Annotated in this window: 47 protein-coding genes and 1 pseudogene (1 of these 48 only partly in view); 34 read left to right on the top strand and 14 right to left on the bottom strand. The window is 42.6% G+C overall.

Annotation, left to right across the window (positions count from 1 at the left end; genetic code table 11):
- Positions 1 to 145: 145 nt before the first annotated feature.
- Positions 146 to 349 carry a ketopantoate reductase family protein gene (locus AC0LWN_RS05505; protein ID WP_474663534.1) on the bottom strand — a complete coding sequence of 68 codons (204 nt, stop codon included), beginning with the start codon at positions 347 to 349 and terminating at the stop codon, positions 146 to 148.
- Positions 350 to 455: 106 nt separating this feature from the next.
- Here AC0LWN_RS05505 and AC0LWN_RS05500 point away from each other — a divergent pair, with 106 nt between their 5' ends.
- The 3 genes from AC0LWN_RS05500 to AC0LWN_RS05490 all read left to right on the top strand — a co-directional run bounded on the left by AC0LWN_RS05500 (position 456) and on the right by AC0LWN_RS05490 (position 2,040).
- Entirely contained in the window at positions 456 to 1,064 is a 609-nt protein-coding gene (locus AC0LWN_RS05500) for a methyltransferase family protein (protein WP_474663533.1), read from the top strand.
- Positions 1,065 to 1,118: 54 nt separating this feature from the next.
- Positions 1,119 to 1,463, top strand: a complete 345-nt coding sequence (locus AC0LWN_RS05495) for a DUF952 domain-containing protein (protein ID WP_474663601.1) — start codon at positions 1,119 to 1,121, stop codon at positions 1,461 to 1,463.
- 97 nt (positions 1,464 to 1,560) lie between these two features.
- Complete coding sequence (locus AC0LWN_RS05490) at positions 1,561 to 2,040, top strand: hypothetical protein (RefSeq protein WP_474663532.1); 480 nt, start codon at positions 1,561 to 1,563, stop codon at positions 2,038 to 2,040.
- Between the two features lie 16 nt (positions 2,041 to 2,056).
- Here the strand turns inward: AC0LWN_RS05490 and AC0LWN_RS05485 are convergent, their stop codons facing one another.
- Positions 2,057 to 2,980 carry a DMT family transporter gene (locus AC0LWN_RS05485; RefSeq protein ID WP_474663600.1) on the bottom strand — a complete coding sequence of 308 codons (924 nt, stop codon included), beginning with the start codon at positions 2,978 to 2,980 and terminating at the stop codon, positions 2,057 to 2,059.
- Entirely contained in the window at positions 2,980 to 3,813 is an 834-nt protein-coding gene (locus AC0LWN_RS05480) for an AraC family ligand binding domain-containing protein (protein ID WP_474663531.1), read from the bottom strand. Before AC0LWN_RS05480 ends, AC0LWN_RS05485 begins: the two co-directional genes overlap by 1 nt.
- 201 nt (positions 3,814 to 4,014) lie before the next feature.
- Here AC0LWN_RS05480 and AC0LWN_RS05475 point away from each other — a divergent pair, with 201 nt between their 5' ends.
- The 6 genes and pseudogenes from AC0LWN_RS05475 (at position 4,015) to AC0LWN_RS05450 (ending at position 8,787) form a co-directional block, all read left to right on the top strand.
- Positions 4,015 to 4,317 (top strand): DUF6809 family protein, encoded by a 303-nt coding sequence (locus AC0LWN_RS05475; protein ID WP_474663530.1) that lies wholly within the window; start codon positions 4,015 to 4,017, stop codon positions 4,315 to 4,317.
- 137 nt (positions 4,318 to 4,454) lie between these two features.
- The gene (locus AC0LWN_RS05470) at positions 4,455 to 4,847 is read left to right on the top strand and encodes a DUF7638 domain-containing protein (protein WP_474663529.1); all 393 of its coding nucleotides are present in this window, start codon (positions 4,455 to 4,457) and stop codon (positions 4,845 to 4,847) included.
- A 163-nt stretch (positions 4,848 to 5,010) separates the two neighbouring features.
- Entirely contained in the window at positions 5,011 to 5,829 is an 819-nt protein-coding gene (locus AC0LWN_RS05465; RefSeq protein WP_474663528.1) for a hypothetical protein, read from the top strand.
- Between the two features lie 107 nt (positions 5,830 to 5,936).
- Positions 5,937 to 6,728 (top strand): hypothetical protein, encoded by a 792-nt coding sequence (locus AC0LWN_RS05460; RefSeq protein WP_474663527.1) that lies wholly within the window; start codon positions 5,937 to 5,939, stop codon positions 6,726 to 6,728.
- A 298-nt stretch (positions 6,729 to 7,026) separates the two neighbouring features.
- Positions 7,027 to 7,186: pseudogene (locus tag AC0LWN_RS05455) on the top strand (DUF255 domain-containing protein); the annotation flags it as partial.
- Between the two features lie 278 nt (positions 7,187 to 7,464).
- Positions 7,465 to 8,787 carry a TIR domain-containing protein gene (locus AC0LWN_RS05450; RefSeq protein ID WP_474663526.1) on the top strand — a complete coding sequence of 441 codons (1,323 nt, stop codon included), beginning with the start codon at positions 7,465 to 7,467 and terminating at the stop codon, positions 8,785 to 8,787.
- Between the two features lie 288 nt (positions 8,788 to 9,075).
- Here AC0LWN_RS05450 and AC0LWN_RS05445 read toward each other — a convergent pair whose 3' ends face one another.
- The 3 genes from AC0LWN_RS05445 to AC0LWN_RS05435 all read right to left on the bottom strand — a co-directional run bounded on the left by AC0LWN_RS05445 (position 9,076) and on the right by AC0LWN_RS05435 (position 11,713).
- On the bottom strand, positions 9,076 to 10,158 hold the full coding sequence (locus AC0LWN_RS05445) for a sensor histidine kinase (RefSeq protein WP_474663525.1): 1,083 nt from the start codon (positions 10,156 to 10,158) through the stop codon (positions 9,076 to 9,078).
- On the bottom strand, positions 10,148 to 10,849 hold the full coding sequence (locus tag AC0LWN_RS05440) for a response regulator transcription factor (RefSeq protein WP_474663524.1): 702 nt from the start codon (positions 10,847 to 10,849) through the stop codon (positions 10,148 to 10,150). Before AC0LWN_RS05440 ends, AC0LWN_RS05445 begins: the two co-directional genes overlap by 11 nt.
- A gap of 66 nt (positions 10,850 to 10,915) precedes the next feature.
- On the bottom strand, positions 10,916 to 11,713 hold the full coding sequence (locus tag AC0LWN_RS05435) for a CPBP family intramembrane glutamic endopeptidase (protein WP_474663523.1): 798 nt from the start codon (positions 11,711 to 11,713) through the stop codon (positions 10,916 to 10,918).
- A 156-nt stretch (positions 11,714 to 11,869) separates the two neighbouring features.
- On the opposite strand from AC0LWN_RS05435, the gene AC0LWN_RS05430 reads away from it, so the two are divergent.
- Entirely contained in the window at positions 11,870 to 12,292 is a 423-nt protein-coding gene (locus AC0LWN_RS05430) for an alpha/beta fold hydrolase (RefSeq protein ID WP_474663522.1), read from the top strand.
- Between the two features lie 63 nt (positions 12,293 to 12,355).
- Here AC0LWN_RS05430 and AC0LWN_RS05425 read toward each other — a convergent pair whose 3' ends face one another.
- Positions 12,356 to 12,916, bottom strand: coding sequence for a class I SAM-dependent methyltransferase (locus AC0LWN_RS05425; RefSeq protein WP_474663521.1), 561 nt, complete (start codon positions 12,914 to 12,916; stop codon positions 12,356 to 12,358).
- Positions 12,917 to 13,169: 253 nt separating this feature from the next.
- Positions 13,170 to 13,850, bottom strand: coding sequence for a response regulator (locus AC0LWN_RS05420; RefSeq protein WP_474663520.1), 681 nt, complete (start codon positions 13,848 to 13,850; stop codon positions 13,170 to 13,172).
- Positions 13,851 to 14,102: 252 nt separating this feature from the next.
- On the opposite strand from AC0LWN_RS05420, the gene AC0LWN_RS05415 reads away from it, so the two are divergent.
- The 5 genes from AC0LWN_RS05415 to AC0LWN_RS05395 all read left to right on the top strand — a co-directional run bounded on the left by AC0LWN_RS05415 (position 14,103) and on the right by AC0LWN_RS05395 (position 19,950).
- Positions 14,103 to 15,659: an ABC-F family ATP-binding cassette domain-containing protein gene (locus tag AC0LWN_RS05415; protein ID WP_474663519.1), complete on the top strand. Its 1,557-nt coding sequence runs from the start codon at positions 14,103 to 14,105 to the stop codon at positions 15,657 to 15,659.
- Positions 15,660 to 15,880: 221 nt separating this feature from the next.
- Entirely contained in the window at positions 15,881 to 17,002 is a 1,122-nt protein-coding gene (locus AC0LWN_RS05410) for a PTS transporter subunit EIIC (RefSeq protein ID WP_474663518.1), read from the top strand.
- A gap of 54 nt (positions 17,003 to 17,056) precedes the next feature.
- A complete protein-coding gene (locus AC0LWN_RS05405; RefSeq protein WP_474663517.1) occupies positions 17,057 to 17,497 on the top strand; it encodes a DUF4279 domain-containing protein in 441 nt (146 codons plus the stop codon).
- A 209-nt stretch (positions 17,498 to 17,706) separates the two neighbouring features.
- Positions 17,707 to 18,396, top strand: a complete 690-nt coding sequence (locus tag AC0LWN_RS05400; protein ID WP_474663516.1) for a hypothetical protein — start codon at positions 17,707 to 17,709, stop codon at positions 18,394 to 18,396.
- 159 nt (positions 18,397 to 18,555) lie between these two features.
- Positions 18,556 to 19,950, top strand: a complete 1,395-nt coding sequence (locus AC0LWN_RS05395; protein WP_474663515.1) for a P-loop NTPase family protein — start codon at positions 18,556 to 18,558, stop codon at positions 19,948 to 19,950.
- A gap of 136 nt (positions 19,951 to 20,086) precedes the next feature.
- Here the strand turns inward: AC0LWN_RS05395 and AC0LWN_RS05390 are convergent, their stop codons facing one another.
- Positions 20,087 to 22,663 carry a X2-like carbohydrate binding domain-containing protein gene (locus AC0LWN_RS05390; protein WP_474663514.1) on the bottom strand — a complete coding sequence of 859 codons (2,577 nt, stop codon included), beginning with the start codon at positions 22,661 to 22,663 and terminating at the stop codon, positions 20,087 to 20,089.
- Between the two features lie 324 nt (positions 22,664 to 22,987).
- Here AC0LWN_RS05390 and AC0LWN_RS05385 point away from each other — a divergent pair, with 324 nt between their 5' ends.
- From AC0LWN_RS05385 to AC0LWN_RS05355, 7 genes are all read left to right on the top strand, one after another.
- Positions 22,988 to 24,754, top strand: coding sequence for a phage tail tip lysozyme (locus AC0LWN_RS05385; protein ID WP_474663513.1), 1,767 nt, complete (start codon positions 22,988 to 22,990; stop codon positions 24,752 to 24,754).
- A 29-nt stretch (positions 24,755 to 24,783) separates the two neighbouring features.
- Positions 24,784 to 25,845: a hypothetical protein gene (locus tag AC0LWN_RS05380; RefSeq protein ID WP_474663512.1), complete on the top strand. Its 1,062-nt coding sequence runs from the start codon at positions 24,784 to 24,786 to the stop codon at positions 25,843 to 25,845.
- A gap of 433 nt (positions 25,846 to 26,278) precedes the next feature.
- On the top strand, positions 26,279 to 27,397 hold the full coding sequence (locus tag AC0LWN_RS05375) for a glycosyltransferase family 2 protein (RefSeq protein ID WP_474663511.1): 1,119 nt from the start codon (positions 26,279 to 26,281) through the stop codon (positions 27,395 to 27,397).
- A 16-nt stretch (positions 27,398 to 27,413) separates the two neighbouring features.
- Entirely contained in the window at positions 27,414 to 28,667 is a 1,254-nt protein-coding gene (locus tag AC0LWN_RS05370) for a lipopolysaccharide biosynthesis protein (RefSeq protein WP_474663510.1), read from the top strand.
- Positions 28,648 to 29,898 carry a glycosyltransferase family 4 protein gene (locus AC0LWN_RS05365; protein WP_474663509.1) on the top strand — a complete coding sequence of 417 codons (1,251 nt, stop codon included), beginning with the start codon at positions 28,648 to 28,650 and terminating at the stop codon, positions 29,896 to 29,898. Before AC0LWN_RS05370 ends, AC0LWN_RS05365 begins: the two co-directional genes overlap by 20 nt.
- Positions 29,861 to 30,784: a glycosyltransferase family 2 protein gene (locus AC0LWN_RS05360; protein ID WP_474663508.1), complete on the top strand. Its 924-nt coding sequence runs from the start codon at positions 29,861 to 29,863 to the stop codon at positions 30,782 to 30,784. Before AC0LWN_RS05365 ends, AC0LWN_RS05360 begins: the two co-directional genes overlap by 38 nt.
- Positions 30,785 to 30,807: 23 nt before the next feature.
- Positions 30,808 to 35,232: a hypothetical protein gene (locus AC0LWN_RS05355; RefSeq protein ID WP_474663507.1), complete on the top strand. Its 4,425-nt coding sequence runs from the start codon at positions 30,808 to 30,810 to the stop codon at positions 35,230 to 35,232.
- A gap of 12 nt (positions 35,233 to 35,244) precedes the next feature.
- On the opposite strand, the gene AC0LWN_RS05350 is transcribed toward AC0LWN_RS05355, so the two are convergent.
- Entirely contained in the window at positions 35,245 to 35,937 is a 693-nt protein-coding gene (locus AC0LWN_RS05350) for a response regulator transcription factor (protein WP_474663599.1), read from the bottom strand.
- A gap of 90 nt (positions 35,938 to 36,027) precedes the next feature.
- Here AC0LWN_RS05350 and AC0LWN_RS05345 point away from each other — a divergent pair, with 90 nt between their 5' ends.
- From AC0LWN_RS05345 to AC0LWN_RS05300, 10 genes are all read left to right on the top strand, one after another.
- Positions 36,028 to 37,398, top strand: coding sequence for a sugar phosphate nucleotidyltransferase (locus tag AC0LWN_RS05345; protein WP_474663506.1), 1,371 nt, complete (start codon positions 36,028 to 36,030; stop codon positions 37,396 to 37,398).
- 9 nt (positions 37,399 to 37,407) lie between these two features.
- Entirely contained in the window at positions 37,408 to 38,496 is a 1,089-nt protein-coding gene (locus AC0LWN_RS05340) for a PAS domain-containing sensor histidine kinase (protein WP_474663505.1), read from the top strand.
- 194 nt (positions 38,497 to 38,690) lie between these two features.
- Positions 38,691 to 39,074, top strand: a complete 384-nt coding sequence (locus AC0LWN_RS05335) for a recombinase family protein (protein ID WP_474663504.1) — start codon at positions 38,691 to 38,693, stop codon at positions 39,072 to 39,074.
- A gap of 82 nt (positions 39,075 to 39,156) precedes the next feature.
- A complete protein-coding gene (locus AC0LWN_RS05330; protein WP_474663598.1) occupies positions 39,157 to 39,924 on the top strand; it encodes a recombinase zinc ribbon domain-containing protein in 768 nt (255 codons plus the stop codon).
- A 538-nt stretch (positions 39,925 to 40,462) separates the two neighbouring features.
- On the top strand, positions 40,463 to 41,260 hold the full coding sequence (locus AC0LWN_RS05325; RefSeq protein ID WP_474663597.1) for an ABC-three component system protein: 798 nt from the start codon (positions 40,463 to 40,465) through the stop codon (positions 41,258 to 41,260).
- Entirely contained in the window at positions 41,190 to 41,474 is a 285-nt protein-coding gene (locus AC0LWN_RS05320; protein WP_474663503.1) for an ABC-three component system middle component 7, read from the top strand. Before AC0LWN_RS05325 ends, AC0LWN_RS05320 begins: the two co-directional genes overlap by 71 nt.
- Positions 41,464 to 43,077, top strand: coding sequence for a DUF2326 domain-containing protein (locus AC0LWN_RS05315; protein WP_474663502.1), 1,614 nt, complete (start codon positions 41,464 to 41,466; stop codon positions 43,075 to 43,077). The genes AC0LWN_RS05320 and AC0LWN_RS05315 overlap by 11 nt, the downstream gene beginning before the upstream one ends.
- Before the next feature lie 225 nt (positions 43,078 to 43,302).
- The gene (locus tag AC0LWN_RS05310) at positions 43,303 to 43,983 is read left to right on the top strand and encodes a hypothetical protein (RefSeq protein WP_474663501.1); all 681 of its coding nucleotides are present in this window, start codon (positions 43,303 to 43,305) and stop codon (positions 43,981 to 43,983) included.
- Positions 43,984 to 44,164: 181 nt separating this feature from the next.
- A complete protein-coding gene (locus tag AC0LWN_RS05305) occupies positions 44,165 to 45,388 on the top strand; it encodes a hypothetical protein (RefSeq protein ID WP_474663500.1) in 1,224 nt (407 codons plus the stop codon).
- A 460-nt stretch (positions 45,389 to 45,848) separates the two neighbouring features.
- Positions 45,849 to 46,667 (top strand): hypothetical protein, encoded by an 819-nt coding sequence (locus AC0LWN_RS05300; RefSeq protein WP_474663499.1) that lies wholly within the window; start codon positions 45,849 to 45,851, stop codon positions 46,665 to 46,667.
- A 35-nt stretch (positions 46,668 to 46,702) separates the two neighbouring features.
- Here AC0LWN_RS05300 and AC0LWN_RS05295 read toward each other — a convergent pair whose 3' ends face one another.
- The 3 genes from AC0LWN_RS05295 to AC0LWN_RS05285 all read right to left on the bottom strand — a co-directional run bounded on the left by AC0LWN_RS05295 (position 46,703) and on the right by AC0LWN_RS05285 (position 49,146).
- Positions 46,703 to 47,419 (bottom strand): SAM-dependent methyltransferase, encoded by a 717-nt coding sequence (locus tag AC0LWN_RS05295; protein ID WP_474663498.1) that lies wholly within the window; start codon positions 47,417 to 47,419, stop codon positions 46,703 to 46,705.
- 5 nt (positions 47,420 to 47,424) lie between these two features.
- Positions 47,425 to 48,057 carry a TetR/AcrR family transcriptional regulator gene (locus AC0LWN_RS05290; protein ID WP_474663497.1) on the bottom strand — a complete coding sequence of 211 codons (633 nt, stop codon included), beginning with the start codon at positions 48,055 to 48,057 and terminating at the stop codon, positions 47,425 to 47,427.
- A gap of 303 nt (positions 48,058 to 48,360) precedes the next feature.
- The gene (locus AC0LWN_RS05285; RefSeq protein ID WP_474663496.1) at positions 48,361 to 49,146 is read right to left on the bottom strand and encodes a PaaX family transcriptional regulator C-terminal domain-containing protein; all 786 of its coding nucleotides are present in this window, start codon (positions 49,144 to 49,146) and stop codon (positions 48,361 to 48,363) included.
- 188 nt (positions 49,147 to 49,334) lie between these two features.
- Here AC0LWN_RS05285 and AC0LWN_RS05280 point away from each other — a divergent pair, with 188 nt between their 5' ends.
- A complete protein-coding gene (locus AC0LWN_RS05280; protein ID WP_474663495.1) occupies positions 49,335 to 50,021 on the top strand; it encodes a metal-dependent hydrolase in 687 nt (228 codons plus the stop codon).
- 142 nt (positions 50,022 to 50,163) lie between these two features.
- On the opposite strand, the gene AC0LWN_RS05275 is transcribed toward AC0LWN_RS05280, so the two are convergent.
- Positions 50,164 to 50,997, bottom strand: coding sequence for a MurR/RpiR family transcriptional regulator (locus AC0LWN_RS05275; protein ID WP_474663494.1), 834 nt, complete (start codon positions 50,995 to 50,997; stop codon positions 50,164 to 50,166).
- Positions 50,998 to 51,182: 185 nt separating this feature from the next.
- Between AC0LWN_RS05275 and AC0LWN_RS05270 the strand changes: the two genes are divergently transcribed.
- Positions 51,183 to 51,625, top strand: the 5' portion of a protein-coding gene (locus tag AC0LWN_RS05270) for a DUF8171 family membrane protein (protein ID WP_474663493.1). 436 nt of this gene lie beyond the right edge of the window; the window shows 443 of its 879 coding nt (coding positions 1-443); the start codon lies at positions 51,183 to 51,185; its stop codon lies off the right edge, out of view.

Here is a 51,625-nt window from a genome sequence, read left to right as displayed (position 1 = left end):
CTGGATAGCTATAGGCTCTGATCCAGGACGAGCTAATGAGCTAGCTCTTGACTTAGCAGTCTGCACAAAACAGAAATGGCTTGCGTGCGTTAACTAGCTAGGAATCCCACGGCTTTTGCCGTGTTGGAGGCTCAATTCATCGTAGTCATGCAGAGAACACAGATAGGCAGTTATGTACCTTTGCAATTTCTTCCCGGCTGCTGGCTGGATTCACGAGAATGACCCCGTTTTGTTTCAGTTCAACAAGATTTTCCCCTCTTGCAAGGACAGTGATGTTGTGTCCCGACAACGCAAGTTTCCCGGCAAAAATACTCCCAATTACACCCGCACCATAAATAAGAATTTTCACGTGCTTCATCCTCATAGAATAAATAGTTTGTTTTTTTGCTAATACATAATGTATTATAATACATATGAATGTTTGTTCAAGTGTTCATTTTATAGGAGGAATCAATATGCAGATAACAGATATTATTTCTTTGGTCTTGCTGGTTGCTTTTGGCGCAGCATACATAATCAAACTGGTATTGTTGAAGCAAAGAGAGAAAATTCATGCTAATGTATTAGCAAAAAGAAATAAAGATTTTTCAATTTATAGTGCAGAATTGTTGGTTAAAGTATCAAGTGCATTGTGGCTGCTGGCTTGGGCTGCTGAGATCATATTTCATGAGCAAATATCCTCTGTTATCGGGTTCATGTTCAATAATATTTACACGACGTACATTGGCATAATGATAACAGCTGTAGGAGTAGGGATATTTATTGCGGCAATAGTGTATATGAAAAGCTCCTGGAGAGTAGGGATAGATAAAACCACAAGAACATCGCTTGTAACGGACGGTATCTACAAATTCAGCAGAAATCCTGCTTTTGTAGGCTTTAATTTGATGTTTATTGGGCTATTCGTTACCTACGCCAACCTCTTTACCTTGATTGTATTGGTCATGAATCTGCTTGCCTTTCACTTATTAATATTGCAAGAGGAGAAGCATTTGTATTCTATGTTTGGTGATGAGTATGAGAGATATGCAAGAAGGGTTCCAAGATACTTTTTGATCTTTTAGAGCTTATTTACTAAACTGGTACATATGCCAATATTTAATAGGAGGGGGTTCGTGATGATATTTCTGCATGCTGTATTGAGAACCGAATGGGAAACAGCGGTTGTGAACGGAGTCTATAAAGGCAACACCCTAGAGACCGAAGGATTCATTCATTGTTCACCGGTTGAAAAAATGGTAGCCGTCGCGGATTATAACTTTAAAGGAGTAAAAGGGTTGATTCTACTCTGCATTGAGGAGTCAAAAGTAAAGTCTGAAGTCAAATGGGAAGACCTATACAACGAAGGAAGCGAATATCCGCATATATACGGAGAGCTCAATCTCGATGCTATATTGAAGACTGTTGCGTTCGAGCCTAACCTGGATGGGACATTTTCGTTGCCTGATGAAATTAATGGATAAAACCTCGGCGCAACGTTACTTGTACTATTTCATTAACAATAGGAAGAATAAGCAGTCAATTTTGAACTTCGAACGATGGGTGTATGAGAATGATGAATTGGAAGAGATTTTTGGTAAAAATGAATACTACGAACTCATCTCCAGAGACTATAAAGACAAATTTGCATATCACGAAACAGAAAAACAAATCAGAAGACTGATCAATTTTGGCCAATTTGAACAAGAGCGACTAGAGCTGGCTCTAAATGATCTCTTAACTAATGAAGATGAAGCTGAGACGTTGGAAACGTTGGCAATGCTGTATGACGAGTACTGTGATGGTTACAATTTTCTAAGATATATTGCATTAACCTTCATTATGACATCCGACGAGTACAAGGAGATTCTAAAGAGAGATCCTATCGAGTTTGATAGTTACATGGATAGTATAAGACAAGAAGCAGTCAGGTTGCTTGGGTTCTTAAGAAGAAATGAGATCTTTATTGACAAGGAACATGAGTATTCAGACAACAGGGCAGAGAATGACAGGATTGAACTGCACAGTATTAATGTAATGTTAAATGCAAAGGAAATGTAATATTTGCAAGCAGCGATCATTCCATACTCCTCACAGCGACCCTCTCCTTGGGGGTCGTTTTGATTTTACGTTCGGAAATATAGGAACCGGTCAGAGTCAGGAAGGTTCCCACAATGGTTGCCCAAGTGATTTTTTCATGCAAAATAAGGGCAGAGGCCGCGACTGTAACCACTGGCACAATGTAGATGTACACGCTTGTTTTTACCGCTCCCAAGATACCTACCACCCGGTTCCAGGTCACAAAACACAAGGCCGATGCTCCCAGCCCTAAGTATAAAAGGTTCGTTACATTTGAGATTTTACTGAATCTGTCCAGGCCAAGCTGGAATTCCGACAGAAATACTGCAGGCAACATACCCGCCAGTCCATAAAAGAACACTCTGCGCGTAGCCCCAATGGGGTGAACCTTCAGCCCGCTTATTTTTCGCATCAACACAGAATAAATGGCCCAGACAGCGGGGGCGAGCAAGGCAAGCAAGTCTCCGACAGGGTTCAGTTGTAGAACAAAACTACCGTTCAGCCCGATGATTATAATTCCTGCCAGCGCAATCACAAAGCCAGTAACAAATTGCAGATTCAACTTCTCTTCCTCTAAAAAGAAATGAGCTAACACCGCCGTGAGAAATGGAGCAATGGATACAATCACTCCTACGTTGGAAGCCAGCGTATAGACAAGGGCTATATTCTCGATTAGAAAATATAAAGTCACCCCGCACAGCCCAGCCGCAATAAACAGCAGTTCCTCTTTAAACGTTGCAGTCCTTATTGGACGCGGATAGATAAGAGACAGCACAACGTACCCTATGAGAAAGCGGAACAGCAGAATTTCAACGGGGGAAAAGTCCGTTAACAGTATTTTGGTGGAGATGAAGGTAGTTCCCCAGATCACAATCGTAATGAATGCGAGCAGGTGTCCAGTGGTGGCCTTACGCTGATCCATCATGATGTGGCCTCTGGTGACTGAACAAATATACGCATGTATTGCTTAGGGGTTAAGCCGATCAGTTTTTTGAAAAAATTAGTAAAATGGCTCTGGTCACTGAACCCGGTCTGAGAGGCCACTTCGATAGGAGGCGCTCCTTGTTCTAAAAGCTTTTTGGCATGGTTAATTCGAATGGTTTCCAGGTAACAATACGGCGATATTCCTTTTTGCTTGGTAAATAAACGCAGCAAGTGATATTTGCTTATGCCTGCCAACTCGCTTAACTGATTCAGGGTAATGCTGTGCGCATAATGGGACTCTATATATTCGCAGATGATTTTAATTTCAGCAGTAAGCTCCCGGGTAGGGCAAGGAGGTTCTGTGTCTGTATATTCTCTCAGAAGCTGCTCCAGGAGGAACATGAACAATTCTTCCTTTTGAAAATCGGAATGGCCCTCCAAAATCATAAGGTGCAGCTCATGCAAGGACAACGCCAGCTCACTCTGGTAGAGAACGGGCTGTGTAAATCGCGGCAAAACATTGCTTCCCGTAATTTCCTGCACATACTCCCGCATAACCTCGGGCTGAATATTGATGCACCGATAGTCAAGGGCTCTCCCGTCTACCGCTTCGCAAGCGTGTGGGTCCTGCGGATTAAAGATGACCACATCTCCGCTGCTCAGGCTGTACTCCTTATGATTACATACGAGACTTCTCTTGCCTTGTTCAATAAAACCAATGACATAATAGTCATGAAAATGGTTCGGGAACTTCTGCATAATCCCTTCAAACTGATACGCCTCAAGCCTCAAATCCGCATCAAAAACGACCGTCCGAACTTCACGAGCCACCGCCTGCACCTTCTTTTTCAGTAATGTATGGTTATTATAATATGAACTATCGGAGGATTCTTGGATAATGTTGCTTTAGGGTGCATGGAGGATGTTAGCGATTATATCGCTAAAATACAATGTGCAGCAATTAGATGAGGTATGATACACACAGGGCACTGTGCCCGGGAGCATACATCTGCAATACAAAGGAGGAGAATCATGGGCAATATTTTGGAAAACTTATTCTATGGAAATATCAGACCTGACGAAAGCATACACCCTACAAATTCCGAATATCACAACCTTAACCGCAAAATTTCTTTGCTAATGGACGACTATCACAACAAGCTCTCACCAGAAGAGTACGATAATTTGGAGAAGTTAATGGACTTGCTAGGGCAATCGACATCTATGTATTCTGCGGCGGCGTATACGGAAGGGTTTCGGATGGGGGCTTTGATGATGATAGAGGTGTTGGCGGCGGGGGAGAAGGGTGTTGGGGTTTCAGGGGGAAAGAGTTAAAAGGGCAGGTAATGAGTAGATGGCTTCGGGAGAAAAGCAGAACTGCTTCGTTAAAACAATCATTGTGTGATATACATATATACAGTTCAACTATAATAGTGTCAGAGTATAATTGAGTCTAAAGCGGGAGGTTCCAGATGAAAGTGATTCGTAGAACAAAAACAATAGAGGGTACTTCCATTCCCGGGATTATCAATAACGGTGGCCACAATATCTACATCAATGTAGATATATATGAAGATGGTATGACGAATTGTTGGGAGCTCGTAGATCTAAACGGCTTGAAAAACAAAATTGAAGCGGGCTGGTTATCTCCAGTGGTTCCGGTCGGGAATCAGCTTTCCATTCATGGATTGGGTGCATATACAGTAGAGGAAGCTAGCTGGAATTTCACTGTAGAAAGCTATTATGAACATATTAAGAGGACTATAAGAATGCTTAATCCAGAATTTTTGAATATATACGAAATTTCAAATCGGGAGTACGAACTGCAAGCAACAACTAAAAATTGGTGGGAATTTTTTGTTTGAAGAATAAAATAATATTCGTCATATTCTTCCATTTCATAGTATACTAAGACTATTAGTTAGATGGACTATGTCCTCCAAATAATTTGTATTTATTTGAAATTGTGATTACTATATTCCGAACCTCGTAATCAATGTTAGCTATAGCTAATTCTAAGGAGTAACTATGAAATATACAATAATTGACATTAATGTTTTACCAGAAGAAAAGAAAGAAGAAATTCTAAAAATTTCCCTAATGGAAGTTTATTCTTCAGTATTGCATACTATTAGTGAGATAACATCTTTTACTGCATTAACTTTAGGAATGGTGACAATAACTAATGAGTACCTGAAATCAGACCAAAAGCTTAATATGTACACTAACTTAAGTGATAAAAGTATAACTGAAATGACCACTACTTTTGCTGAATTGTTTTCTATGAATGGAAGCAGTTACTATAATAATTCAATGGAAAAATGCTTTATAGACTATTATCAAGCTTTTGAAGTTTTATTTGGAAATATATATAAAATCTTGTTTTGGTTTTTTCCTCAATTTATAGGGCAAAAAATGAGCGTTGATGCACAAGAGTTATTTCTTTCTGAAAATATATTGGTTGTAAGAAATAAACTAATTGACTACAAGGTCAAAGATCTTATTCAAAGCAGTAATATTAAACAAGTAATTTTAAAATTAAAAGAAATATTTGGATTAGAGATTGGTATTGATAAAAGCGATTTGGATCTATTGATTATAGCATCCAATACAAGAAACTTACTTATACATAATGAAGGGATTGTAAACAATATCTTTATTCAAAATTTAGAGGCTAATAAAATCCAAACAAAGCACAAATTAGGTGATAAAATCATTATTTCTGAGGACTATTTAAGATTTTTCCATGAGTATTATGGAAGAATACTTGAGGTAACTTTTAAATCTGTTGAAGATCAAATTGGAAAAATAGCTAGATATGCTTCTTCAAAGTCACGAAGTTACTAATAACCCATTGGATTTATAATTTTCACCCTATGTTTGAAGGAAAAACAGCTCTCTTTAGGCACATCGTAGACTCTTGCGGGTATTAAAATCTAGGAGGCAGTAACATTATGGAGGGAAAGAAAACAAATATAATAGATTCACATTTTGATGAAATAACAAAGTTAAATACATTTTTGGAACTTAGTTGGGTTGGATTTGATTATGCTAGAAATGCTTCTCGGGTGGTAGAAGCTTTAAATAAATCGAATAATAAGAAGAAAAAAGAAAAGCTAGAAAAAGCACTGAAACTAGAAAGATTTGCGGAAGATCAACAAAATAATGGATTTTCATATCTCTACATTTTGGCTTTGATTAGGCTTTGGAGCATACTTGAAGCTTGCATTGATGAGCTCGTGATTGAGGTTTTATTAACGAAAAAAATGAAAACACACGAGTATTTGAATAAAATTAAAGGTAACCTATTTGAATTTGTTCAACTAAGTGAAAAAGAAAAAGCGGAGTATTTGCTGGAATCATTGAAATCTGAGACGAAGGCTTCATTAAAGATAGGTATTGGAAGATTTGAGACTCTATTAGAAACGGTTGGATATGGTGGGCATATACCTAATACTATTAAGAAGAATATATTAGAAATGTCGCAAATAAGAAATTCAATAGTTCATAAAAATGGTAGAGTCGATTCGAGACTTCTTAAAAATTGTCCATGGCTGAATTATAAACTAGATGATGAAATGCAACTAAGCAGTATTGATTTTCATAAATATCAAATAACATGTTATTGGTACTTAGTTGATATATGCTTAAGATATGAATATGAAGACAAACAGGACAATTATGAAGAAGTTTATAATTTAAGAGAAGAGTTATTAGTTGGGTTAGAAGATCATAAAGAATTGTAACTTCGTAAAAAGGTATTAAAGTTCGATGTCATAAGGTTAAAAACAATCCCACTGTTAATTAGAGCGTGGGATTGTTTATCTAAATTAGGCAGTTTTTACGCGTATTCTGATTGGTATTGTTGCAACAGGAATTATTTTACAATTGTTTTTTTAACTTAGAGGGGGATCCCCTCTTTTTTTGTTATGTTCAGTGTTGATTATGATACCTTTTTTTATCCTCCTGCGCGTTCACCCACCATTTTGGGTAACCCTAAGCAATTACTTTACCCAAATCCAACACGAAACGAGGTGATGACCCATGACAACTCAAAAAGTACCCAATAGATTAGCCAAGGAAAAGTCGTCGTATTTGCTGCAACATACTTGTAACCCGATGAACTGGTTCCCCTAAGTCGGAAGATGCTTTTGAAATCGCCAAGCGCGAAAATAAGCCTGTTTTCTTATCTATTGGGTATAGCTAGTTGTTGATTCACACGTACCTATCATTGGTGGGATGTTCGTGTGAATCATTCATTCAAAGGAACTTCTGCTGATGTTTTGGCGGGAGTTTTTTGTTTACAAGTATGAAATAATAGCAATCGTAATATTTTTCCATTTCATAGTATAATATGACTATAGTTCATCAAGACCTTCGACCGAGTAATATTTGAATATTGAGATTGAGTTGGTAGTTTCACGAGGTTTGTGAATATAATGTTATATGCAATAAGTACATGGAATTTTATGGGGTGATCAAATGGAAATATTTATTAGTTACAGTCATGAAGATAAAGAAATTGCTATTAAGATTGCTTCTATTCTTAAAGAAGGGGGACATTCCGTTTGGTTCGATGGTTGGAAGATAAAACCAGGAGATAATATACTAAATAAAATCAATGAAGGTATAAAAAGGGCAGATGCTATTATAGTTGTTATTAGTCAGAATTCACTGAACTCAAAATGGGTTTCAAAGGAACTTTCTTCAATGGCATTTGGTGAAATTTCCATGGGTATTAGTAGAATTATACCAGTTCTTATTGATAAAAGTAGTGTTCCTAGTTATCTGTCTAACTATAAATATTTAGATCTTTCAACAAAGTTTGAAGAAGGAATTAAGGAATTAATTGGCTCATTAGTGATAGATAACAGAGAACAATTTGTTTTATCACAGCGGCAGGAAAAATTAGAACTAAAATCTTACGAAAACGATATTAAATCATTAGGGAAATCGTTACATGAAGGAAGATTGACACTTGTATGTGGGGCAGGAGTTTCAATAAGTGCCGGTATTCCAGCATGGGATCAATTACTAACTACACTTATAGAATCAATGATGAAAAAAATTTCAAATAATAGAAATATATCAATAAATTTCAAAAATATAGAACAATATAATCTCAAATATTCAAATTTAATTATTGGTAAGTTTCTTAAAAATAATTTAGGAAGAGACTTTCAAAAAGAAGTAAGGAAAGCACTTTACTCTTCACAAGTTACAGAAACTGAAACTATTAACGCAATAGTTAATTTATCTCGACCGCAAAGAGATAGGAAACCATTGGATTCAATAATTACTTTTAATTTTGATTCCCTAATAGAAGAACAGTTAGAAAGACACAATATTAAGTTTAAAGTTATTTATTCTGAAGGAATTAAACATCATTCAGGTGAAATACCAATTTATCACGTTCATGGATACTTACCAAGAATAGGAAAAATACCACTTGAATCGAATATAGTATTTAGTGAAGATGCATACCATAGCCAATTTATTGAACCATTTAGTTGGTCTAACCTAATACAACTTAATAAGTTAAGTCAAAACACTTGCTTGTTTATTGGTCTAAGTTTGACGGACCCAAATTTAAGAAGATTACTTGATGTCGCAAATCGAAAAAATCCTGATAAGAAATTAAATCACTACATAATAAAGAAAATACCTGATATTTCTGAAAACAACACCGTGGATAACCTAGCATCTTTGTTAGAAGAGCAAGATGCTAATGAGTTGGGTCTAAATGTAATTTGGATAAATTCATTTGATGAAATACCAAATATTTTAAACAACCTACAAGTTTAATGAAGATATACACAAAACAGTCGATGACATATGGGCAATACGTTTTTCTTAAGATTACTTTTTCCTATCCCTTGAGACTTCATTTTCATATTGACTAAACTTACCCTAAGCATGTAATATCCAAATCCAACAAATGAGGTGTTACCCCATAACACCTCAAAAACCCTATTAGATTACCCAAGAAAAAGTCACCTTATCTGCCGCATCACGCTCACACCCCGGTGAACTGGTCCCTGGTCGGAAGAAGCTTCTGACAGTATCTATTGGGCATAGCTAGTAGATACTGCATTACACAGCCCCCACCCCAAACCTAATTTCAAAAGCAGTCCTATTGTCTGAGTTGTTCACCGTAACCGTACCGCCATGCAGCTCAATAATACTCTTTACAATAGCAAGCCCTAGCCCTGATCCATTGGTCTGTTCAAGGCGTGATTTATCGGCTTTATAGAATCGTTCAAATACAAAGGGCAAATCCTCATCTGGTATCGGCTCCCCATAGTTTATAATTCGTATGAGCGCTTCATTATTGGCTTTACTTAGCTCTATATCAAGGTATTTCCCTTCACTGCCATACTTGATGGCGTTGCTAATCAGGTTGTCAAATACCCGGACCAATAGCAGCGGGTCTGCACTCATGATGATTTTTTCATTGCTGAAGAATAGTCTGTACTCCATTTCCGCCTCGTTTAATGCAGGGATGAATCCAAGGATCACTTGCTCCACAAGTTCTCCCAGATTCAGCATTTGTCTATTGATGGTTAATCCCGAATTCGTCAGCTTTGAATATTCAAAAAGATTGTCAATCAGAACCTTGAGTTCATTGCACTTTTGGAAGGTTATACCGGCATAGTGGTTCAAATTCTCTTCATCCGTGTATTTTAGGTTCGCTATCAATTCCATGTACCCAAGGATGGAGGTCAAGGGTGTTCTTAGGTCATGCGATAAATTTGTAATCAAATCGTTTTTGGTTTTTTCCCAGCTTTTTTCTTCTTCCATCAAAATCTTTAGTTTATAAACCATGCTATTGACGGTGGTGGCCAATTTTCCAAGCTCGTCAGAGCTTTTTACAGGTATATTGACTTCCAAATCGCCTCTCGAGATGGTTTCCAGTGTTTTCGTTATATCTTCGAGATATACGATGCTCTTTCTGGTCAGCAGCAGAAGAAATCCAATCATCAGCAGGACAAGAATGACGAACAGTATCAGGGAAAATACAATATAATTTTGCATGAAAAATACCGCGAAGGGGTGGTTTTCGGACGCCTTGATTAAGGCAGTAAATATCAGAAACATACATAAACCGGTCAAAGCCGCGCTGGTAAAAAAGATCAGGATCAACTTGTAGCGTATGGTGCCCAGTTTATTTTTCAATTTTGTAGCCAACTCCCCACACGGTTTCGATGATCTCAGGCGTTTTTGGTAGCTTCTCTACCTTTTCTCGTAATCTCCAAATATGAACCATAATCGTATTGTTGGATTCAAAATATTTTTCTTTCCACACCGCTTCGAAAATTTGTTCTGCACTAAAGACAGTGCCGGGACTACTAGCGAGCAATAACAGTATTTCATATTCGGTTGGGGTTAAATTGATCTCACCGTGGTCAGTGGAGACGGAATGATTATTTTTATTGATCACTAGACCCTTGATATGAACGACGCTATCCTCATTCTTTTGCTGATTGGGTACATTTAAAACGATATAACGTCTTAACTGTGATTTGATCCGTGCAATCAGCTCCATTGGATTAAAAGGTTTGGATAAATAATCATCCGCACCAAGCCCAAGCCCGAGAATCTTGTCCATATCCTGCGACTTGGCGCTTAGCATAATAATGGGTAAGTTCATGGTCTGCCTTATCCTTCTGCAGGTCTCCATTCCATCCATTCCTGGCATCATAATATCGAGCACAACCAGATCTATCTTCTGATGGCTCAGAATGTCCAAACCTTCAGTTCCAGTAAAGGCTGTAAATACCCGATACCCTTCATTGACAAGATAAATCTCAATTAACTCAACAATTTCATGTTCATCATCAATAATTAGAATACTGTATTGCTCCATAGTAGATCCCTTCCAAATTACACTCTGTAGTATCACTATTATAGCGGCAGGTATAAATTAACTCTATCAATTAGATTCGTGATCTGCAGAAGGTGTTACTTTGCGGAGGATAACAAGTCCATAAATAAATAAGGGCAGAAAGATTAGAATTGAGATTACGGAGTTACTGACAGTCATAGTAAGATAGGTTTTGTGCTCTTGAAGACTACCAAAGATATCAAATACACCATGAGCAAGCATTGCCGGAAATATGCTCTTGTTCCTGATAACACAGGCCGCAAAAAACACACCGATAAATATTCCATAAGTCATTTGTGTAAGGGTAGCAAGTAATGAAGAATGATGAAGAAAAAAATGGATGATATGCGCGGAACCAAACAATACACTGGATATAATCACCGCAGCATAACATCCTCTTCGGGTTGCCCCCCATTTACGCAGCATTACAGACAATACAGCACCGCGGCACAACACCTCTTCAAATAATCCCGTGGATAGATAAGTTAAGATGAACAGTACAATTACGATTGGTTTTGAGATATCTATAACAATATTGCCAAATATAAAATCTGACCCATTAAGTAGCGTGTACATGACTATAGGCCAGTAAATCCACAATCCCTTCCAGTTCGGACGGGTAAATCCTGCGCGCTTCAATAACCCCCACCGTTTCAGAACCCATATCAAAGCAAAACTAGCGAGTACCTGCTCAATTATACCTGTTGCATATTCACTAGATTGCTGACCTAACAAAGACACAAACAAAGGATCTAAAGGTATGAACGTGAAGGCAACGGACACAACAATCAAAATAATAGAAAACATTACAGGCCGACCAAAAGCATAAGTTTTTAACTTTTCCATCTAAAGCTCCCCTTTGTAATATAACTGGATATGACTCCATAAGTGTAGGCGAAAATATCCGCTGTGATTTAACTAATTACTTAAGGAATTCTAACGGAAATCTTACGATTTGAATGGGGGAGGGGAAGAACGCGAAAGAGTAGTGGCTTCTTTTTTATGGTAAAATTGTCATCTGGTTTAAAAATATTTCCTGGTTTCACAAAAACCATTAGACCATTTTCACAGCAAACTCAGGATCTTTTATGGAAAATTTCTTTTCAAAAAAAGTCTATTGCCACTACATATAATGAGTTCTCAAATGTTCAGGAAGGATACAGTAAAGTAAGGGGCTTGAAGTTAAAAGATATTCCATTAATAGTTTTAAAGTCTGGGATAGTTAACGAATTTTATCCTGGGACTTCAGAAGATACAAAGAAAATAATAAGAGAGAGGCTCACGGAAGTGGCGGATGACATGAAAAATTTGTCAACTAATGGAAGGATGGTTGAAGTAAAGGATAGCGGACATAACATACACATCGAGAACCCGCAGGTTGTTATTGATTCGATAGTTGAAATACTCAGAACAACAGAAAAATAACCCGATCCAGTAAAGCAAACACTATAGCAGATCAGGTTAAACCATCAGTTAAACAAACCGTATTCATCCTTTTTTACGGCAAACGTAAACGAAAGCAGGAGGGATATTAAAGGGCACGAAATCTATTTTATCAATAATAAAATATTCGGAGAACTGCTTCTTCATTTGAAGTGAATATTGAAATGCGATAAATAATCCTTCTGGTTTGAGCGATTGATAGATCTGTTCGACCAAGGTGTCTCTGAGTTCACGTTCAAAATTAAAAAAGGGCAGTCCGCTAAAAATACAGTCCAACTGAGCAATGTGCAGAGCTTTCATTGTTTCTACTAAGTGTGCAGCATTGGGATGACAGGAGAAGTCCGGGTATTCTGTCTTCAGATTATTCCTCATGGTCTCATCCATTTCAAATAATAGTACATCCGTTGTTTTGTTCACCTTAGTACTGATTGCACGGGTGATCGCCCCTGTACCGGATCCAAGCTCAGCAATTGCCTTAACCTCATGCCATGGCGCTTGATTAACCAAGTTATTTGCCAGGAACCGGGAACTCGGTGTAACACTGCCTACTCGTTTTGGATTGTGAATAAAACTTCGCAAAAATAAAAGATTTTTATTTATACTCAACTGGTATTCCTCCATTATTGTTGGGATAAATGATGAGATAACCATACTGATTGACTTCGTATGATTGTCTAATCGTAACGAGAAAATCTGAGGAATTAGTGGGGATATTTCTAAAGAAATTCTGAAGACTATCGGCAAGACAAAGAAGCCCACAGCAACAGCCCCTGGTTGGTGTACCTTACGGGCAGCGTCACTATGAGCTATATTGGGGGGACCTGTACTTGTTCATCCTATTGCTTCAAGCGAAGCACATTCAGTCAATTTTATAGCCAACTCCCCACACTGTTTTAATATATTGCGGTTCTCTCGGAGCTTCCTCCAGCTTCTCGCGTAAATTGCGAATATGGACCATCACGGTATTATCAGAGTATCCGTAAGGCTCTTTCCATACACTTTCGTAAATTTGCTCCGAACTAAAGACTTGTCCAGGGCGGCTTGCAAGCAATGCTAATATAGCAAACTCCAGAGGAGTCAACGAAATTTCATTTCCTTTTACCTTCACGGAATGTTTACTCTTATCTATGATCAGGTCTTTAATAATAAGAAGTGAATTAAATTCTTCTTTCCCTATTAAGGATTGACGCCGTAGCTGGGCTTTTACACGGGCAAGCAGCTCCAGCGGATTAAAAGGTTTGATCATGTAATCATCAGCACCGGTAGTCAGCCCCGTGATTTTATCAATATCCTCTTGCTTGGCTGACAGCATAATAATTGGAGCGTTCGATATTTCCCTTATTTTGAGACATGTCTTGATACCATCCATTCGAGGCATCATAACATCGAGGATAATTAATTGAACCGATGTTGTTTTTATTGCATCCAGTGCTTCCTGGCCATCGGCTGCTTCAGTTACATGGTATCCCTCATTTCGTAAATATACATGAATGACGTCCCGAATCTCGGGATCATCATCTGCAACAAGGATTGTATTCATTAAGGACTGTCCCCTCTTTTTTCAAAATACGTTCTTCAGCGGCCGAATAGTCTTCCTGCAAAATAGGCTATCGTAAAGGCCGTTAATAGTCCAGATAAAGTACTCTCCGCCTAGAATCCCCCCAACAATATCTGCCAATACATGCTGCTAAATGATTAACCTCTTCATTTTTTTAAAACCTGTCTGGAGTTGTGGCGCTTTAGCCTTTATAATATGACGAGTATACTGTATAAAGGAAAAGGTGTTAAATTCATGAGCATATTAAATGTAGAACGGCTGAGTCACGGGTTTGGAGACCGCGCGATTTTCAGCGATGTATCCTTCCGTCTTTTGAAGGGCGAGCATATTGGTCTGATCGGCGCCAACGGTGAAGGTAAGTCTACCTTCATGAACATTATTACAGGCAAGCTTCAGCCGGACGAAGGTAAAGTCGAATGGGCAAAACGCATGCGGGCCGGCTATCTGGACCAGCACGCGGTGCTGACGAAGGGGCAGTCGATTCGCGATGTTTTGCGCGGGGCCTTTCAATATCTGTTCGATATGGAACAAGAGATGAACGACATGTACGGCAAAATGGGCGATGTGTCTCCTGAGGAACTGGAACAGTTGCTGGAGGATGTTGGAACGATTCAGGACACACTGACGAGCCAGGATTTTTATATGATCGACGCCAAAATCGACGAAACCGCCCGCGGGCTGGGACTGACAGACATCGGTCTGGATAAGGATGTTCATGATCTCAGCGGCGGACAGCGGACCAAGGTGCTGCTGGCTAAGCTGCTGCTGGAGAAGCCGGACATTCTGCTGCTTGACGAGCCGACCAACTATCTCGACGAGCAGCACATCATATGGCTGAAGCGGTATTTGCAGGAATACGAAAATGCCTTCATTCTGATCTCGCATGACATTCCGTTCCTGAACAGTGTCATCAACCTGATCTACCATATGGAGAATCAGTCGCTAACGCGTTACGTGGGGGATTACGACTATTTCCAGCAGGTGTACGAGGCGAAAAAGCTGCAGCTTGAATCCGCCTTTAAACGCCAGCAGCAGGAAATCGCGGATCTTAAGGACTTCGTTGCCCGGAACAAGGCCAGTGTGGCTACGCGCAATATGGCAATGTCCCGGCAGAAGAAGCTGGACAAGATGGAGGTTATCGAGCTCGCGAGGGAAAAACCGAAGCCACAATTCAACTTCAAAGATGCGCGCACTTCCGGCAAGCTGATCTTCGAAACCAAGGACCTCGTGATCGGCTACGATTCACCGTTGTCGAGACCTCTGAACCTGCAAATGGAACGTGGGCAAAAAATCGCTCTCGTCGGCGCGAACGGGATCGGGAAAACGACGCTACTACGCAGCATTCTCGGCCAAATCCCGGCCATTTCCGGTTCGGCCAGACTCGGCGACCTGCTGGAAATCGGCTATTTCGAGCAGGAAATCAAGGGAACGAACTACAATACCTGTATTGAAGAGATTTGGACCGAGTTCCCGTCCTTTACCCAGTTTGAAATCCGGGCAGCGCTGGCCAAGTGCGGTCTGACGACACAGCATATCGAGAGCAAGGTCGCAGTCTTAAGCGGCGGCGAGAAAGCCAAGGTCCGTTTGTGCAAGCTGATCAACCGCGAGACGAATCTGCTTGTACTGGACGAACCGACGAACCATCTCGACGTGGATGCAAAGGACGAACTGCAGCGCGCGCTCAAAGCGTATAAGGGCAGCATTTTGCTGATTTCCCATGAACCTGAATTTTACCGCGATATCGTGACAGAAACGTGGAACTGCGAATCGTGGACGACAAAAGTGTTTTAATCGGCCTGCAATAATGCTGGTCTGAATAGTAGCCCGTAAGCTGGAAGCTTTGAATAAAAGTGACCTTCTTACGGGTTATTTGTCTTGGATTTGAATATGGGTGGAGTTGAAATGCACTAATTGTTGGGGTCCCCACGCGCTGGCTGCTATGCTATAGTAGACGTCGATAGATAGGCCGAAATCAAGTACCGGCTATAAAGTGAAGCATGCAGGGGGAGCGTATGGAGGTACATAATCAGGTAACATCTGTGAAGCAGTCCAAGAGGAGCGCGGTCAATATCATTATTGACGGCATCTCCGGAATTTTTCTTCCGATTGTCAATATTCTGAGTGCAGCGGGGATTATGAAAGGGTTATTGGCTGGTGCGGTGGCGCTGGAGATGATCAGCAAAACGGAAGATACGTATACTGTGCTTAACGCAATGGCGGACAGTCTGTTCTACTATCTTCCTATTCTTCTGGCTTATACTGCAGCCCGTAAATTCAAGGCTAATCCATTTACTGCCGTCGTGATCGCCGGGGTGTTGCTGTACCCGAGTCTGACCACGATATTTGCAGGCCCAGAGAGCATCCGGTTTCTCGGTATGGGCATTACTTCCGTCAACTATCCGGCGAGTGCCATTCCAATCATTCTCGCAGTAGGCTTGCTAGTCTATGTCGAACGAATCTGCATTAAAGTGTTGCCCGAGATCATTCGTGAGTTCTTTACCCCGTTGATCTCAATTGTCGTCGTATCATCTGTGACGCTGCTGGTATTCGGTCCGCTAGGTACACTTGCCGGGGATGCGCTTGCTCGGGGTTACCGCTTGGTGTATACGCTGAGTCCGGTAGGCGCGGGAGTGGTTCTGGGCGCAATCATCCAGCCGATGGTCATCTTCGGTCTGCACTGGAGTCTGGTGCCGCTGGCGATCAATAATATCAGTCTGAATGGTTCGGATACCCTCTTGGCACTAATGGGACCGGCCGCTTTCGCGCAGGCGGGGGCAGCGCTGGCGGTCTTCATCAAAGCTAAAGACAAGAAGTTCAAAACCTTGAGCTTGTCCGCCTCCATTTCGGCCCTCTTCGGAGTCACCGAGCCCGCGATGTTCGGTGTGAACCTGCCCTTGCGCAAGCCGATGATCGCCGTCTGCTTCGCCGGAGGCATCGGCGGCGGAATGGTCGGGATGTTCGGCTCGTCCGCGATCTCTTTTGCTTTTCCGGGACTGGCGACTTTGCCCGCTTACCTGGGGGACGGGTTCGGCGGTTTTCTGATCGCTTGCGGGGCTGGCTTCTTAATCGCTCTAATTGCGACGCTGCTCATGCGGCTGGAGTCTGGTGCTGGAATGGATACAAGCGCAAAGTAAAGGTAAGAAGAAACCTCTGCTATACTAATTATTAGAGGAGGTGCTCATCTGGATATGACAAAAGTAAAAGTATATTTTAGTCTGTACGGTGATGAATTCCCAATATACCACGTTTCTAATGAATTGAAATTACAACCCACTCATGCTCATGTTAAGGGAGAGAAGAGAGAGCGGAAATATTCATCTAAATTCAATCAGAGTTCGCAACACATTTGGAATGAAACTGTATGGGAGCTTGGGACTGAGTATGAAGACTCTTTAGATGTTGAGGAACAGATATTTAAGGTATTGAACAAACTTTATGGTAAAGAAAGCAGCATTGCAGATTTTAGTGAAAAATACAATTTACAAAGTATGTTCATGATTGTAATTACAATGAACGATGGCTATACCCCTGCACTGGTCATAAACAAAAAAATAATTGATTTTGTACATAATATAGGCGCTGAAATTCATTTCGACCTCTATGCTAATCCTTATCAGTCAGAATTATAATATTGGGTAGATCTATATTTATTGAAATAAAGAAAATTCCTCAATCGAATTTTCTTATACTGATCCAATTTGGAGAAAAATGAAGGAAAATAATAGAATATGTAGAAATAAGTGAAACAACGATAATTCAAGCTTAATGCGTTTTTCTGGTGGGTAGCCACTGCGTACAGTTAACTAAAATAATCTAAATGAGGTGGAGTATAATGTTTATGGAAATTGACGACTTGAATGAAAAAATGAAAGTTGAATTATCTCCTTTTATTGAATATTCATCCACCTGTACTTTTTTGGAATTTCCAGAGGTTGACTTTAGCGCAGATATGAGACCTATTTATCATTTTATTAAAGTTATTTCATCTCTTGACCTGATAAGAGAGGAATATGAACTGACTGAAACAGTAATACACCAACTCACAGAAAAATACTGGATAAACAAAGAGGAAGACAAAATCGTTTTGGCTAAATTGGTCATTACCGAGTTTCCTAATGAGTGGAAAGAACAAATAGATGAATCTTGGGCGTATTGGCTAGACGCTTTAGATGGAGACCATGCAGTGATTGGCTCCAGAGCTGATGAAATTCTGGAGCGAGGTATTTATGATGATGATCCATTTGAATTTGGAAGTTTATTTTATGTACAAGATTTAGAGATACATCATGAATTTAATAGTAGTAAATTTGCTGTTGATTTACTTCGGTTTACTTTTGGAAATCTGATTAGAGATAAAAATGGGATTCTTTTTGTGATTCCACAGGAACGTATTACTGGAGAGATAGATAAGGAATGGAATAACAAGACAAAGAAATTAATTGACTTTTATGAGAAATCAGGTTTTACACGAGCCTTTAATTCAATAAATAAAGATATAGTGATGGAAATTGATTTGAGTGTTTTTTAAGCAGAATTAGCAAAGTTTAAAAAATTGGAAAAATATGATCGTAATGCGGATATAGATTGGTAGTACTTTAAATCTAGTAATATTGGAAAAAATGTTGATTAATAAGAAGTGGAAAAGTTCCAATAAATGTTTATATTAATCTGAGAGGAGATAATAAACATGAGTCAGCGAATTAGTTTACCATCAAGATATGAGGATCTTGATGTAGCATATAGAGGCAGACTTATTCCCAATTCTAAGCTTTTAGCTTTAATAAACCACGCTAGTAAATCAATGGAGATAAGTGGAGGCATACGGTTTTTACCATTATATGGAGAAAGTGGGGCTGGTAAAACTTCGGCAGTACGGGAAATCAGTACTCATATCCCGGGTACTTTTACATTCTTGCTTAAAAGAGATGAAATTGAAAATAAAGATGCGTTGCTTGAACGAATAAAAATAGAAAAACTTTATAATTTAGATAAAATATTAATAGCGGTAGTAGATCAATATGAAGAAGGTGTAGTTGGAAGAGAAACAATACCAACTCAATTTGTAGAGTATTTAAGTTTATTAGACCGTGGTGATCTTCGAACAATACCTATTATTTTTATCTGGTTAACTACTAATAAGGATTTTCAAGAACTCTTGATAAGAGCTACGAGTAGAAATAAAAGGATACTACTTAACAATACTTTCAGCATAGAAGGCCCAAGAAAAGAGGAGTGGCCTTTAATAATTGAAGAGACATTCTCCTTTCATAATTCGCAAAAGTCGTTGGCCGATTTTGGTGTTTTAGAAGATGATTTAAAGATTGTTAGTATTGAATGTAGTACCATTGGGGCTGCAATTGAACAAGTAGGTTATTTATTAGCTTCAAATCTTGATGATATAGATAATTTATCAGAGTATCAGGTTGTGTTAATGTGGCCAGTGGCAGATAGCACACGCAACCAACGAGTGCTTCAATTCAGTAAACCCCGTGAAGGTTACAAACTAAATTGGGAAGCTTGGTATCGAGAATTAAATGAAGACGATAAACTTCAACTCCCATTACGTGAATTCAATAGAACAAGACTATATTTCGATTTTAGAATAATTCCAGTTCGTGTTGCTGACCTGCATAGGTTATGTTTAAACCTAGAAAATGATCATGTCAATCTTCCGATATCTTCATTAACACGCTTTAGAGAAACTCATTTTTATCATGTTATCTCTGATAATTGGCAAACATATAATTTTAGTCCTTTAAGAGAACGTGAATCTCAAAGAGCTGCAGATGCAAGAATATGGTATGCGAATATTACAGAAAACCCAGTTGGATTAGGTAAAAGAATCTCTCGTATATTAAATGAATGTGGACTTAACGCTACACATGAACATGAGATTAGAAGTGAATTTAATTCAGTTAGAGCTGATATCTTTATTAAAAAACAAGAAGTGCAAAAAAATAAATTAATAATTGAAATAAAGGCGTATTCTTCAGAAAATACAAAACCTTCTTCAATCAAAGATGCTATTAAAGTTACTTTAAGAAGACATGCTCAACTTGCAGGTTTTCTACAAAGACAATGAATATTTCATAATATTTTAAGTTGTGTAAGGTTTGTTGACTACCCCTTATGAAAGTATTAAGGATTTTAAAAATAAGAATTGAATCAAAAGGGTTGGAGCAGGGGGGAACCCCCGATCCAACCCTTTTTTTACTTCCTTACGGATCAATCCCCCATACAAGCTGACCGTTGATATACCCGGTAACCTGTTCATTGTTTGCGAACTGACTGCCGGATGCCTTGAACGAGTAATCGTCAGCCTGGTTGTAATTGGACCAGTTGGTTTTGGAGAAACGTGCTTGAATTTCTGCGCTCTGGCCGGGATTAAGCGTTCCAGCCGAGCTTGTAAAGCCAACTTCCAGATAATAATCGGCTCCGGCAACCGGAGTTTCCAGTTTCACGAATGTGCCGGTTACATTCGCACTCCCGATACTGGCCCAGTCATACCAGTAGCTCTGTGCGTTGTCCCCGTCAATCGTATAGTAATACCGGAGCTTGACATCACTGAGCTGAATCGCCGAATTTCCGGTGTTGATTACTTTGAACTTGGGTGAAATTCCGTTGGTGGAGGCACTCGTGTTGCCGTTAAAGGCCTGGATCGTCAAGTTCCCTGCAGGTACAGGAACACTGCTGTCCGCTACATTTACTGCCAGAACAGCATTATTTCCTGCGCTGAAATGAAAGGTTATTGTGCTCTGGCCCAGCGGCAGAGTCGAAAGATACGATTTCTTCAGAACGACAGATGTGCCTGATACCGTATAATCCTGGCCCGATACAAGAGTATAATTTCCATTCGTTATGCTTGCAAGCTGGTGTCCGTTTAAGGCAAGGGATACGGGAATATCCTGCTGCAGATTCGCCGCTTTATCAAATGCCGCATTCACAGGCGAAATCGTTGCGCTCGGAGTTGAATCGACAATTTTGACTTTTAATACGGGATCTTGTCCTTGATTAAAATCAAAGACGATCGAATGCTCGCCAACCGGCAGCCCGGCCAGGAATGATTTTTTCAGCAGCAGCGTACTTCCGCTCAGGGTATAATCCTGATTTACTGTTAATGCATTGGCGCCTTCCCGGAGAGCGGTTAACGTATTGCCGTTAGCATTCACGGTTACGGTCTTGTCGCTTTGATTAGGCGCATATTTGTCAAACTCGACGTTTACAGGTGTGATGGACGCGCTTGGGTTTGGATTTGTAACTGTTAAATCGGGCAGCTCATCCAGCGTGATTACATAATTACTCTGATAAATCGTTTTCAAGGTGGCCGGATAATTAAAGGCGGTACTCATGAGATGCTCGCCATACCAGGGCAGAAAATAGAGCCAGCCTGATTTTTCCTCTGTCAGATTCTGTACACTTGGGACGGTGTCGTTCTCCGTCATGGCCACCATTTTCTTGCCGCCGGTTAAATCAACAAGCTTATAGAAAATCGAGGTAATGGCATCCTCATTGGGTACACCAGACAAACCGTCATAGCGGTTGTAGATCGTATTGTATTTATCATAGCCGACAATATCCACCTGACCATCGCCGGGATACCATGCAGGAGAAGTGCTATACACGTAGCTGTTATAGGTCCAGATCAAGTTGTGCAAGCCGTACGTTGTCGTAAGATCGGTATAGAGCTGGTCCCACAGCTTCTTGTACACATCCGCGCCTGCCGAAGCCCACCAGAACCACGCGCCTTCCCCCTTCAACCCGCCGTTGCCCTCTGCCTCATGATAAGGACGGAAAATAACCGGCACATTGTTATTTTGCAGAATCTGCAGTTGTTTCGCCAAATCCTTAATGGCCAACTTCACGTATTGATATTCTTTTGTACCGGGAACCACCGCATTCGCTGTATTAAAATTGGTTTCCGTTGGCTTGTAGGTGGCCTCCTTCCAATCCACAGGCTGCCCGAGCTGATACGCGGTGAAATTCCGGGGCACGGTGATATGCCAGGAAGTTGTCGCAATCCCGCCCCGGTTATTCACCCAATCGATCATCCGGCTGGTTGTACCGTCCTCCCAGCCGTAGAGCGGATTATAGTTCATAAGATCGAAGCCGCGGATTGCCGGATATTTTCCCGTTAAATTATGAATCCAATCAAACTCGAGTTCAGAATTGCCGTCATTTCCGCCACCGTAAATTTCCTGCTGGCCGGAGATGATATGCTTGCCGTACACCTCTGTTAAATAATTCATCAACAACTGAGTTTCCGGTGTGGCTTGAGAATCCGTGAGGACAGGCTGGACAATCAAGGGATCAAGAGCGGCATAATCCACAGTGAAGGTGTCAAAATAAGCGAATCCCCAACCGGCCTTCAGCTCGATGGTGTTGCTTCCTTGCTTCAGCTTATGATAGCCAAAATCGTAATTCGACCATGTGGTCGTGTAGGGCAGCATATACGAACCTTTGGTAACGCCGTTAACGGATAAATATTGAAGCCTGCCGTCAGGACTGAGCTCCTGCATATACCGGGTGGAGATTGTATACATGCCGGTTTCCGGGACAGTCACTGTGAAGGTTATTGTGCCGGAATTCTGCATCCAGACAAATCCGCTCCCGGAATATCCGGGCTTAGGTTGTCCGTAAATTTGAGTCGCCACTTGAAGATCTGAGGTGAGCTGAGCGTTTTCGCCCTCAATGGTGAAAAGCGCGGTGTCTGCATGAGCGGGCACTGTCATCAATAATCCAAGCAGCAGAGAAAATGCCAGCATCATCAAGCTTGCTTTTTTGAGCAAATTTTTCATCTTCATCTTCCTTTCGATATGAAATTTGATGAATAACTTATCAATCTACCGATTCATGATGGCGCTTTCATAGTTAACATAGCATATGTATCAAATTGTGTAAATATATGGTGAATGAAAAATTTTGGACTCTTTTTGTATGAGTTATAGGGTCAGAGTTCAGCATACATTCGGAAGGAAACTGCACGTGAACTTGGAGCGAATATGAAGACTCTGTAAATGCTTTTGATTTAAAAATGTAATAATTTACATAAATAGTGGTATGGTTGTTAAAAGTCCGCAAAAATTCACATATAATTGTATGGATTTTATGGGGGTGATCTAATGCAGAGCAAGATGTTAGTAAAAAAAACAGAGCCAGAGCCAGCTTCAGGCAGGGCATTTAAACCTGTGAATAATAATCATATGAAGATGCCTGCTGGAAATAAAAAAAATGTAAGAACAACAGATTACAAGAAATTGCTGCAAATAATGCTTAATGATCAGGATTCCATAACAAGTGAAGAATTCCAGCTTCTGCAGTCTACTATAGGATATCGGCAAGCAGTAACAATAAGAAAGGAGGCGAAGCTACGTAAGCGGCAAAAAAATATAGAGCAGACTAATGTTGCGATGAAGCCAATTGTATTAGAAAGATCAAATTCAGAAATTAAAGAAGATTCAGATGGTAAATCAGATAGTGAAAATGAAGCTTCAGGAATTAATACTGATGAAGAATATCCGTTGCAAATGAAAAAGGATGATGGCAATACGGCTGCTTCAAGCTCAGCTATACCATACAATTTAAAAGCCGGACTTGAAAAGCTATCCGGCATTGACCTTTCAGATGTCAAAGTACATCAAAACTCTGATAAGCCACAGCAGGTTGGTGCCTTGGCATATACTCAGGGAAATGACATATATATCGCTCCCGGGCAGGAAAGGAACCTTCCACATGAGGGCTGGCATGCTGTACAACAAAAGCAGGGAAGAGTTGAATCTAGCATACAGTTAAAAACAGGAACACTTTTAAACGATAATGGAGCTTTGGAAAAAGAAGCTGATGATATGGGCAGGACAGCAACTGAAGGATACAGAAGTCATGTAAGTACACAACAGGTGAGTTCTAAAGTAACACAGCCCCAATTGAGTGAAGGAAAGATTATACAGAGAGCGGTAGCAAAGGAAAAGACATATACCGTTAAGAAAGATGACACTTTGGGCGGAATTGCAATAAAATTTAATGTATCTGAAGCTGAATTGGTAAGGTTTAATAATATTAAAGATAAAAATACAATTAAGGTTGGACAGGTATTGAAAATACCATCAACAAAGAATGTGAATCCAGAGGTTAAAAATGAAGAGAAACCATCTACTGAAAAGACTGAGGAGAACCTGGATGTTGACAATAATCAGAAAAATGAAGATAGTAGCAAGGCAACGGGTAATGACATTATAGACAACTTCAGAAATGATAGCAGTTTAAGTATAGCTCAATCCAAAAAGGAGACAATGGTAGCTGTGCTTTCTTCTTTACTTGACAAAGGATTTGAACCAGCATTTGTAGCGGGCGTTCTTGGTAATATTTTAGCTGAGGGAGCTGCTGGCTATTTTGAAAGCTCAGCTTATAAAAAAAATGAACCCGAATATTTGAAATATATGGATGATAATTTTAACTATAAACAGGAATTTTCCGGGAGACACATTTCGGAGGTTGGAGTAAAAAAGACATATAACGTGTTGAAAAAATTAGAAAAAGTAAATTATAAAGGGAAATTTGGGCTTGGAGCTTGTCAATGGACTGGTGCACGCACTATGAGTTTAATTAAGTGTTATATTGAAGTGTGTGGTGGAGAAGATTCTTATCCAACAGCAACACAATGCCTTCAAGCAGAGAATGCAATGGTTGTAAAAGAAATTAATGGAAGTCACAAATATGTTTACAATAGTTGGAAATCCCAATATAGTAAAAGTAATGGAGTCGATGCCGCATATGGTGCAGGTAGTATAGTGTGTTACAAGTATGAAGTGCCGCACGATACTGATGCACAAGCTAAAATTAGGGCAGATAACGCCAAAAACATCTATAGTGTTTTTGAGGGTAAGAATTAATATTATTCAGTGAGAAAGGGTTACGAATTATGAGAAAAATAGCATCAGGAATAATTATTATGGCTGCACTGATGTTAGTTGGTTGCAATAATCTAGTAACAAATAGGCAACTAGATTCAACCAGTAATTCGTCTAATTATGTTAAAACATATGCAGATGAAACTCATAAGGAATTACAATACGGTAAACTTTTTATTAATTTTGATGATTATCATATAGTCTCTGTTACAAGCAATGACAATACTGAAACATACAAGTATGAAATCGATAAAGGAGATTCTGGGTCAGCAACTTATATAAACATAAAAGTTCGGGTAATAGAAAAGCAAAATTTCCCAAACAAGGAGAGTGTCATATCATATTTAGGCAGTATGTCTCCTGATTATGAGGAAATAAGGATTTATAACAATGTAACCGATGATTCTGGAATCATCGGTTTATATAGTGTAACAGGAAGTGGGCTTACGAATTATGTAGTCTGCTACAGTGATACTTGTTATTTAGTTGAATCTGATTATAGCACTTTAGACGTTTATCTGTTCAAAAATAACCCTACAGCGAATTATAAGATGGAAAAACTAAAAATAAAATGCGCCAATTCTTTTACAACTTATATTAACGAAACCATTTCCTACAATGAAAACGAGTTCCAAAATGCGGAATATGATATCATTCAAGGCAAAGATGGAACAACATATTCTGCTGAATTAAGCCGCGACGAAGAATATCAATATCATTTTACCCTGAAAAATGAGAAAGCCAAAAATCTGCTGACATTATCTACATATGGAGATTTTTATGATGTAATTAAAATTTTAGATGTTAATATGGATGGCTATGCAGATATTCAGTTTCTGGAAAATTCAGGTACTTTCAATAATAGTTATGCACTATATGTATGGGATGATTCTGCCAAAAATTTTGTTAAAGTAAAATGCGAAGAGATGCTTTCAGAATTTGATGTGTATGATGGATACTTGTTAAATCAGCAAAAAGCAGATGCAAACTCCGGGATTAGACAAAAACTCGTCTGGAATAAGAATAAGAATATCTTGATAAAAGTATCAGAAGAGCATTATCAAACTGACTAACCGAAGGGAAGGCAGAGAGATTAAATATGGAAGAACTCTTCTCATGTTTCATACTGCAAGGAGTAGAACAACTCATACGTTCCCTGTTCTTTCCTCCTCTTTGCTTTACCCAAGTTGCTTTTGAAATCGCCAAGCACGGCATCAAGCCTGTCTTCCTTTCTATTGGGTATAGCTAGTTATTGATTCTTACGTACCTGTCATTGATGGGATATTCGTGTGAATCATGATTATAAAACTCCTACTAATAAATATTGGTGGGAGTTTTTTTAATGCTTTCCGAAAGCGATTCGCATTGCAGATCGGTTTCATGTCAAAAGGGCACGCAAATTGTTAAAAAAGCACAAAAATCTTCATAACTCTTTTATACTTTCGCGCAAACATTTTTAAGGCTTGATTTGCATAATGAAGGTAGAAAAATATGGAGGAAACTATTGTGGGAGATATTGTTATTTTTACAGACAGGGCAAGGAACATTGATTTTGCAGAAATATTTCAATTCCAATCCATAGTTTTTATGGAGGAGCCCTACGCGGCAGAGTCGTTTTCTTCTGTACTTTGCGGTATTGTCGATTATGCTCAGCCCGAACAGGCCATTGAGGCCTCCAATTTTATCCGTGTTACGCTGCCGCAGCTTCCCCTGCTCGTCATTACCGATATGCGGGCTGTCATGAATGACAGCCACCTCATCCGCATCCGGGGAGTGGGAAGGACCAGCCTGCTGCATTGGAAGGAGAATTCCAGGGACAGGCTGCTGGCGGAAATCAAAAGGCTCCTTTACCCGGAGTATCCCTTAGAAACGCCGCATATCGCATTTATTCTGTCCGTATATAACGAGGAACAGCGCTTTAAGCATGTACGCCGTTTTTGTGAACGTCTGCAAACGTATATCCGGCTGCATTTGGTTGAAGGGTCTATTTATTTAATCGACGACGGCAGCGAGGACGGGACTGCAGATCTGCTGGAGGGGATGGAGCAGCAGACAAGTCTGACTGACAACCGGATTAACGGAAATGTCATTCCGCTGATGAACACCCGGAAATTGGGGAGGAATACCCATAAAGCCGGTACATATCTTGAAGGCATGCGCGCGATTGAAGCGGATTATTACGTGTTTGTGGACGCAGACGATTCTTTTTTTATCGAGGATATTGCCCGGATGATCAATATTGTCAAGCTGGGCTATTATGACATCATTATCGGCACCAAAGACAGCTCGGCTGAAAACCGTCCACTTTTGCGTTTTTGGATGAGCCTGGGCAAGCGGCTTGTGTCCAAGCCCTTTTTGCCGGAAGGGGTCATTGACTCGCAGACCGGGCTGAAGGTGATCAGTGCAGTGGCTGTGAGGCAGCTGTTTCCCCATTTAAAAGAAAAACTCGGATTGGCTGTCGATCTGGAAATGATGTTTATCGCCAAAAGGCTTAAGCTCCGCGTGTTCCAGCTGCCTGTTGCCTGCATTGACCGCGACGGTTCGCATATTGATGTCTGGAGAGACTCGTTCGGCTTTGTGCGCTCTCTTGTGAACATCTGGCGGCTTGACCGGCGAATCAGGTAGGCCGGGAATGTCAGGGATGCTGCGACAATGGCGGGTGCTCGTCTTTCCGTTCTTTAATGTGCTGCTGAACGGGTTCAATTTCTTCTTTCATATTAGTGCAAGCTGGTATTTGCCGGAACAACAATACGGGCAGGCCAACGCACTGCTGGCTTTGTTCGCGCTGCTGTCCGTGCTCGGCTTGTCCGTACAGCTGATGGCTGCCAAGCTCGTTTCACAAAATAAACCGGGTGCCGGCTTACCGGGGGGAGCCTTTCTTCCGTCTCTGACGGCGCTGCTTGCAGCTGGTGCGTTTGTAGCGCTGGCCGTCCTACATCCGCTGCTCGGCAATGCGCTTGCAGTGGGCGGCGGGCCATTGTTCCTCCTGTATGCTGTCGTATCGCTGCACATTATAGTCAGCCTGTTCCGGGGGATCATGCAGGGGAAGGAGCGGCTGCAGGCGCTTAACATCAATTTTTACCTTGAGGTGGCGGGCAAGCTGGCTGTTTTCTTCAGCTTTGTCCCGCATGGGCTGCAACTGTGGCAGATGATGCTTGCACTTGGCGCTGGTATGCTGCTCTCCCTTGCCCATGGCTTGCTAATGGAGGGGGGGAGCCTGCGGGGCGGACAGGGCCAAGCTGCTCTGAAGCATGACCGTCCGTGGAAGCCTCTGGGCCGGGAGTGGGGAAATACACTTCTTATGAATGTGTTCGTCCTTTTCTTCACTTCGGTTGACATGCTGGCTGTGCAGCATTATGCGGCAGAGGACGCTGGTATTTATGCGATTGCATTAAAGTACAGCCAGCTCGTCTATTTCGTATCTTTTAGCGTCATCGCCGTATTTATCCCCAAAATTGGCGCTCAGGCCGGGAATTTGCCGGCCTTGCGGAAAATTCTGCTCTGGTTTGGAGGTTATATGGCCGTCTGCGCGGGTATGGTCTATGCCGGGACCGCCTGGCTGTTCCCGCTCTCCCTTCCGCTGCTGTTCGGTCCCGCCTATGTGGAGGCGGCGCGTTATCTTCCCCTCGGTGGCGCGGTATATTGGTTATTTTCGGTAGTACTGTTCTTTGTACACCTGCATGTGCTGACGGGGCGCAGGTGCTTTATGCTGTGGATGGCGGCAGGTGCGGCGGCGCTGGTGTTATCGTTTGGCGTCTGGCACCGCACGCCGGATGAGCTGCTGCTGGCGCAGGTTGTCATATACGGGCTGTTTGCGGCCGGTTTTATTACTGATGCTATTGTTGGATTCAGACGAATAAAGGAGAAAGCATTATATGAGAACATTGCGCGCTAATTCTGGTGAAACCGTCATTCTGCTGCTATCCTGGAGGGACGTGTTCTCCCCGAATGGCGGCGGGGCAGAAGTGTTTACGCATGAAATGCTGAAACGCTCAGCCAAGGGCCGGTTCCGCTTTATTCATTTCTCTCCGCGTTTTGCCGGGTCCAAATTGCAGGAGGAAGCAGATGGGGTCACTTATTTGCGGGCAGGCAACAGGCTCAGTGTGATTCTTCACGCGATGCGCTATTACTGGCGGAACCGTAAGCACATTGATTTTGTCGTCAATCAGTGCAATACCCATCAGTTTTTTACCCGGTTATGGGTACCGGAGTCCAAGCGGATCTTCTTTATCCACCAGTTGACCCGAGAGATCTGGTTTCACAATATGCGCCTGCCGTTTGCGGTACTCGGGTATGTGCTGGAGCCGTTGCTGCTCCGTCTGGCAAGAAGGGACTGGACGATCACGGTATCTGCATCCACCCGTAACGATCTGCTGCGCCTGGGCTTCCATCCGGACCGGGTACAGGTTATACCGGAAGGAATCGAGTTTGAGCACTGGCCCGAGGACCGGTTCTCCGCCAAAGAGCCGCGGCCGACGTTTCTGTATGTCGGGCGGTTTGTCAAATACAAGGGAATAGCTTTGGCAATCCGTGCTTTTGGAGAATTTAAACGAAACCATCCTGAGGCCGTATTGTGGATTGCCGGGAAGACTGACAAAACGTATGTACATAAGGAATTGCTGCCCGTTATGCAGCAGTATGGTCTGCGGAGCGCGGAATGGGACGGGAGTTCCGAGGGGGCGCGGGAAGGTCCGCAGTCCGCGGACGTTCTCTTCTACGGTTTTGTGACGCAGGACAAGAAGCTGGAGCTGATGAGCCGTGCCCATGCACTCGTCTTTCCTTCGCAGCGCGAGGGCTGGGGGCTGACCGTCACGGAGGCGGCGGCGGTAGGCACACCGAGCATCGTGAGCAATACGGCGGGATTGATGGATGCCACCGATTTCGGCCAATGCGGTTACTTGGCGGTTCATGGAGACGTGCTTGGGCTGGCTGCGCAAATGCAGCGGGCGGTGGGAAACACCGCCGAGTATGCGTCTATACGCCGGCGGGCGCACCAGTTTTCTCTGAACTATCATTTCAACAATACGGGAGCTGCGTTCAGTACATGGATAGACCAGTTGAGCCGGGGGAACGGGAGGAGGCAGCAGCATGAAGAAAGCAGCAGTTATATTCACCACGTACAATAATGCTTCATCTGCGGAAGCGTGTCTGGAGAGCTGTATGCGGCAAAATTACGCCGGCTTGCACATTGTGATTGGAGACGACGGTTCCACTGATGATACAGTTGCCAGGCTTAAGGGCAAGCTCTCATCTTGTCCGTACCCGGTTTCGCTGCTGGAGCTGCCTCACGGGGAACGCGGCATTGCGCGGGTGAAATCGGTGGAGGCCGCGGAGCAGGCGGGCAGCGAATATATCCTTGTGATTGATTCCGATATGATTATGGATGATCATCTGGTGCAGAGAGTCATTGATTATTTCGAGGCTCATCCGGAAGTGGGAGCGCTTGTCATTCCCGAAGAAGCATACACCGATGCTGACAATTTTATATCCAGAGTCAAGGTGTTTGAACGGAATGTCATTAACAACGGCGGGGAAGTTCTCGGGAAACGCTCAATTGAGGCAGCGCGGTTCTGGAGGATGGAGGCCTATCGCTCCACCGGCGGCTTCAAAGCGCAACAAATCTCGTTTGAGGAAATTCAGCCCACGCTGCGTTATGTTGAGCGAGGAGGGATTATCCGCCGCGCAACATTTGCACGTGTGTATCATGATGAGAAAAAAGTGCTGCTGCGGGAGCTGCTGCGCAAAAAAGCCTATTACTTTTCAGTGATGGACCGGACGCTAAGTTCGGAGCGCGGGGGCTTCCGCAAAGCGCTGGAGCGCTGGTATTTCTTCCGCCCTGTACTGTATACGCGGGCTAACATGAAGCGGTATGTCCGGCATCCGCTGCTGGCGGCAGGGATGTTCTTCATGTACGGCTGCCTGAGCTTTGTCGGGGCCGCAGCCCTGCTGCGCTCATACATTGGCCGGGAGAAGCAGCGGCGGAAGAGAAACGGGAAGCCGGATGTGGAATAACAACAAATAAGGATGCGTTCGTCTTGAAACAAAGGATTTGGATATACCGATACGATCTTTATGCCATCGGTGCGATCATTGTGCTTGTGCTGTTATATATTCTTCCTCTTTACGGAAAGGGACAGATTGTGTTCAGCGATTTGGACTTTGGCGGCACATCACAGCGTTATATGGAGGAAATTGTCGGTGTCTGGAACGAACGATGGTCGACCTCAACCTTGCTCAACGCGCCCCGGCTGCTCTATATTCTTCCCTTTTACTTGTTGTCGCTTGCCAGCGGGGACAGTGGCCCGGTTCTGCTTAAGTCGTTCATCACCTGCGTGCTGCTCGTTTCGGCACTTTCGATGTATCTTTTCACTAAACGGCTGGTCAGCGTATATTATTCCAGACATTTTACGTTTGTCCGCATTATCGCCTTGCTCCCGGGTGCGTTGTTCTATGCCCTGAACCCTTGGGTGATCTTCCGTATTCAACATGTATATTTGCTGTGCGGGTACAGCCTGTTCCCGCTTGTGCTGATGTTTTTCCTGAACGCCTTCGACCCGAAGTTTCAAATACAGCGGATCGAGAACTACAATTTCCACCAATTGTACCGCCGCAACGTGATTGATCTGTTTATGCTGGCCGCTGTATTTACCGTCAGTGCGGCAGCCATTCATTATTTTTTTTATGGTCTCATCTATCTGGCCATGCTCACAATTTTGCTGCTGATCAAACTGAGCTGGGTTCACAGGAAAAGTGGCCGGGCTATGCTTGGCGCGCTGTACCGGAATTTTTTGCTCAAAGGCGCCATATTTGGCCTGTTTTTCGGACTGCTCAGCTTTTACTGGCTGTCTCTGTACTTTGGCAGCATCTTGATGGGTGCGCAGGTGTCCCAGCACAACATCAATGTGGTGGACACGCTGACGCTGTTCAGTAGAAACAGCAGTCCCGTCAATGTACTGTATTTGATCAGCTATTGGTGGCCGATGTTCCCGTTGTCCTCCTTGCCGCTGTCCTTTTACATCTGCGGCGGCGTGCTGCTGGCTCTGATTGGCTGGGCCATGCTGAGCTGTTCGCTCCGGTATTCCCTGATTCTGATGTTTACGCTGCTGACGGTATTGTTCACCGTTATAGCTACGGGGGTCAACATTCCCTTATTTGCGGGCATGTTCGTGCAGCTTGTGACCAAGACGCCGGTGATCGGCTCCATCTTCCGTGATCCGAACAAAATCGTCGGCCTCATCGCTGTCAACTTCAGCGTGCTGCTGTCCTTCGGCTTGCTTCAGGCGCTTGAGCGGATCAAGCGCCCTTTCTTCGGGCGTGTGTTCAAAACGGCAGCAGTGCTGGCAGTGGTCGGCTGCCTGTGGGTATATGTCCAACCGCTGAGGGACACATTCATCAAGGGTTACTATAAACCGGTCAAGGTGCCGGAGGAATACAGCCAATTAGCCGGGAAACTGCCGGACTCCACGCAATCGGACGACAAGGTGCTCTATTTCCCGGTCGCTGACAATATGATCCAAAGCAGCAATGGCGTAGCCACACCGGCGTGGAACAAGGGAGATACCTGGATGGAAAAAGCGACCGGAGATTTCCAGGTGTACTCCTCGCCGGCCAATACGCTGTTCCATCATGAAGGCAATGAGCCGAGCATCACCTACTACATAAACTTTCTCCAATATTTGCTGGATAACGGGTTCAGCTCCAAATTGGGGAAGCTGTTTGTTCCGTTCGGAATCAATCAGCTTGCCTACCATCATGAATATACCGGACAGGAGATGCGGCAGGCATTCAATGTACAAATGCTGGATGCGCAGCAGGGACTTGAGAATACCTATAGCAACCCGTATTTCACCCTGTACCAGCTGGCGGACAAGCTGCCCTACATGTCTGTTATCCCGCACAAGGTGGTTACTCCGTATGGCTTCAGCCGCATGGAAGGCTACAGCCACCAGCCCGGCTTTGGATTTTCCAAGTACGGTGTGCTGTTTCCGGGGCTGAATCCTGCGCTGCCTCTCCTGCAGTCCGTCAACGAAGGTGATTATGTGGAGGCGGCTTCCTTTAATGATCTGCTGCTGTCGCAGCTTCCGGCAGATCATTACCTGTATCCGTTCGACGCCATTGAGGATGGTAATCCTTTTTTGAAATGGTCCAAAACGTTGCTGTCCAACAATGACTGGCTGTGGTATCTGGCCTCCCGCAATATCCATAACTATGCGTTTGATATGGATATGAATGCCGGTACGGCCGTTACCTTCGCAACGAGTAAGCTGGATGTTCCCGCCTATTTGTTGGATCGGATCAAAGGAAACACCGTCCTCGATTTCAATAAGGTGCTGCAGACGGACAAATTTTTTACTCCAGACAACCCGGAGCTGTTCAGTGTGCAGGCTGCTCCCCGCGGGCCGGACAATCCCCTGCCGGTGCTACACGGGGAAATTGTAGAGGGGAAGCCGAATAACATTTGGCAGGTCGCCAAATCGGGTTTGATGGAGGCGAAGGAGAACAACCCCTATCAATTTTCAATTACGGCCTCAGGCCGCGGAACCAATAAGCTGCATTTCAAGGTCCGCTTTTACAACGCAAGCGTGGACGAGCTGGACATCAGCTATGTGGTGGCTCCGACGACAGAAAACAACTTTGACGGGGCCCGCTTCTACGGGGAATTTGTAACGCCGCCAGAGACGAAGTGGATGCGGATTGATTTGCTGACCGAGCAGCGGCCGGAGCAGAAAAGCTACTGGTGGATCCACGACATGAAGCTGGATGATCTTGGGGCATACAAGAAGCCCAATACCTTCGTTATGCATAAGACCGTAGCCAAGCAGCAGTTGACGCAGGTGTATGCACGGGTGTTCGTCAACCGGTCGGGAGGAACCCTCCGTGTAGCATTTCCTGATGGAACAGTGGATGTTCCCACGCAAGATGCCAGTGTCAATCAGTTTCAATGGGTGGATCTGGGACAGCATTTGCTGCCGAAAGGGGAGGTGGACATCTCCGTAACGAACTTGAAAGGCTTCAATGCGGTTAACGTACTGGCAATCGTTCCTGAGGAAGAACGCGAGGAGCTGGCTCTTCCCGTCAGGCAGGCGGTTGACCGGGGAAAGCTCTTCATGCTTCTGGAAGCCGAGAACGACTTTATCGGTTCGGGGAATGTGCAGAGCGAGCGGGCTTACCCGGAACTGAGCATGGGACGCGGAATCAGCTACCAGGACGGTGAGCTGCGCAGGACAGTGGAAATTTTGAAAACCGGAGATTATTCAGCAGCGCTGCTTGCCAATATACCAGCCGCTTATCCCGGTATTCTCACGGTAACCTTCACTAATAAGGCGACAGGGGCCGTTGTGACGAGAACCATTCGGAGCGGGCCAAGCCAAAGCGGGCATTCAGACACAGACAAGGTCATTGAAACCGACAATCTGCAGGAGGTTTTTGCCAAAAAGCTCATTTCGCTTCCCACGGTGTTGTCGGACTACACCCGTAAGGAAATCGGAGGCATGCATTTGACCAAAGGCAGCTATACCTTGTCGATCACGTTCAAAAGCGCTGTCCCATCGCTAAGCTCGGTTAAGGATTTTCACCTTCTGGATTCGAAGGAAGTGAAGCCTGCCGCCGCAACGGAGGCTTCCGGACAGCCCCCCTCTGAGGGAAATCCCGAGGTCAGCCTGGGCAAATCGGAGATGCAGCAGTCGGAGGGCCAGCTTGAGCTTCGGTACTCGGCAACCCTTTCTTCCAACTGGTATACTTATGCTTCTGCCAAAATACCGGCGGCGGCGAACGAGGAGTATCTGGTAAGGTTCGATGCGATTTCGGAGAACGCGCCGGACCGGCACCTCAAGGCTGTGTTCCTCAACAAGAACTCGGAAATTCTTGCAACGGCCTTTATTGACGAAATCGAGGAAAGCTACAAAAATAAATGGAACCATTATGAGCAGATCCTCAAAGCGCCGGAAGGAACTGCATTTTTGCAGCTTCAGGTTCTGGCACGGGGGGATACCCAGGCGGATGGCAGCTTCCGGATGAAAAACTATTCGGTCATCCCGTATAAGGACATGATTATGCTCGATCAATTTTTGCTTGCCGAAGGCAACGATGCCGCCTCATTCTTCATCACCCCGCCGCAAGAGGAGAAAATTAACTTCAAACGGCAAAACGCGATGAGCCGCAGATTTACGTTGAATAACCCGGAGCATGAGCGGCTGCTGATCAATGAAATCGAATCGCCGAATCCGTTGTGGGAGTTTGAACTGAACGGGGACAAGCAGCGGGCCCGCATCGCCGTCAACGGGGTGACAACGGGTTTTATCACCAGTGAGAGCGGAAGCGGGAAGGTCGTCATCATTCTTCGCCGCCACTATTGGCTTGGCATTGGGCTGCTGGTTGTGGGTGTACTGGCCGGAGGGATGTACATGCTTCCTCTAAGCAGATCGTTGCGCAAAAACCGGAAGTTGGAGCGGTCTCTATAATTTAAGCGGACTTCATAAAACATACTTATATCCGGCACCCCAGACCGTTCTTATGAAACGCGGATTTTTAGGGTCGGCTTCAATTTTTTTGCGCAGGCTGGCAATATGTACGTCGATGGTGCGGTCTAAGTAAGCGCGATTATTTCCCCTTATCCTGTCCAGCAGTTCATTGCGCGTGAATACTTTGCCGGGATAGCTGTGCAGCAGCTTCATAATCTCAAATTCAATGTTGGTTACCTCGATCTCTTTGCCACTGACAAAAACACTGTGTCTATACTCATTCACGGCGATCTCGTCCTGCTGCGGGGGATCGGACGGAGAGGGTGGAAGCTGTGCGACAGCAGAGGACCTGCGCAGTAGCGCCTTGATTCTGGCATTCAGCTCTTTCAGGCTGAAGGGCTTGCATAGAAAATCGTCAGCTCCGTTGTTGAGCGCGCGAATCCGCTCCGACAATTGGGTATTGGCTGAAATCATCAGGATAGGTGTGGAGGAACGCGTCTGGAACGCCCTGACCAGCGCGTTGCCGTCCATTTCGGGCAGCATGAGATCAATGATAATAACATCAGGCTCAAATGTGCTGAGTGACTGCAGCGCCTCCTTGGCATGGTGGAAGCTTGTAACCTGGTATCCTTCCTCTTCAAGGAAAATAGCGATCATGTCGGCTAGGTTTTTCTCATCATCAATAAGAAGTACTTTGTTGTTCATCATGAATCCTCCTTGCAGAAATAGATTGAAAATATTACCTATAGTTAATTATATAAAATAAATTGTCATTGTCATTAAGGGAGTGGGAGTATGCGGCTAATATTATTGTCAGGCGGAGCGGGCAAACGCTTATGGCCTTTATCGAGTACCCATCGTCCGAAGCAGTTTTTACCGGTTTTGCAGCACGAGGGAAGGCAGGAGAGTATGCTGCAGCGGGTATGGCGGCAAATCTCAGATGCGGGGCTGGCAGAGGTGTCGCTGTTCTCGGCCAGCAGCGGGCAGCGTGAGCTTATTCATGGACAGATTGGCAAGGAAGCTCCGATTGTAGAGGAACCGGAGCGCAGAGATACCTTTCCGGCAATTGCTTTGGCGGCGGCGTATTTATACAGTGAGGCCGGCTGTGATCCGGAGGAGACTGTCGGGGTTATGCCGGTGGATGGTTATACCGACGATTCTTTTTTTCAGACCTTAAGTGAACTCCCCGGTGTACTGGAGAGCTTGAGCGCGGATATGGTGCTGATGGGAGTCGCTCCCGGTACACCTTCCTCCAAGTTTGGTTACATCGTTCTGCAGCAAGCCTACGAAAGCACCGGCGCCTACTTTGTTCATTCCTTTGTGGAGAAGCCTGCGGCGGCTAAGGCACAGAAGCTGATTGATGAGGGTGCTCTATGGAATTGCGGGGTTTTCGTGTTCCGGCTGAAATATATACTCTCTGAGCTGCGGAGGCGGAAGCTGCCTGTGAACTATGAAGAGCTGCGGGCCATGTACAGCCGGCTCCCGCGCATCAGCTTCGATATAGAGATCGTGGAGCGGGCAGAGCAGATCGTAGCGGTTCCTTTTCAGGGGGAATGGAAGGATATAGGGACTTGGAACTCGCTCTCGGAAGTGATGGAGAACCGGGTGAGCGGGAACGGATATGTGTGTCCGTTGTCCGCTGATTCTCATATCATCAATGAGCTGGATATCCCTGTCAGCATATGGAATGTGCCTAACATCGTCGTGGCAGCCGGTCCCGGCGGCATTCTGGTTACGGACCGGGAAGCGTCAACGGACATTAAAGAGATGGTCGCGAAAGTTGAAATCGCCTCCCGGTTTGAAGAAAGGTGGTGGGGAAGGGAAACGGTGCTGTCACGCAAGCAATCCAATGCAGGCGGCGTGGTCACAAACCGGATTGTTATTTCTGCGGGCTGTTTTCTCAGCTATCATGAGCATACCCTGCGCAAAGAGGTGTGGACCGTTATTGACGGTGCGGGCGAGGCATGCCTAAACGGTGTTAAGTTCCCGGTTGAAGCGGGTTCTGTCATTATTGTAGAGTTGGGCATGAAGCACTCCATTCTGGCCTACAGTGAACTGGAAATGATTGAGTCCCGGATCGGCAAGGAAATTTCAGACCATGACATTGTCCATTATGACAATCCTTGGGGAAAAGAGGACAGGGAAACCAAAGTATATATGCGATGAGAAGATATAGTGAAACAGGGAGTTGTGATGGTGAAAATAGTGCTGGAGAGAGAGCGGAGCAATGCGCGGGATATGGAATCCTCGGAGGTAGGCATCATTCTATGCGACCTCGGGGGGAAAATTGTTTACATAGGCAACAAGGCAGAGGAATGGTTCGCTCTGGGGGAGATGACAGGGAGAAATCTTACGGATGTAACCCAAGCGCTGGAACGATATATTCAACCGGCGGCTTATACCCTAACTGAGAGTATACAAGATTTTTTAAGAGGGGAAATGTCCTTTAAGCGGATTGAGTTTGTGTATGCCCGCAAAGAGGAGCGGCTGTTCTCGCTGTATCTCAATCCGGTAATGGATTCCCGCAAGATGAAGAATCATGGTATATTGCTGGAATTTAGGGCTTGCAGTGCTGAGGAACAGGTGAACAGAATGAGGATAGAGCGGCTGGGTATTGTCACCCACGAAATAAGGGCTCCTCTAATGACGATGATGGGATATGTGGAAATGCTGATGGAACACGATCTCTCTGAAAAGAATAGAATGCGCTTTTTGGAGATTATTAGTGCCGAAGGCAACCGGCTGTCCAATCTGCTTGACGATTTGCTGGATATTGAGCAGATAGAGTCCTTCCAGCTTACCTATCACAAAACATATGTATCGCTGGTTGAACTGGTCCATAAGATGGCCGAACAGTGGAATTTGAAATCCTCCCATTATGTTTATGTGCATTCCGAGGTTGAAGACGCTTTTGTCTACGCTGATCAGAGCAGATTAATCCAGGTACTGTACAATCTGTTCAGCAATGCCAAGAAATACTCTCCCGGACACAACCGTGTAGATATCCACATAGGAGAAGACGGACCATTTTTTTTCGCGGAAGTAAAGGATTATGGCATGGGAATCCCCGAAGAATTGCATGAGCGGTTGTTTACTAAATATTACAGGGTGGAGCAAGCCGGGCAAATTCAAGGCAGAGGATTGGGCTTATATATCAGTAAAAAAATAGTAGAAGACCACGAAGGCAGCCTTTCGGTAACCTCTGTACCAGAACAGGGAAGCGTGTTCCGTCTGTGTCTGCCGAAGCCGAGCCATTTGGAATGAATGCTGCAAACCTGCAAACCTGCAAACCTGCAAACCGAATAGAATTGATCCATTCTTCATCAATATAGGTAAGCGAGGGGCGTATTCGTATGTTAATCTGTTGATATTGGTGGGGGGATGGTGAAAAATATTAAAAGCTTTCGTGGCTATTCACGGGAGCTTTTTTTAACTTTGGCATGTTGAAGACAAATTGTATGATGGTGTGGTCGTCATGGCGTCTTGGCCGTGGAAAGAATAAGGATTGGGCACTCATTAAAGATCCATTCTTGAACTCGGAGACGGTAATCATCACCCCAAGCAAGATATACGATCTGGAGGTGAACGATGACGATGTATCGTTTGATTTTATGTCCATCTCCGCCAGAATTGGGTATAAAACGATTAAGCGCAGAATGAAGCAAGGAAAAGAAGCAGCAGCTAAGAAAGGCATGTGGACGAATGGTAAGCCACCATTGCCTTATTACTATGATAAGAATACAAGGTCGATACTGGTCGATGAACGAAACGTCCGATTTATCGGGCGATTGTCGAGAAGTATCCGAACGGAACAAGCCTGGGGCATACCGCCATTTGGTTGACGGATAACAAGATACCGACACCATATCATATTAAGCCGAATGGAAAGAACAAGGGCTGGTCGAACATTACGGTTAACGTTTACTGGCAAGTGAAATCCATTTGGGTTACATCACTTATGGTAAAACCCGTTCCAAGCGTGGTCAGGTGGAGTTTGTACCCGAAGAAGAGCGGATTAAAGTCATGGGAACACATGAAAAGCTAAAAACACCGGAAGAACATGAAGCGATTATGGAGTGGTTGCTTAAGAATCGCATGTTGAATCCCAATTCAAGACATAACATTTTTCCTTTGTCAGGCTTGCTTTATTGTGAAAAATGCGGTTCGCGGATGAGGTTTCGGGTGGGAGAGAACAAGAAGCAGGGGCAGCACTGGAGTGCATTGTGCTATCACCAGTACAAAGATGGCAGCAAATGTGAACAGCTTGGCAAGGTAATGGACGCCGATTTTTTTAATGCTCTATATGATCGGATTGTTCATGTTGTTCCGAAAATCCTGCGGGAGATTGAGTTGCATGGCAGCCGTTACAATGATACACAGGCGATCATCGAGGTCAAAGAGCAGAAATTGAAAAAGCAGAAGCGGGCGCTGGACAAGCTGCATGAATCATATGAAGAGGACATGATAACGAAGCAAGTATTTTTGGAGCGTAAAGCTATCCGGTCTAGGCAGATACAGAAGCTGGAGGAAGAGTTGAAGGACTTGTGGAAGGTTGTAGTAGATGAAGGGAATTATCCGACAGTAGACCAAATAAATGAGCGGATAGGTGAGTTTAGGGAGTTGTGGAGCGCTTCAGTGACGAGTGAAGAGAAGAATCGGGCGTTGAAGAAGCGTGGAGCGGATTGTGTATGATCGTAAAGGAATCGGGTGGAGTTGACGGTTTGTTATAAATGAAGATAGGTATGTTTTTTCTTAGTATTGTGTCCTTAGATGTGAAGTCGGTCATATTGATGGTCATACATGAGATGTGATAGGCTCGCTAAATACATAATGTCGATGAAGTTTTAGGAGATACATTAAGAGAGCAGTGCTATTAATGATGAGGTGGTGGCCGGGTAATTATTCCTTAAATCTCTTAGCGGAAAATCCGATCTTTTTAGATCGGTTTTTTACGTTATGGGGTTTCAAAAGGTCAAAACAGAACACTAGTTTGGAAGGATGTGGATATCAAATCTCGAAATATGTATATTAGTGTAATTTTGGTTTTGTCAAATGGAACATATTGTCGATACATAGTGTGTTGTTATGGAGGAGTACAAACCAATTACTCATTTAAAAAATTTCTTCTTACCTTAGGTTATATCCTTTTTTATGCAATTAAGTGAACTATACTATTCAAGCGACAAGCAAATTAAATAATGTCAAAAGTTATGGAGTGATAATATTGGAAATGCCTGAAGAACTAAATGATCCTTATCTCATAAAGAGAATTTCCATTACAGATAATATAGACAATGCTCATTTGCTAGAAGTAGATGGGATGTGTCCTTTATGTGGGAGTTACTTGCTTATACCAAAAGGTAAGCGCATGAATAAAAAGTATCAAATTGCGCATATATATCCGAATAGTCCAACTCTTGACGAAGTAAAGGAGCTTCAGGGACTTGAAAGACTTGGTACTAACTGTGAAGAATTCGAAAATAAGATTGCCTTATGTAAGGATTGTCATGGATATTATGATGACCATAAGGCTAAAGAAGAGTATTTGAGATTAGTTAGCATTAAGAAAACTCTATTAAGGGCCGCTAAAGCCAAGATTTCCACTTCACATCAAGACTTAGAACAAGAAATAATTTTAGTTATAAATTCATTATCGAACATTGATCATTTAACGCTACAAAAAATGAAATTAGAATATCAAGCCTTAAGAATATCAAGCAAAATTGAGGAGACATATACGATATTAAAGGTTAAAATAGAAACATACGTTTGTGTTTATTTCAATTTCATAAAAGAAACATTCCAGAACTTGGATCAATCTAAGCAAATCAACTTTGATCTAGTTGCCTCTGAAATCAGAATAAGCTTTTTGAAATGTGAAGAAGAAATTACAAGTAAAAGTGAAATATTTGAAGCTCTTGTTAGATGGATAAAATCCAAATCAGCAGGTTCTACAAATGAAGCTTGCGAAGCAGTCATATCGTATTTTGTTCAAAGTTGTGAGGTGTTCCATGAAGTTGCCCAATAAATTATATAGTTATAAAGACAGCACTATAAGCAAATTTCCTATTATATTAGATGCTTTAGTTAAAGACAAACATTTAACTATTTCTGATTTGTATGTAAGTGTTATCGACAAAATGGAGGATACTACTGAATTTCTAGATGCTCTAGAGTGTTTATTTGCATTAGGGAAAATAGAATATAGTTTTGAATTGAGGAGAGTTTATAATGTTATATGAAATCATATGTGAAGAATTTAAACAGCAGAGAATTGAATTTTCTCCTAACTTAAATACTGTTTTAGGGGATGACATTGGGACTAACTCTATTGGAAAGTCTACTTTTTTAATGGTTGTTGACTTTGCTTTTGGTGGGAAGGATTATGTTTTGAAATCTTCAGAAATTCAAAGACATGTTGGTAGCCATACAATTAAGTTTTGTTTCATTTTTAACAAAGTGAAATTTTTTTTCTTAAGAAATACTGATGACTTGGAAACAGTGAGTAAGTGTGACAAGGAGTATAATATTGTCGCGAATGTAACACTTACTCAATACTGTGACTTTCTAAAGGAACAATATAATGTAAATCTATCTGATATTAGCTTCCGTGATATTGTTGGAAGATATTCAAGAATATATGGGAAAGACAATTTAAACGAAAAGCGACCTTTAGATATTGTTCATAATGAATCTGCTGGAGCCCCAATTAATGCTCTTTTGAAATTATTTGGATTGTACAATGTAATCTCACAATTAGAGGTTTCACTAAAGCAAAGAGAAACTGAATTAAGCGCATTTAAAAGTGCACAAAAATACAATTTTGTATCATCTATTGGAAAACGAAAGTATAATGCGAACTTGAAAGAACTGGTTGAGCTTGAAAAAGAAAAAGAGGGCATTTCCAGAGATCTGGATAATAAATTATTGGATATAGACTCATTAAAAGCTGACGAATTAATTAAATTGAAACAACGACTTTCCGTTGTAAGGAGACAGAGAAGCAGATATCATTCCCAACTCGTAATTATAGAAAATAATGTAAAAGAAACTTCTACTATAAAGTCAGAACATTTAGATGATTTATTAAGGTTCTTTCCTGATGTAAATATACGAAGTATTGAAGAAGTGGAAAAGTTTCATCATGAGTTACGAAATGTCTTAAAGTCAGAATTGAAAGAAAAGAAAGAGGAGTTAAACCGATTAATATCCATTTCACAAAATGAAATTGATGTTATTGAATCAAACATAAAAGAAATTATTCACATACCAAATTTATCAAAGGCGATCTTAGCAAAATACTCAGGTTTACAAAAAAAGAGTGAAGAACTAGAAAGTGAAAATAACGCATATTTAAAGTTGATCAGCCTTACTACTTCCAGGGACGATACCAAAGCTAGAAGAGATCAAATGAAAAAAGAACAATTACAGCGACTACAAATGGATATTAATACCAAAATGCAAGAAATAAATGATTATATTTATTCTGGTAAGAAAAAACCGCCAATTATTACATTTGAAAAAAATCAATATAATTTTGAAACTATTGATGATACTGGTACAGGCACTTCTTATAAGAACTTGGTAGTATACGATCTAAGTGTATTGGAGTTAACAGTATTACCAGTCTTGATTCATGATTCTGTAGTATTAAAGCAAATAGCTGATGAAGCGATAGAGAAAATATTGAAAAAGTATAAGAATATTGACAAGCAAATCTTTATTTCATTTGATAAAAAAACAGCATATACAACAGAAAGTCAAAAGATACTAAATGAAACAAAGGTTTTAGAGCTTTCAGCAAACGGTAGTGAACTATTTGGAAGGTCATGGAACAATAAATGATTTAAGAATATGCGAGAAAAGATTGTGGTACTTATGAAAGCTGGGAAGCATATACGAGTGCTTCTCAGCTTTCATATTAATTTCATTTGAAAAATACAGATGATTAGGCCAGGGGGGCGAGCTTCCTATGTTAATTAACATCTTTAAAATGATAAAAAATGATTTTTCTTTACTATGAGATGGGGCGTTTTATGGTAAAGCTAAACTATATTTGGTGGTGATAAGATGAGTCCTGGTCCAACTATTGACCAATATTTACTTTCAACCTGTTTATTCATTATCGATGAATTTAACGAGTTGTATAAAGACATTTCAAAAGAAGACCTAAAAAGAATCGCAGATGAAAGTTATAACGAAATGGACATCTGTGTAAGACTTGGGTACCCGTTCCGACATATGGCTCACTATACTGTAGGGGACACAAAAAAGAGAGATTCTGGAAAGCTGAACCATGATATTTATGTAAAATCAAAGGATTTCAAAATTGAAGTGAAGTATCTGAAAAATTGGAAAAGTTCATCCGGGACAAATTCTGCAAGTAAGAACTGGAGGGTTTATCAAGATGACTTTAACTGGTTATCAAATGAAATAGGAGAAGGAAACAAAGGTAAGCGAGCATTTGTTATTGGGTGGTTTAATTGTGTTAGCAATTTCTCTTCGCTAATCCAGTTGGGTGATGGGAAGACTGCTGGGAATAGACCACTGGCCAGCGAACATAAAATATGCTACTTTCCCTTTCTCAGAAGAAAAAACGTACCAACTTATACAAGTGATTTGATCTACAATTATAACAATGCAGCATATAAGGTCTTACCTGTGAGTTTGATTGGAGAAGTGGACGTAGACTATAGCTGTTTATTTTTAGGGAATGACCAGGATGTCTTTCATTTTGTAATATACTTTTAATAGTTACAAAAGCAAAGATTATTAACACATTTTAATTTTTGAGAAATCCTTCTACATAAGTTACCATCAACGAATCATGGGCCCTTGAGAGGTCTGTTCTATTACTACTGTCATTTATGAATAGGATCAAATGCTGCATTTAGGGAAAAAGCTTAATAAATTGTTATATGGGAGGATAAAAATGAATGTCTTGTTGCTAGGTGCAGGAGCATCCAAAGCATATGCACAATCAAAAACAAAGATTAAAATGCCAATAGCTAAAGATTTTTTTCAAACTTTTAACAGATTAGAAATATCTAAAAAACCTGATGTATTGGTTGGAGATCTAATTAATTATCTTAGGAAATATCATAAAATGAAGCCGTTAGATTTCATGAACTATTCTGAGGATATTGAAAATATTCATTCTGAAATAAGTGATAAAGTTATAAGTTATGCAAAAGAAAGTAAATACTATTTTGATGGTAATAATCCAGATGAGAAAATTCTTGCCTATAAAGCTTATATGCAGGTACTGTTTTTGTTCAATAGTGTAATAAATGAGATACAAAATGGTGATATTTCTAAGCCACACCAAAACATTGCCCAGAATCTGAAATCTGATGATGTGATTTTAACTTTTAATTGGGATACATTAATGGATAGATCATTGGAAAAGGTTACAAACTGGAATGTAGATAGTGGTTATTACATAACCCCTCAAGCAATATATAATGACGGTTGGGTTGCATGTAATGGCAAGTCAACCAACAATGCGCCACTCTTAATAAAGTTACATGGCTCAACTAATTGGTTAACAAGCCATATGAGAATTGAAAATGGAGTTTGGAAGTTAACACAAGAACTATCTCCAGATGTTTTTTATGTTTACAGAAATACATTTAATCCGTATGATACTTTTAGAGGGAGATATTGGAGCGGGTATGAACCGTTTTCTTACGGTTATTATCCGCCAAACATTCCAGATAAGGGCGAAAAAGCACCCGAGGGATATGTTATGGCTAGGTTATCTTCGAATTTTGATCCAAGAATTCAGAACAATATATCAGGATCAGATGGACTAATATCAATGCCAGTAATCATCCCACCAGTAAAGCAGAAAGAGTATAATTTGTTTGGTGATGTATTTGAAACGTTATGGGAAAAGGCCAAAGCAAGTTTAGTAAAGGCAGATAATATCATAATTATTGGGTATTCCTTTCCAAGAACGGATTATAGAACAGATGAATTGTTTAAAAAAGCATTTTGCCAAAGAGGTACTATGCCGAAAATTGTTATAATTAATCCTGCACCTGATGAATTGAAGCAGAGATTTATATATGATTATGGTATTGATGAAAATTTAATACGAGTTGAAAAAGCTTATTTTGACGAAATGTTTAATATAGCATCAGTGTTGCAATAACAAATCTATTTGACATACATGATTGGCTTCCGCGAAAGGTCAGCATCTCCAATGCGAATTATCAAAGCATATTGAAAGCCGTGTGTTGCTAGTGAGGACAATGAGCGCTACATTTATCTAAAGCAGTATCCGAAGTTTCATGCCTTTACAGCATGAAACTTTTTCGTCATCAAATTTATATCTGAACCTTCAGAATATATTGAAAAAAACTTTGGTTTAAATTAATATACGACTGATTGCCAAGCTAAGGTCTGTCTTCTTATCTATTAGGTATAGCTAGTCATTGACCCACACGTACCTGTCATTAATGGGAGGTTCACGTGAATCAATTATGTAAAGAAGCTTCTGCTGTTATTTGGCGGGAGTTTTTTGTTACGCATGAATAATTAAAAGCGGTGTAACTTGTTGTACACATCTTAGTTATATACTCGAAGTATAACTTTATTTTGGAGGAAACAAGATGACAAACACTAACATGAAAAAAGCCGTAATTATATTGAGTTTCTCGATTCTTATAACTGCATTTTCCGGTCAGGCTTGGGCTGGGCAAGGTACAAATACTTCAGCACCTGCTTATGTAATGAGCTCAGATAGCAAAAATCCTTATGAGGTTGCTGGCATAAACGATCCGGCAGAATTTACGGCTTATTTTGCCAAATTACAGAAAGCTGTTAAGGAGAACAAGCCCGCAGAAGTGGCAGATCTGATCTCCTATCCAATGAATTTAAACAAAGACAACAAAAAGTATGTTATTTATAACAAGAATGAATTTATTAAGAAATACGATCGCATCTTCACTTCTCTTGCACGTGAACATCTGCTAGCTCAAAAAGTCGATAAGCTGTTTGTGAACTATCAAGGAATTATGGTTGGAGATGGAGATTTGTGGATGGGTAAGCAAAACAATAAGCTTGGAGTTATTGCGGTTAATATCAGTACCAATCCATATGAAGTCGCAGGCATCAACAATCCAATCGTATTTGAGCATAACTTTAGTTTGCTCCAGAAAGTCGTCAAAGAAGGAAAAAAATCCGAAGTAGCCAATTTAATGGTGTACCCATTGAAAGTGAATAATAAGGGAAAAACCATACAAATCAAAACCAAGAAGGATTTTATTGCAAAATACGACAAAATCATGACTGCTAAAATTAAGAAGGCTCTATTAGCACAAAAAGTTGATAAAGTATTTGTCAATTCGGAAGGTGTTATGATTGGAAACGGAGAGCTGTGGATTGGACAGTTTGGAGAGCAAGTTGGTGTATTCGTTATAAACCAGTAGTTGGTGTTACAAATCCACAATCCATTTCTTCGGATTTACTTCTTTTGCAGTTCGAAAGCGATAAAGTTCAGGTATTTCCCACCGCCAGCTTCCATTGTTTTGCGGTCATTGACCGCAATCTCATTTTCTTGGTTCAGCCACTCCTCCCAAAGTTCCTCGTTGCCCTCCATCTCGTATATGGAAATGATTTCGGCGTCTTTACATTGACTTACAATTTCTGTCCAATAGTGAATATCACGCAGATAGATAAGCTGTTCCGGTGTCCACGAGAGAAGCAATTCTTCCGGCAGATTATCATGGCAATCCTTTTTCATGCCGGGGACACAGGCATAAATATAACCGCCGCTTTTGACGAAAGGCAGTAGCTTTGCATCCAAGTATTCCGGGTCGCGTCCCCAATAATTATAAGAATCTGTGCTGACTACCGCATCGAAGAATTCTTTTTCAAATGGCAAATCGGTGGCGTCAGCCTTGACTGCTGTAATCTGTTCGTGGGTTAGCCCCATCTCGTCAAAGAATTTGCGGTTTTCCTCCGGGTCACTCCACAAATCGGCGGCGTAAACAGTGAAGCCATAATCGTGAGCAAGCATAACGCTTGTAAGCCCCTGCCCGCTGCCCAAGTCGCAAACGAGGCTTCCGGCGGGAATTTTATGCTTAATAAGCATTTCCTCCTGCAATTTTAAGGGGTTAGGTCCCATCATTTTTGCTTGTAATCTGGGTAAGTCGTATTTTTGGCTTTTAATATATTCCATTGTGATTACTCCTTATCTTTACTCATTTTCGCTATGTTTTTTTGCATAAAGCGCTCGATGTGCGCCGCAAAAAGATTCGCGGCTTCCTCTTTATCCGGAGATACGTCATAAATACTTAACAACAGGTAATATGGTGCATAAAACTCAAGTGCTAATTGCTTCGGATTACTTTTGTTCAAAATACCTTGCTCTATCATTTCACGGAACAAATCCTCCATGTAATCTACCGGCCCGCCTGCAAGGCACTTTTGATACAGATCTGCCATATCAGGATTTCTGTATTGCTCCAATGTAATCATTTTGCGGAAATTGCAGCCAAAATCATCCTCTGTCCAATAGCGGAATTGCGCCTTGATGAAGGAGTTTATTTTATCCATAGAAGTATTGTGGTATGGCAATGGTGCTTTCTCGAATACTTCTTCTGGAACCTCAAATTCCCGCGCTCGCTCATAATCCATTTGATAGATACGCTCCACTATGCTGTCAAATATATCCCGCTTATTCTTGTAGTGCTTATATAAAGCTCCTTTTGTCATTCCAAGCTCCCCGGCAATAGCGCTAACCGAAACAGCTTCATAGCCATCTCGCGCAAACAAGCGGAGCGCGGTATGCAAAATATTTTCTTTTGTATCCGACATCTAAAAACCCTCTCTCAGCAGCAGTAAACCGTCGTTCACTGCTTATTATAGTAAACGAACGTTTACTTGTCGATAGGTAGCGCCTTTTATTTGCGAAAAGCCATATCGCTGAATTCCATGATTTCAGCTTGATAGGTCATATTAGGTGGCTTTTTGTCGCTTTCCGTGAATCTAATGATTTGGAATTGTTAGATGAAGCAGGCTCCTTAAGAATCTTTTGGCCCCCGGCAAGCGGGAGACCACAGAATAAAAAGCGCAAGAGCAGCCTGCGGTAAGGGCTGCTCTTGCGCTTTTACAAATAATCTAACTAAATTTCGCATAAAACGAATCACGGGGGATGGCTGCAGCTAGTAGCTGCCAGCGTCCGGTAAACTCTGTGATTACACGTTTCCCCGGCCAGTTGGCGGGAAGCAGTTCATCCGGCAATGAAGGATCTGCCATAAGCAGGCCGCTGAGCACTTCTCCAATCTGCAGATAGCGCAAGAAGAGGAGCAGCGATTGTCCCTCCCGGAGTGCCTCGTCCATTAATGGAGTGAACTCCTGCTGCAGCCAGCTTTGTTTTTCCTCATACATAGCCTCAATCTTGTCAAGCTGCCAAATGGCATAGGCTTTGTCGGGGGTGATGGAGCCTGTCTCAAATTGCCCGTGCAGAATCGAGACTTTGCCCTCAAGCTGGAGCTGCTGAATCTGTTCAGCAACTTCCTTCCGATAATTCCAGGGCGAGATGTATACACTGTTATACAGAAGCCCGAAGCCAAGCTGCAAAATTGCAGTGCGAAACTGATCGCGTTTCTTGCGTTCCTGTTCGGGAACCTCAAGCATGACTACGTCCCAGGTCTTGTCCCATGGCTCGAGAGAGCGGGCCGGCTTGCTGTTAATGGAATGGATGTATGAACGTCCGGCTGCTGTAATCTGATACAAGGAACGGGACGGGGATGAGATATATCCTTCCTTTTTCAGACGGGATAAGGCATTGCGGATATAGGTGGAGGTATAGCCCCTCAGCTCGTAGATTTCAACAAACTGCTGGGCTCCCATCTGATCGACTCTGGATAACAGGAACAGCATTGTCTTTTCAACGGACAGCAACTCGTCTCACGCCTCTCTTGACAGGTGATGAAAATAAAATATATTATAAATACATACGGACGTCAATTAATTGAGTATATTTGATTTCTGGTGCCGAACCGAACCTTTTGTCACTTTGGTGTCATTGTAACGTAAACTTTATGTTTTTGCACGGCCCAAGTCCATTAGAAGAAGAGGAGAGATCAAGCTTGAAAATCATTTATCACGGCCATTCCTGCATACAGATGGAGACGAACGGCAAGTCGCTGATTATTGATCCGTTTCTTAGAGGCAATCCCGCTGCGGTCACCAAACCTGAGGATATTCAGACGGATATGGTGTTGCTGACTCATGCCCACATGGACCATATTCTCGATGCTGCACCGATAGCCTTGCAGAATAACGTGCCAGTTGTGTCAAATGTGGAGTTGGCAACCTATATGGAGGGGAAAGGCGTCCAGACCATTGGGATGAACATTGGGGGAACGGTTGATTTTGGTTTTGCCAAAGCAACGATGATTCATGCTTTTCACACTTCGGGCATTACATTGGAAGATGGTACAGTAGTCTATGGTGGTGTGCCTGCGGGCTTCATCATTCAGGCGGAAGGACGTACGATTCTGCATGCAGGAGATACCGGGCTGTTCGGGGATATGAAAATGTTCGGCGAGCTGTATGACATTGATCTGGCAATTCTGCCGATAGGCGGACACTACACGATGGGGCCGGAGCATGCGCTAATCGCTGCCAAATGGCTGGGCGCTAAGCAGGTGCTTCCCATCCATTACAACACTTTCCCGCCGATTCAGCAGGATGCTGTAGCCTTTGTTCAGGCTCTTGGCGAGGCCGGAATTGCAGGAACACTGCTTGCATACGGGGAGTCGCTTGAGCTGTAGGGCGGGAGACGCCGGTACTGCATACATTACAGGTTGGACATTAAGGACATCACTTCGGTGGTGTTCTTTTTTGGTAGGACCCTCACTCGTTGTTGAAGTGAGGGTCCTTGCCGTTTAGCAGCGTTAATGGAGTCGCGAAGCTTCAGTTCCGGGGGAGCTTGCTGCCATACCGCGATCGCAACTGCTGGAGTTTGTCCAGCTTACGCAGGCTGCTGTCCTTGTGCAGCAGTCCCACACCGAGAATCAGATTCTCGATAATGTAGGTTGGCGCAACCATGGAATGAAACTCCCAGACCTCGCCGCGTCCCGCATACAGTACAATGTCGGCATCCTGCGAGCGGGGATAGACCAGCCTGTCCGTAATCAGAATGACCAGATAACCCGCTTCGCGGGCGTAATCCAGAATAACCTCCGTCTCCGGCAAAAGCTGAACAAAGCCGAACACCAGCACAACATCCTTTTTGCCGGCATGCATCAGCGTTTCCAACAGCTCGTGGCCGCTTGGCGCCATTCGCTTGATTGACAGCCCAAAGCGGGCCATCCGGTATGCCATCAGTTCGGCGAGGCCCGCGCAGGGGCCGGGGCTGTAGATATAGACGCGCCTAGCCCCGGACAAAGCTTCAATCGCACGTTCCAGCAGCTCCCCATTCAGATAGCGGGCGGTTTCAGCCAAGTGATGCGAGGCAACCTCCAGCAGCATTTGCGGCAGAGATCCGCCGTCCGTGCGCTGCATCGCATCGCGCATTTTAACTGAAGGGGTGGATTCGAAGCGGAACCGCAGCCGGCTTTTGAACTCCTTGGCATGCTTGTAGCCTACTGCTTTCCAGAAGCGGGAGACAGAAGCGATGCTCAGGCCCAGCTCATCTGCAATTTCCTGCTCCGTCATATAGAGAACGCGTTGCTCATTTTTTTGAATAAAATCGGCAATGATCCGCTGGTTGGGTGAAAAAGCACGGCGGTTCCAATCTTTGTACATGTCGGCCTGCCTCCTGAGGAATGAACTCTATCTTATCCAAATAGTAGCCCCTAATTATGATGTAAATATTTTTACAGCGTTAAAAATGATGAAAAAAACATTACGCTGGCTTAACAATCGGGAAAAGCTGCCGTGACACGCCCTTCCTATACTTAAGATAAATTCCTGGAGGGGGCCGATTGTTCATGAGTACGTTAAAGTCGCGTTATACGCTGACCCAGTCGCAAAAAATGATGGTTTTTGTGTTGTCGATGTCACTGTACGGGTTGTCCAACATGTTCACCGAGCTGATTCCCAGCGTTCAACTGGGGCCTATTGAGCTGTCTGTCGAATACTTCGCTTTTATCCCGCTTACCCTGTGCATGCTGTTTCATCCGCTGTATGCGGCAGTCGGCGCGGCAGTCGGAGAAGTGATCTTCGGCGAGCTGATGCTCGGCCAGTTCGGCGGCCTTGGGGAGCTGGAAAAATTCATAACCTTCTCTCTGGCGATGTACACGGCAGGCCGGATGGTATCCGACCCTAAGAACCGCTTGCAGGTCGGGGTTGCGGCGATTAGCGGGGTAGCGATCCATCAGTTTTTCAGCTCAGTGATCGACATTGTCAAGGTGTGGGTAGGGGTGGAAGAGCT

This window comes from Paenibacillus sp. sgz302115 (assembly GCF_056120445.1).
Note: the sequence above shows the minus strand (reverse complement) of the source record. Positions and strands in the feature narration are given on the sequence as shown.

Coding starts and splice junctions, on each gene's coding strand:
- AC0LWN_RS05435 (WP_474663523.1), bottom strand. CDS start 11,713: ATGGAAAAGTTAAAAACTTATGCTTTTGGTCGGCCTGTAATGTTTTCT.
- AC0LWN_RS05470 (WP_474663529.1), top strand. CDS start 4,455: ATGAAAGTGATTCGTAGAACAAAAACAATAGAGGGTACTTCCATTCCC.
- AC0LWN_RS05345 (WP_474663506.1), top strand. CDS start 36,028: ATGCGGCTAATATTATTGTCAGGCGGAGCGGGCAAACGCTTATGGCCT.
- AC0LWN_RS05305 (WP_474663500.1), top strand. CDS start 44,165: ATGAATGTCTTGTTGCTAGGTGCAGGAGCATCCAAAGCATATGCACAA.
- AC0LWN_RS05415 (WP_474663519.1), top strand. CDS start 14,103: ATGAGCATATTAAATGTAGAACGGCTGAGTCACGGGTTTGGAGACCGC.
- AC0LWN_RS05465 (WP_474663528.1), top strand. CDS start 5,011: ATGAAATATACAATAATTGACATTAATGTTTTACCAGAAGAAAAGAAA.
- AC0LWN_RS05320 (WP_474663503.1), top strand. CDS start 41,190: ATGAAGCTTGCGAAGCAGTCATATCGTATTTTGTTCAAAGTTGTGAGG.
- AC0LWN_RS05420 (WP_474663520.1), bottom strand. CDS start 13,850: ATGAATACAATCCTTGTTGCAGATGATGATCCCGAGATTCGGGACGTC.
- AC0LWN_RS05485 (WP_474663600.1), bottom strand. CDS start 2,980: ATGGATCAGCGTAAGGCCACCACTGGACACCTGCTCGCATTCATTACG.
- AC0LWN_RS05390 (WP_474663514.1), bottom strand. CDS start 22,663: ATGAAAAATTTGCTCAAAAAAGCAAGCTTGATGATGCTGGCATTTTCT.
- AC0LWN_RS05335 (WP_474663504.1), top strand. CDS start 38,691: ATGATGGTGTGGTCGTCATGGCGTCTTGGCCGTGGAAAGAATAAGGAT.
- AC0LWN_RS05295 (WP_474663498.1), bottom strand. CDS start 47,419: ATGGAATATATTAAAAGCCAAAAATACGACTTACCCAGATTACAAGCA.
- AC0LWN_RS05310 (WP_474663501.1), top strand. CDS start 43,303: ATGAGTCCTGGTCCAACTATTGACCAATATTTACTTTCAACCTGTTTA.
- AC0LWN_RS05440 (WP_474663524.1), bottom strand. CDS start 10,849: ATGGAGCAATACAGTATTCTAATTATTGATGATGAACATGAAATTGTT.
- AC0LWN_RS05400 (WP_474663516.1), top strand. CDS start 17,707: ATGGAAATTGACGACTTGAATGAAAAAATGAAAGTTGAATTATCTCCT.
- AC0LWN_RS05325 (WP_474663597.1), top strand. CDS start 40,463: ATGCCTGAAGAACTAAATGATCCTTATCTCATAAAGAGAATTTCCATT.
- AC0LWN_RS05475 (WP_474663530.1), top strand. CDS start 4,015: ATGGGCAATATTTTGGAAAACTTATTCTATGGAAATATCAGACCTGAC.
- AC0LWN_RS05380 (WP_474663512.1), top strand. CDS start 24,784: ATGAGAAAAATAGCATCAGGAATAATTATTATGGCTGCACTGATGTTA.
- AC0LWN_RS05395 (WP_474663515.1), top strand. CDS start 18,556: ATGAGTCAGCGAATTAGTTTACCATCAAGATATGAGGATCTTGATGTA.
- AC0LWN_RS05290 (WP_474663497.1), bottom strand. CDS start 48,057: ATGTCGGATACAAAAGAAAATATTTTGCATACCGCGCTCCGCTTGTTT.
- AC0LWN_RS05300 (WP_474663499.1), top strand. CDS start 45,849: ATGACAAACACTAACATGAAAAAAGCCGTAATTATATTGAGTTTCTCG.
- AC0LWN_RS05405 (WP_474663517.1), top strand. CDS start 17,057: ATGACAAAAGTAAAAGTATATTTTAGTCTGTACGGTGATGAATTCCCA.
- AC0LWN_RS05365 (WP_474663509.1), top strand. CDS start 28,648: ATGAGAACATTGCGCGCTAATTCTGGTGAAACCGTCATTCTGCTGCTA.
- AC0LWN_RS05430 (WP_474663522.1), top strand. CDS start 11,870: ATGGTAAAATTGTCATCTGGTTTAAAAATATTTCCTGGTTTCACAAAA.
- AC0LWN_RS05450 (WP_474663526.1), top strand. CDS start 7,465: ATGGAAATATTTATTAGTTACAGTCATGAAGATAAAGAAATTGCTATT.
- AC0LWN_RS05275 (WP_474663494.1), bottom strand. CDS start 50,997: ATGTACAAAGATTGGAACCGCCGTGCTTTTTCACCCAACCAGCGGATC.
- AC0LWN_RS05385 (WP_474663513.1), top strand. CDS start 22,988: ATGCAGAGCAAGATGTTAGTAAAAAAAACAGAGCCAGAGCCAGCTTCA.
- AC0LWN_RS05350 (WP_474663599.1), bottom strand. CDS start 35,937: ATGAACAACAAAGTACTTCTTATTGATGATGAGAAAAACCTAGCCGAC.
- AC0LWN_RS05315 (WP_474663502.1), top strand. CDS start 41,464: ATGTTATATGAAATCATATGTGAAGAATTTAAACAGCAGAGAATTGAA.
- AC0LWN_RS05495 (WP_474663601.1), top strand. CDS start 1,119: ATGATATTTCTGCATGCTGTATTGAGAACCGAATGGGAAACAGCGGTT.
- AC0LWN_RS05460 (WP_474663527.1), top strand. CDS start 5,937: ATGGAGGGAAAGAAAACAAATATAATAGATTCACATTTTGATGAAATA.
- AC0LWN_RS05410 (WP_474663518.1), top strand. CDS start 15,881: ATGGAGGTACATAATCAGGTAACATCTGTGAAGCAGTCCAAGAGGAGC.
- AC0LWN_RS05500 (WP_474663533.1), top strand. CDS start 456: ATGCAGATAACAGATATTATTTCTTTGGTCTTGCTGGTTGCTTTTGGC.
- AC0LWN_RS05370 (WP_474663510.1), top strand. CDS start 27,414: ATGCTGCGACAATGGCGGGTGCTCGTCTTTCCGTTCTTTAATGTGCTG.
- AC0LWN_RS05360 (WP_474663508.1), top strand. CDS start 29,861: ATGAAGAAAGCAGCAGTTATATTCACCACGTACAATAATGCTTCATCT.